At 65.9% G+C, this 44,693-nt stretch carries 45 protein-coding genes and 1 pseudogene (1 of these 46 only partly in view); 8 read left to right on the plus strand and 38 right to left on the minus strand.

Annotated elements, in window-relative coordinates:
* The 6 genes from ACF8ME_RS26515 to ACF8ME_RS26540 all read right to left on the minus strand — a co-directional run.
* On the minus strand, positions 1-909 hold the 5' portion of the coding sequence (locus ACF8ME_RS26515; RefSeq protein WP_392418956.1) for an MFS transporter. The gene continues 345 nt to the left of window position 1, outside the view; 909 of the gene's 1,254 nt are visible here — the first part of the coding sequence; the start codon lies at positions 907-909; its stop codon lies off the left edge, out of view.
* An 84-nt stretch (positions 910-993) separates the two neighbouring features.
* Positions 994-1,431 carry a type II 3-dehydroquinate dehydratase gene (gene aroQ, locus ACF8ME_RS26520; protein ID WP_016451445.1) on the minus strand — a complete coding sequence of 146 codons (438 nt, stop codon included), beginning with the start codon at positions 1,429-1,431 and terminating at the stop codon, positions 994-996.
* Between the two features lie 56 nt (positions 1,432-1,487).
* Positions 1,488-2,546 (minus strand): Gfo/Idh/MocA family protein, encoded by a 1,059-nt coding sequence (locus tag ACF8ME_RS26525; protein WP_392418958.1) that lies wholly within the window; start codon positions 2,544-2,546, stop codon positions 1,488-1,490.
* A gap of 10 nt (positions 2,547-2,556) precedes the next feature.
* Complete coding sequence (locus ACF8ME_RS26530; protein ID WP_063325663.1) at positions 2,557-3,708, minus strand: porin; 1,152 nt, start codon at positions 3,706-3,708, stop codon at positions 2,557-2,559.
* 91 nt (positions 3,709-3,799) lie between these two features.
* Positions 3,800-4,633, minus strand: a complete 834-nt coding sequence (locus tag ACF8ME_RS26535) for a shikimate dehydrogenase (RefSeq protein WP_099751514.1) — start codon at positions 4,631-4,633, stop codon at positions 3,800-3,802.
* A gap of 48 nt (positions 4,634-4,681) precedes the next feature.
* Positions 4,682-6,076, minus strand: coding sequence for an MFS transporter (locus ACF8ME_RS26540; RefSeq protein ID WP_099751513.1), 1,395 nt, complete (start codon positions 6,074-6,076; stop codon positions 4,682-4,684).
* A gap of 196 nt (positions 6,077-6,272) precedes the next feature.
* Between ACF8ME_RS26540 and ACF8ME_RS26545 the strand changes: the two genes are divergently transcribed.
* Complete coding sequence (locus ACF8ME_RS26545) at positions 6,273-7,043, plus strand: IclR family transcriptional regulator C-terminal domain-containing protein (RefSeq protein WP_012206241.1); 771 nt, start codon at positions 6,273-6,275, stop codon at positions 7,041-7,043.
* 17 nt (positions 7,044-7,060) lie between these two features.
* On the plus strand, positions 7,061-7,498 hold the full coding sequence (locus ACF8ME_RS26550) for a DUF4440 domain-containing protein (protein ID WP_392418959.1): 438 nt from the start codon (positions 7,061-7,063) through the stop codon (positions 7,496-7,498).
* A gap of 16 nt (positions 7,499-7,514) precedes the next feature.
* On the opposite strand, the gene ACF8ME_RS26555 is transcribed toward ACF8ME_RS26550, so the two are convergent.
* The 14 genes from ACF8ME_RS26555 to ACF8ME_RS26620 all read right to left on the minus strand — a co-directional run bounded on the left by ACF8ME_RS26555 (position 7,515) and on the right by ACF8ME_RS26620 (position 21,018).
* Complete coding sequence (locus ACF8ME_RS26555) at positions 7,515-8,540, minus strand: aldo/keto reductase (protein ID WP_392418961.1); 1,026 nt, start codon at positions 8,538-8,540, stop codon at positions 7,515-7,517.
* 72 nt (positions 8,541-8,612) lie between these two features.
* Entirely contained in the window at positions 8,613-9,509 is an 897-nt protein-coding gene (locus tag ACF8ME_RS26560) for a sugar phosphate isomerase/epimerase (RefSeq protein ID WP_065346192.1), read from the minus strand.
* Positions 9,510-9,574: 65 nt separating this feature from the next.
* A complete protein-coding gene (locus tag ACF8ME_RS26565) occupies positions 9,575-10,459 on the minus strand; it encodes a 4-hydroxyphenylpyruvate dioxygenase (RefSeq protein ID WP_012206245.1) in 885 nt (294 codons plus the stop codon).
* Positions 10,460-10,510: 51 nt separating this feature from the next.
* Positions 10,511-11,470 carry a Gfo/Idh/MocA family oxidoreductase gene (locus ACF8ME_RS26570; RefSeq protein ID WP_197943729.1) on the minus strand — a complete coding sequence of 320 codons (960 nt, stop codon included), beginning with the start codon at positions 11,468-11,470 and terminating at the stop codon, positions 10,511-10,513.
* Positions 11,471-11,552: 82 nt separating this feature from the next.
* Entirely contained in the window at positions 11,553-12,422 is an 870-nt protein-coding gene (locus tag ACF8ME_RS26575) for a class III extradiol dioxygenase subunit beta (RefSeq protein ID WP_392418963.1), read from the minus strand.
* A 1-nt stretch (position 12,423) separates the two neighbouring features.
* Positions 12,424-12,882 (minus strand): protocatechuate 4,5-dioxygenase subunit alpha, encoded by a 459-nt coding sequence (gene ligA, locus ACF8ME_RS26580; RefSeq protein WP_012206248.1) that lies wholly within the window; start codon positions 12,880-12,882, stop codon positions 12,424-12,426.
* Between the two features lie 48 nt (positions 12,883-12,930).
* Positions 12,931-13,848, minus strand: a complete 918-nt coding sequence (locus ACF8ME_RS26585) for an amidohydrolase family protein (RefSeq protein WP_123693905.1) — start codon at positions 13,846-13,848, stop codon at positions 12,931-12,933.
* A gap of 13 nt (positions 13,849-13,861) precedes the next feature.
* Positions 13,862-14,545, minus strand: coding sequence for a 4-carboxy-4-hydroxy-2-oxoadipate aldolase/oxaloacetate decarboxylase (gene ligK, locus ACF8ME_RS26590; protein WP_071956256.1), 684 nt, complete (start codon positions 14,543-14,545; stop codon positions 13,862-13,864).
* Positions 14,546-14,578: 33 nt separating this feature from the next.
* Positions 14,579-15,607: an amidohydrolase family protein gene (locus tag ACF8ME_RS26595; protein ID WP_034395662.1), complete on the minus strand. Its 1,029-nt coding sequence runs from the start codon at positions 15,605-15,607 to the stop codon at positions 14,579-14,581.
* Positions 15,608-15,656: 49 nt separating this feature from the next.
* A complete protein-coding gene (locus tag ACF8ME_RS26600) occupies positions 15,657-17,039 on the minus strand; it encodes an MFS transporter (RefSeq protein ID WP_392418965.1) in 1,383 nt (460 codons plus the stop codon).
* Positions 17,040-17,140: 101 nt separating this feature from the next.
* A complete protein-coding gene (locus tag ACF8ME_RS26605; protein WP_392418967.1) occupies positions 17,141-18,265 on the minus strand; it encodes a 4-oxalomesaconate tautomerase in 1,125 nt (374 codons plus the stop codon).
* Positions 18,266-18,445: 180 nt separating this feature from the next.
* Positions 18,446-18,964 carry a hypothetical protein gene (locus tag ACF8ME_RS26610; protein WP_392418968.1) on the minus strand — a complete coding sequence of 173 codons (519 nt, stop codon included), beginning with the start codon at positions 18,962-18,964 and terminating at the stop codon, positions 18,446-18,448.
* A gap of 183 nt (positions 18,965-19,147) precedes the next feature.
* Positions 19,148-20,149, minus strand: coding sequence for a tripartite tricarboxylate transporter substrate binding protein (locus ACF8ME_RS26615; protein WP_046240818.1), 1,002 nt, complete (start codon positions 20,147-20,149; stop codon positions 19,148-19,150).
* A complete protein-coding gene (locus tag ACF8ME_RS26620; protein WP_047219546.1) occupies positions 20,146-21,018 on the minus strand; it encodes an amidohydrolase in 873 nt (290 codons plus the stop codon). Before ACF8ME_RS26620 ends, ACF8ME_RS26615 begins: the two co-directional genes overlap by 4 nt.
* A gap of 123 nt (positions 21,019-21,141) precedes the next feature.
* Between ACF8ME_RS26620 and ACF8ME_RS26625 the strand changes: the two genes are divergently transcribed.
* The 3 genes from ACF8ME_RS26625 (at position 21,142) to ACF8ME_RS26635 (ending at position 24,069) form a co-directional block, all read left to right on the plus strand.
* Complete coding sequence (locus tag ACF8ME_RS26625; protein WP_016450439.1) at positions 21,142-22,029, plus strand: LysR family transcriptional regulator; 888 nt, start codon at positions 21,142-21,144, stop codon at positions 22,027-22,029.
* A gap of 105 nt (positions 22,030-22,134) precedes the next feature.
* Positions 22,135-22,911 carry an SDR family oxidoreductase gene (locus ACF8ME_RS26630; RefSeq protein ID WP_016454678.1) on the plus strand — a complete coding sequence of 259 codons (777 nt, stop codon included), beginning with the start codon at positions 22,135-22,137 and terminating at the stop codon, positions 22,909-22,911.
* A gap of 732 nt (positions 22,912-23,643) precedes the next feature.
* Complete coding sequence (locus tag ACF8ME_RS26635) at positions 23,644-24,069, plus strand: transcriptional repressor (RefSeq protein WP_047469392.1); 426 nt, start codon at positions 23,644-23,646, stop codon at positions 24,067-24,069.
* Between the two features lie 100 nt (positions 24,070-24,169).
* On the opposite strand, the gene ACF8ME_RS26640 is transcribed toward ACF8ME_RS26635, so the two are convergent.
* The 6 genes from ACF8ME_RS26640 to ACF8ME_RS26665 form a co-directional block, all read right to left on the minus strand.
* The gene (locus ACF8ME_RS26640) at positions 24,170-25,534 is read right to left on the minus strand and encodes a DUF3526 domain-containing protein (RefSeq protein ID WP_016450442.1); all 1,365 of its coding nucleotides are present in this window, start codon (positions 25,532-25,534) and stop codon (positions 24,170-24,172) included.
* The gene (locus ACF8ME_RS26645) at positions 25,531-26,958 is read right to left on the minus strand and encodes a DUF3526 domain-containing protein (protein ID WP_392418970.1); all 1,428 of its coding nucleotides are present in this window, start codon (positions 26,956-26,958) and stop codon (positions 25,531-25,533) included. The genes ACF8ME_RS26640 and ACF8ME_RS26645 overlap by 4 nt, the downstream gene beginning before the upstream one ends.
* Complete coding sequence (locus ACF8ME_RS26650) at positions 26,955-27,842, minus strand: ABC transporter ATP-binding protein (RefSeq protein ID WP_392418972.1); 888 nt, start codon at positions 27,840-27,842, stop codon at positions 26,955-26,957. The genes ACF8ME_RS26645 and ACF8ME_RS26650 overlap by 4 nt, the downstream gene beginning before the upstream one ends.
* 8 nt (positions 27,843-27,850) lie before the next feature.
* Positions 27,851-30,055 (minus strand): TonB-dependent siderophore receptor, encoded by a 2,205-nt coding sequence (locus ACF8ME_RS26655; RefSeq protein WP_209673058.1) that lies wholly within the window; start codon positions 30,053-30,055, stop codon positions 27,851-27,853.
* Between the two features lie 117 nt (positions 30,056-30,172).
* Positions 30,173-30,535 (minus strand): hypothetical protein, encoded by a 363-nt coding sequence (locus tag ACF8ME_RS26660; RefSeq protein WP_392418973.1) that lies wholly within the window; start codon positions 30,533-30,535, stop codon positions 30,173-30,175.
* A gap of 132 nt (positions 30,536-30,667) precedes the next feature.
* A complete protein-coding gene (locus tag ACF8ME_RS26665) occupies positions 30,668-31,282 on the minus strand; it encodes a TetR/AcrR family transcriptional regulator (RefSeq protein WP_016450638.1) in 615 nt (204 codons plus the stop codon).
* A gap of 766 nt (positions 31,283-32,048) precedes the next feature.
* Between ACF8ME_RS26665 and ACF8ME_RS26670 the strand changes: the two genes are divergently transcribed.
* Positions 32,049-32,327: an H-NS family nucleoid-associated regulatory protein gene (locus ACF8ME_RS26670; RefSeq protein ID WP_016450637.1), complete on the plus strand. Its 279-nt coding sequence runs from the start codon at positions 32,049-32,051 to the stop codon at positions 32,325-32,327.
* A gap of 66 nt (positions 32,328-32,393) precedes the next feature.
* Here ACF8ME_RS26670 and ACF8ME_RS26675 read toward each other — a convergent pair whose 3' ends face one another.
* The 7 genes from ACF8ME_RS26675 to ACF8ME_RS26705 are packed head-to-tail and all read right to left on the minus strand — an operon-like array spanning position 32,394 to position 40,167.
* Positions 32,394-32,798 (minus strand): RidA family protein, encoded by a 405-nt coding sequence (locus tag ACF8ME_RS26675; RefSeq protein WP_016450636.1) that lies wholly within the window; start codon positions 32,796-32,798, stop codon positions 32,394-32,396.
* 4 nt (positions 32,799-32,802) lie between these two features.
* On the minus strand, positions 32,803-33,255 hold the full coding sequence (locus ACF8ME_RS26680) for a thioesterase family protein (RefSeq protein ID WP_016450635.1): 453 nt from the start codon (positions 33,253-33,255) through the stop codon (positions 32,803-32,805).
* 9 nt (positions 33,256-33,264) lie between these two features.
* Complete coding sequence (locus ACF8ME_RS26685) at positions 33,265-34,905, minus strand: AMP-binding protein (protein WP_392418974.1); 1,641 nt, start codon at positions 34,903-34,905, stop codon at positions 33,265-33,267.
* 41 nt (positions 34,906-34,946) lie between these two features.
* Complete coding sequence (locus tag ACF8ME_RS26690) at positions 34,947-36,116, minus strand: acyl-CoA dehydrogenase family protein (RefSeq protein WP_392418975.1); 1,170 nt, start codon at positions 36,114-36,116, stop codon at positions 34,947-34,949.
* A gap of 2 nt (positions 36,117-36,118) precedes the next feature.
* Positions 36,119-36,976, minus strand: coding sequence for an enoyl-CoA hydratase family protein (locus tag ACF8ME_RS26695; protein ID WP_012206272.1), 858 nt, complete (start codon positions 36,974-36,976; stop codon positions 36,119-36,121).
* A 42-nt stretch (positions 36,977-37,018) separates the two neighbouring features.
* Positions 37,019-37,822, minus strand: a complete 804-nt coding sequence (locus ACF8ME_RS26700) for an SDR family NAD(P)-dependent oxidoreductase (protein WP_392418977.1) — start codon at positions 37,820-37,822, stop codon at positions 37,019-37,021.
* Positions 37,819-40,167: a bifunctional salicylyl-CoA 5-hydroxylase/oxidoreductase gene (locus ACF8ME_RS26705; RefSeq protein WP_392418979.1), complete on the minus strand. Its 2,349-nt coding sequence runs from the start codon at positions 40,165-40,167 to the stop codon at positions 37,819-37,821. The genes ACF8ME_RS26700 and ACF8ME_RS26705 overlap by 4 nt, the downstream gene beginning before the upstream one ends.
* Positions 40,168-40,354: 187 nt before the next feature.
* On the opposite strand from ACF8ME_RS26705, the gene ACF8ME_RS26710 reads away from it, so the two are divergent.
* Positions 40,355-40,609: a hypothetical protein gene (locus ACF8ME_RS26710; RefSeq protein WP_063325682.1), complete on the plus strand. Its 255-nt coding sequence runs from the start codon at positions 40,355-40,357 to the stop codon at positions 40,607-40,609.
* Complete coding sequence (locus ACF8ME_RS26715) at positions 40,606-41,352, plus strand: enolase (RefSeq protein ID WP_392418981.1); 747 nt, start codon at positions 40,606-40,608, stop codon at positions 41,350-41,352. The genes ACF8ME_RS26710 and ACF8ME_RS26715 overlap by 4 nt, the downstream gene beginning before the upstream one ends.
* 19 nt (positions 41,353-41,371) lie before the next feature.
* Here the strand turns inward: ACF8ME_RS26715 and ACF8ME_RS26720 are convergent, their stop codons facing one another.
* From ACF8ME_RS26720 to ACF8ME_RS26740, 5 genes and pseudogenes are all read right to left on the minus strand, one after another.
* Positions 41,372-41,773: a hypothetical protein gene (locus tag ACF8ME_RS26720; RefSeq protein ID WP_392418983.1), complete on the minus strand. Its 402-nt coding sequence runs from the start codon at positions 41,771-41,773 to the stop codon at positions 41,372-41,374.
* A 176-nt stretch (positions 41,774-41,949) separates the two neighbouring features.
* Entirely contained in the window at positions 41,950-42,225 is a 276-nt protein-coding gene (locus tag ACF8ME_RS26725; RefSeq protein WP_392418985.1) for a hypothetical protein, read from the minus strand.
* Between the two features lie 256 nt (positions 42,226-42,481).
* The gene (locus tag ACF8ME_RS26730) at positions 42,482-42,907 is read right to left on the minus strand and encodes a DUF6896 domain-containing protein (RefSeq protein WP_392418986.1); all 426 of its coding nucleotides are present in this window, start codon (positions 42,905-42,907) and stop codon (positions 42,482-42,484) included.
* A 5-nt stretch (positions 42,908-42,912) separates the two neighbouring features.
* A pseudogene (locus tag ACF8ME_RS26735) lies at positions 42,913-43,119 on the minus strand (RHS domain-containing protein); the annotation flags it as partial.
* A 504-nt stretch (positions 43,120-43,623) separates the two neighbouring features.
* Positions 43,624-44,693: RHS repeat-associated core domain-containing protein (locus ACF8ME_RS26740; RefSeq protein WP_392418987.1), on the minus strand; the 1,070-nt coding region annotated here is incomplete at its 5' end.

The following is a 44,693-nucleotide window of genomic DNA, read 5'->3' on the forward strand; positions in this document are numbered from 1 at the left end:
GCCGGCGATCTGGATGCACGGCCCCAGCAGACTGAGCGAAGCGCCCAGCTGCACCGTGCGCACCGGCCCGTGGCGCGACAGCAGGCGCCGGCACCATGTGATGCCGAGGATGTAGACCAGCGAGCCGCCCGCTGGAATCCAGCCGTAGAGCACGGGCGACAGGCCGAACAGGTCGACGTACACCATCGGCGACAGCAGCAAAAAGCAGAAGATGCCGCCGTAGGTGGCTGCGGCCAGCGCCGTCCAGGCGCAAAAGCCGGGGTCGGCGATCACCTGGCGCACACCGCCAGCGGATACGGATACGGGTACGGATGCGAGGACCGGGGCAGACTCCGCCGGCGCTTGCCGCGTCTCGCTGAAAGTGCGCCAGCACAGTGCCAGCAAAGCCAGCGAGTAGACGCCCATCGCCACCAGCACCCAGCGCCAGCCGGTGGCCTGGACTCCCCATGCACCGGCAATCGGCGCCACCAGGGCCACCAGCCCCAGGCCTGTGAGGCCGCGGGCCATGATGCGCGGCCCTTCATGGGCCGGATACAGGTCGCGCACCGCAGCCCGTGCGCACACCAGGATGGCCGCCATGGCCGCGCCCTGCATGGCGCGCCAGGCCACCAGTGCGTCCGCGCTGCCCGCCAGCGCACAGCCTGCCGCCGCTGCCGTGTAGCAGGCCAGACCCGTCAGCAGAACCGGCCGGCGCCCGAAGCGGTCGGCCAGCGGCCCGCACACCAGCTGGGCGACACCGAACGCCAGCATGAACACGGTCAGGCTGCTGCTGGCCGAGCCCAGGTCGCGCGCGATCTCGGGCAACGCCGGCAGATAGCCATCGGTGGCGACCGGCTGCGCGGCCAGCAGCAGCGGCAGCAGCAGGAGGAAGGAAACGGAGCGGCGCGGGCCGGGATCGGCGAAGTTCATCTCAATGAAGCCTGGTCACTGCATGCAGCGCGTCGAGCGAGGGAGTTCGAAGGACGATACATGGCCAGTTGCGCGCCATGCATCCTATGCGACGGCGGACAGCACGGCCCGCAGGCCCAGCAGATAGCTGTCCGCGCCGAAGCCGCAGATCTGGCCCCGGGCGATGTCGGCAAACACCGAGTGGTGGCGAAAGGGCTCGCGCGCATGGATGTTGCTCATGTGGATCTCCACCACGGGCACGGTGAGCATGGCCAGCGCGTCGCGGATGCCGTAGCTGTAGTGCGTCCAGGCGCCGGCGTTGATGAGCACGCCATCGACGCCGTCCCGAAAGCCCTGGTGGATGCGATCGCACATGGCGCCTTCGCAATTGGTCTGGAAGCTGTCCACCTCGCAGCCCAGCTGGCTGCCCAGGCTGCGCAGCGAGGCGTCGATCTCGGCCAGCGTGACCGTGCCGTATTGGGCAGGGTCGCGCTGGCCGAACATGTTGTGGTTGATGCCGTGCAGCATCAGGATCTTTTTCATGGAGGCTCCGTGGCTTGATGTCATGGATGGAGGATGGCGCGCCGGTGGTGCCCGGGTCACGCCGTGGTGTCGATGGCGGCGCCCATGCGGGCAGCCTCTGCAATGGCCTCGGTGATCTGCAGGTTGCGCAGGCCGTCGTGCACGCTGACCAGTGGCTGTGCCAGGCCGCGCGCCACCTGCGCGAAATGCGCCATCTGGCGCACCAGCGGGTCTTCGCGCTCCACGGCGGCCACATCCAGGTCGAAGGGCTCATTCCAGGAGCGCTGGCCGGCCGATGCATAGGTCTTCAGCCGCATGCTCGGTATGGCCAGCGAGCCGAAGGTGCCCGCCACCAGGTAGCAGTCTTCGTCCTCATAGCCGGCATAGGCCTTGTTCTCCTGCGAGGTCTGCTCCCAGCTGCGCGCGCTGGCGGCCGTGTCCGAAAGCACAAAGCTGCCCAGCGCACCGCTGGCAAAGCGCAGATTGATGGCCACCGTGTCTTCCACGGCAAAACCGCGCGTGGCATGCGAGGCAAAGGCCTGCACGGCCACGATGTCGCCGCACAGCATGCGCAGGTTGTGGACCTCGTGGATCATGTTGAGCAGGATGGGTCCGCCCCCGGCCTCGCGGCGCCAGGGGCCTTCCTCGAAATAGGCGTCCGGCTTGTAGAACAGGGCCGCGCCGGTCACGGCCACCAGGCGGCCCAGCCGCCCCTGGGCAATGAGGGCCGCGGCCCGCGCCATGATCGGGCTGTGGGCGCGGTGGTGGCCCACCAGCACGCGGGCGCCGCTGCGCTCGGCCAGCGCGGCCAGGCGCTGTGCCTCGGCCACGGTGGAGGTGACGGGCTTTTCCAGCAGGATGGGCAGGCGCGCATGCATGCACTGCGCCGCCTGCGGGGCATGCAGGCGGTTGGGCGTGGCCAGCACCACGGCGTCGGGCCGGTCATGGGCGATCAGCTCGCCCAGGTCGCGCCACAGCGGCACTCCGGCCCTTTGGGCAAGCTCCCGGGCTGCGGGCGCCGGGTCCACGATGGCGGACAGGCGGCAGTCCGCCTGGGCCCCGATGGCGGCGATATGCGCCTGGCCGATCGCGCCGGCGCCGGCCACGGCAATGCGAAGCGGGTGCAGCTGTGCCATGGCATGCCCCTCAGAAGCGGTGCAGCACGCCCAGCTGCACGCCCTTGATGGTGCGGCCGTTGACGTCGTCGGCCGATGTGAAGTTGGGCTTCATGCCGCCCGAGGCCGCCAGCCGGAAGCCCGCATTGCGGTCGTTCTTCAACTGCTCGGCCACCGCGTAGAGCATGGTGCGCTTGGACAGGTCGTAGTAGGCCGCGACCGCGCCGCCCGATGCGCCGCGCCCGCTGTCCGAGCCATCCTGTATGCGGCCCCACAGTGCGCCCACGCGCAGCTGCGGCGTCACGCGGTAGTCGGCCGACAGTTGCCAGACGCGGTAGAAGCGGCGCACATCGGCATTCGTGCCCGCCACCAGCCCGCCCACATTGCCCAGCACCGTGCCCGTGTTGTTGCCCGCCGAGCCTGCCGTGCTGTTGTTGGACCGCACAAAGGCCAGCTGGACCTTGCCCTTGCCGTAGTCGTAGTTGGCGTAGAGGTTGTCGTAGCGGACCGCGTCGGTATAGGCCGCGTTCTGCGGCGCACGCGCATACAGGCCTGCATAGCCGACGCGGTAGGGGCCGTTCAGGTAGTCCAGGCCCAGTTGGTAGATGGCCTGGCGCGCTGGAGCACCGGTCTCGGCCATGGCGTAGTGGGCCTCGAACAGGAAGCCGGCCATGCGCGGCGAGGTGTAGGAGATGTCGTTGTCGAAGCGCGAGGGCACGCCGAAGTTGTTGACCATCGATCCCAACGTGCGCGAGGTGAAGTCGATGTAGTCGCCGCGCCCGAAGATCACGGTGTTCTGCCGGCCCAGTCGCACCTCGCCCCAGCCGCCGCCCAGGCCCACCCAGCTTTGGCGGTCGAAGCCGCGCGTGCTGTCGGCCTGCGTGCCGTTGTCGGCGTTGATGCCCATCTCCAGCTGGAACTTCGCGTACAGGCCACCACCCAGGTCTTCCTGCCCGCGAAAGCCCAGGCGGCTGCGCAGCAGGGCACCGTCCTCCAGCGTGGTCATGGATGCGCCCGAGCTGCTGCGCATGTGGTTGATGTACTGGTCCACGCTGCCGTAGATGGTGACCGAGGACTGGGCCTGGGCGCCCGCTCCCCAGGCGCCCAGCACGGCGGTCAGGGCCAGGATGCGAAGGGCCCCGCGCTGCGGCACTCGCGGTGTCTGGTGCATTTGCTGTTGCATGGTCTTGTCTCCTTCTCTGTGAAAAATGCTTTTTCGGGCGTGGCTGCGCCCTGCCCTGGACGCATTCAGGGCCGGTTGTCTGTCGGCTGGATCAGTAGGAGATGTGGGCGGTGGCGCGCAGCTCGTCGGGCGTGGCGCTGCCGAAGCCGAAGAATTCGAGGTAGGCGGGAATCATCTCGAACAGCATGTCCGTGCCCACCTGGAAGTCGCAGCCCTTGTCGCGCACGGCGCGCAGCAGGGGCGTGAACTCGGACTTCATCACCACCTCGCCCACAAAGGTGGTGGGCGCGATGCGCTGCACATCGAAAGGCAGCGGGTCATCGGCCTTCATGCCCAGCGGCGTGGCGTTGACGACCACGTCAAAGCCCTGCGGGTCCCTGGAGCCCGTGCCCACCTTCATCCTCGGGTAGTAGGCAGCGAGCCGCCCTGCCAGGGCCTGCGCGCTCTCATCCCGCGTGTCGAACAGCATCAGCTCGCCCACGCCGGCTGCCGCCAGCGAGGCGGCAATCGCCGACCCTACGCCACCCGCGCCGGAAATCAGCACCCGCGCGCCCTGCAGCTGCCGGCCCTTGCGCAGCACGCCGCGCACAAAGCCCGCGCCGTCGAACTGGTCGCCCAGCAGCGAGCCGTCCTCGCGCCGCAGCACGGCATTGCAGGCGCCTGCAATGTGCACGGCGGGCGTGACCTCGTGCACCAGGTCCACCACGGACACCTTGTGCGGCATGGTGATCAGCGCGCCGCGCAGGTTGGTGAAACGCATGATGGCCGCGAAGTCCGGCGCGAAATGCGCCGCCTTCACGCCCATGGGCACGACGCAGGCGTCTATGCCACGGCCGTCGAACCACGGGTTGTAGATCATGGGCGACTTGAAGGTCTCGGTCGGGTCGCCGATGTGCGCGATGAGGGTGGTTTTTCCGGAAATCATTCCCTGGGCTTTCGGATGCTTGGGTTGGCGGAATGTGGCGTGTGCAATTCAGCGGCCGGACTGGGCCAGGGCCTGGGTGCGCAGGCGCTCGTACTCGGCGGCGTCCACAGGCTGCGCACCGGCCTCGCCCAGATCCTCCATGCGCACGCGGTACGTCTCGCGGGCGCTCCAGGCGGCCAGGGCTGCCACCACGGTGATGCCGAAAGCGATCAGCCCCACCGTCAGCCAGATGTTCTGGGATCCCGGAGGCGCCACGGCCGTGAACAGCGCGGGCAGCATGGCGGTGATGGCCGTGCCCACGTTCTGCGAGATGGCCATGGCCGAGACGCGTGTGCGGGTCGGGAACAGCTCGGGGTAGAAGCTGGGGAACACCGCGTTGTAGCCCTGGTAGACCACGCCCCACATCAGGATGGACATGGCGAAGGCCAGCGGCATGTTGCGCGTGCTGATGGCGTAGAGGTAGCCGATGGCCAGCAGCCCGGACAGCAGCGCGCCGAAGATGATGGGCGGGCGCCGGCCGATGCGGTCGGACAGGTTGCCCACCATGGGAATCACCAGCACCGCGACGATGTTGCCCACCACGGGAATCCACAGGTACATGTCCTTGGCGAAGCCGATGCCGTAGGCGGGCTGCACCGCATAGGCGGCACCGAAGATGGTGGCCACCACGGGGATCACGTTCATCAGCGCCATGCAGACCACGCGCAGCATGTCGGGCGAATGGTGGCGGAAGGCCTCGACCACGGGCGAACGCGGACGCGCCTCGCTGCGGCCTGCGGCGGTGAAGGCCGGGGTCTCGTTGACCTCGCGGCGGATGATCCAGCCCGCGATGATGACCACGAAGCTCAGGATGAAGGGAATGCGCCAGCCCCAGCTGTTGAACTGCTCGGTGGGCATGTAGTGCGCCAGCGGCAGGAACACGGCCGCTGCCAGGATCTGGCCGGCCTGCACGCCCTGCAGCGTGAAGCTGGCGAAAAAGCCGCGCCGCCCGAACGGGGCATGCTCCAGGATCATCGAGCTGGCGCCCGAGATCTCGCCGGCCACCGCAAAGCCCTGGATCAGCCGCATCAGCACCAGCAGCGCCGGTGCCCACAGGCCGACCTGGTCATAGGTGGGCAGCAGCCCCACGGCGATGGTGGAAAAGCCCATCAGGAACATGCACCACACCAGCACCTGCTTGCGCCCGTGCGTATCGCCCAGGTGGCCAAGCACGAAGGCGCCGATGGGCCGCGCCACATAGCCCACGCCATAGGTGGCCAGCGAGGCGATGATGGCAATCGCCGGATCACCCTGCGGAAAGAAGATCTGCGGAAAGATCAGCGCCGCAGCCGTGGCGTAGATGAAGAAATCGTAGTACTCCAGGGCCGAGCCTATCCAGCCGCTGGTTGCGGCCTTCCTGGGTTGGTGCTGCGTTGACTGCGTATGTACCGGTGTTGCGCTCATGTGTTATCTCCTCCAGGCAAAAGATCCCCGCTGCGGCAAGTGATGGATGCTTGCGGCCAGGCCAGCGGGATGTAAAAAATGTAGTTCCCGCCTATGAATCTGCCCAAGCCAATTTCCAGGGGCATGTGCGCTGATCGCACCGCGCTGTTCGATAATCGCACGCACCCAGGGTTAATACGGAAAAATCAAAACCGTCATGACAACACCTTCCACCCTCGCCCAGCGCGACTGGATTGCCGGACTGGAACGCGGCGTATCGATCATCGAAGCCTTTGACGACGCCCACCCGCGCATGACGGCGGCCGAGGCCGGCCAGCGCACGGGCATGACGCGCACCGCCGCGCGGCGCTATCTGCTGACGCTGCAGCACATGGGCTACGTGGCGGGGGACGGCAAGCTGTTCTGGCTCACGCCGCGCGTGCTGCGGCTGGGGCAGTCGTACCTGGAGTCGGCGCGGCTGCCGCGCATCGTCCAGCCGTTCCTGCAGCGCGTGGCGGCCGGCACCCATGAAACCGCCTACCTGGCGGTGCTGGACGACGACGAGGTGGTCTACATCGCACGCAACGGCCCCAACCGCAACATGAACACCGGCTACGTGCTGGGCGCGCGCGTGCCGGCCCAGGTCACGGCGGCCGGCATGCTGATGCTGTCCATGCGCAGCGACGCCGAGCTGGAGCACTGGCTGGACAACCGCGCGCTGACGGTCTTCACCTCGCACACCATCACCTGCCCCGCCGAAATGCGCCGCGAGCTGGCCCTGATCCGCACCCAGGACTGGGCGCTGTGCGAGCAGCAGCTGAACCTGGACTCGCGCGGCATTGCCGTGCCGCTGCGTGACCGCCACGGCGCGCTGGCCGGCGCCCTCAACATCACCATGCCCATGGGCCGCGAGACCGGCAAGGACGCCGTGGCGCGCGTGCTGCCCATGCTGCGCGAGACGGCGCAGGCCATGCGGGATCTGATCTGATGGTGAACAACATGGCCATGGCGCAACTTCCTGACCTGGACACGCATGGCGGCGACGACCATCTGCTGCAGCATCTGCAGGCACTGGAAGTGCGGCTGCACGATCCGCAGGTGCGCGCGGACGCAGGCCAGCTGCAGGCGCTGCTGCATGAAGACTTTCTGGAATTCGGCCGCTCGGGCGGCGTGCACGACCGGGCCGCCACCGTGGACGGCCTGGCGGCCGCCTTGCCAGCAGGGGTCCCTGCCCGGCTGGTGTCAGGCGGCTTTGCGCTGGCGCGCCTGGGACCGGACAGCGCGCTGCTGACCTACCGCTCGGCCAGCGTGGCCGAGGATGGAACGGCCGGCCGGCATACGCTGCGCTCCTCGGTCTGGCTGCGCACGGCCCGGGGCTGGCAGATGCGCTTCCACCAGGGCACGCCCACGGCGCCATTCGACCTGGCCGCATCCATGCCATGAGCGGCCTGCGGCGTGTTCAGACCATCTCGAACGCGTACTTTTCCGTGTCCACCTCGCGTTGCGAGGCCACGGCATAGCGGTCGCCCTGGATGCGCTCGGGCTTGAAGAGGTCGTCCAGTTCGGCCAGCAGGGCAGCGTCCAGGCGCACGGCGCCGCCGCGCAGGTCTTCGTGCAGATGGTCCACGCTGGTGGTGCCCGGCAGGGCAATCACATGCTCGCCCTGGTGCAGCACCCAGGCGATGGCCAGCTCGGCCAGCGTGCAGTCGGCGCGCTCGGCAATGGACTGCATGGGCGCGAGCAGCTGCAGGTTCTTCGCATAGGCCTCGGGCGCGAAGCGCGGCATGGCGGCGCGGATATCGCCCTTGACCAGGCCCTCGACCTCCTGGAGCTTGCCGGTGAGGAAGGCGCGGCCCAGCGGGCTGAAAGCCACGTAGGCAATGCCCAGTTCCTTGCAGGCCTGCAGCGTGCCCAGTTCGGCATTGCGCGACCACAGCGAATACTCGCTTTGCAGCGCGGCGATGGGGAAGGTGGCATGGGCGCGGCGCAGCGCGTCGGCGCCGATCTCGGACAGGCCCAGGGCGCGCACCTTGCCCTCTTCCACCAGGCGCGACATCTCGCCCACCGATTCCTCGATGGGCACGCGGCGGTCCCAGCGGTGCAGGTAGTAGAGATCGATGACATCGGTGCCCAGGCGCTGCAGGCTGTCTTCGCAATTGCGGCGCAGGGTCTTGGGGTGGCCGTCGATCACGCGGCGCACCACGCCGTCGTCGCCACGCACGCCGGCCATGCCACATTTGCTGGCCAGGGTGATGTGGTTGCGGTGGGACTTGAGCACGGGGCCGACCAGGGATTCGTTGGCGCCGAAGCCATACAGCGCCGCCGTGTCGAACAGCGTGACACCGGCGTCCAGCGCCGCATGCAGCACGGCCTTGCCCTGCTCGGGCGACGGCGGATGGCCATAGGCGTGGCTGAGGTTCATGCAGCCCAGGCCGACGGCGCTGACGGAGAAGGGACCCAGGTGGCGAGTGGACAGGTTGGTCATGGTTTTCTCACAGGGAAAAGAAGCAAGGGAGCGGCCAGCGCTCCCTTGCAATGTCGAAGGCTCATTTTGCCGTCAAACCGACGTGCCCCTCACGCCCGTGCGCGCCCAGGCCGGCAGCGGCACGGGCCGGTGCAGCACGTCGTCGTTGAGCCACAGGGCGCTGCGGCGCGCACGCTCGGCCACGGTGTCCAGGGGCAGTTGCTGGTAGTCGTCGTTGAAGACCTCGAAGCTGTAGTCGCCCCGGTAGCCCAGGCGGTCCAGGCGCAGCACCAGGTCGGCCAGGCGCTCGCTGTGCACGCCCTCGCCCGGGAACACGCGGAAGGTGCGCGCCGTGGCCATGCGCTCTTCGAAGGTGGGCGCGTCATGCCACATGAAGTCGGACAGCTGCACCAGGAAGATCTTGTCGCGGTCGATCAGCTCCAGCGCGTCCAGCGGCGTCTTGGCAGCCAGGATGTGGAAGGAGTCCAGCCCGATGCCCAGGTTGGACGTGTCGGCACGGCAGACCACGTCCCAGCTGGTGGTGAACTCATTGACGGAGCGGCCCCAGGACAGACCCTCGTAGGCGATCTTCACGCCCAGCGGAATGCCCAGCATGGCCAGCTTGCGCAGGTCGCGCGCAATCACGTCGAGATCGCCCGTGGCATGGCGCGAAGTGGACGAGCAGGCCAGCAGCACGGGGCTGCCGATCTCGGCGCACATCTCCAGCATGGATTTGGCGATGTCCACCTTGTAGTGGTGCAGGTGGTCGGACAGGCCCTCGAAGTCGCGCAGCACCTGAAAGCCCGTGGGCCGCAGGCCGCTGGCGCGCACGGCCGCCGCTGCCGCCTTGACGCCGCCCGGATGGCCGGCCAGGTCGCGCGCACTGAGCATGACCTGGGTGAAGCCCGCGCGCCGGATGGCGTCGAGCTTGGCCTCCAGCGAGCCATTCAGAGTGATGGTGTCCATGCCATAGCTGTCCAGCAAGCCCATGTTGCCCTCCAGGATCGTTGTGTGTATCGGCGGTTGAATCGGACGGCGGCGCGCCAGGCTTTGCGCTAGGCGTCGCGGTGCACCAGCTCGAACACCACGGTGCCCATGGCGTTGCGCGTGAGCGCACCGCGGTCATCGGGGTGCAGACGGCTCGATTCCACGAACTCCACGCCGCGCTGGCGCAGCGCCTGCACGGCGCCAGGCACGTCGGTGGTGCCCAGGCCGATGCGCTGCAGGCGCTCGGGCATGTCGTCCCACTCCAGGCCCGGATCGGGCTCGATGAGCTGCCACAGGAAGCGCTTGCAGGGGCTGCGCATGAGCTTGCCCTTGGGCAGGATGCCGAAGCGCTGCGCGTCGGGCAGCAAGTGGAAGTCGAACATGCGTTCGAAGTAGGTGATCCAGTCGGCGCTGCGGCCACGCCCTATGTACTGGACCACGCCGAAATAGCCCAGGCCGGCCAGCGCCGGTGGATGGGGATCGGCCCCGGCGATGGGCTTGAAATCGATGTCATAGATGGAGAACTCCTGCCATCGATCGACAAAGTAGAAGCGGCTGCCACCCGGGCCGTGGATGGCCGGGATGTGCAGCTCCATCGCCTGGGCCTGGCTGGGCGCCGCCCAGGCTCCCAGTTCGATGCAGCGCGTATGCGCCTGCAGGGCATCCTGCACGCGCAGCGCCACGGCCGAGATGACGGGCTGCCCGTCCGAGGCGGCATTGGCCAGCGCATCGGCAGCGCCCGCATTGACCACCAGGTTCATGTCCCCTTGCCGGTACAGCGTCACCTCGCGCGAGCGGTGCCGCGCCACGGGGCGAAAACCCAGCCCCTCCAGCACCTGGCCCAGGGCCTGGGGCTGGCTGGTCGTGTACTCGATGAACTCTATGCCGTCGATCCCGAGGCGATTGGACGCCTCGGGCACGTCTTCCCGGCTGCTGGAGGAGGAATCGGTCATTGCGGTACTCCGGATGGAAACATGGTGCGCTGCGATGGCTCGCCGGGCGGTTCAGGCCTGCAGTTGCAGCTCTAGATCATGGAGGACCTGATAGCAGGGCAGCACCTGGGCCACGCTGGAATTGGGCTCGCGGCCTTCGCGGATGGCGGCGAAGAACTCGCGGTCCTGCAGCTCGATGCCGTTCATGGAGACATCAACCTTGGAAACGTCGATCTTCTCCTCCTTGCCGTTGACCAGATCGTCATAGCGCGCGATGTAGGTGCCGGTGTCGCCGATGTAGCGGAAGAAGGTGCCCAGCGGGCCGTCGTTGTTGAACGACAGGCTCAGCGTGCAGATGGCGCCGTTGGCTGCCTTGAGCTGGATGCTCATGTCCATGGCAATGCCCAGTTCCGGATGGATGGGGCCTTGCACGGCGTTGGCCTTCACGATGGGGCTGCCGGCCTGGTAGGCGAACAGGTCCACGGTGTGGGCAGCGTGGTGCCACAGCAGGTGATCGGTCCAGCTGCGGGCTTGGCCCAGCGCGTTCATGTTGGTGCGGCGGAAGAAGTAGGTCTGCACATCCATCTGCTGGATGTTGAACTCGCCGGCCGCGATCTTCTTGTGCACCCACTGGTGGCTGGGGTTGAAGCGGCGCGTGTGGCCACACATGGCCACCAGGCCGGTCTGCTTTTGCAGATCGGCCACGGCCTGGGCGTCCTTGAGGCTGTCGGCCAGCGGGATCTCCACCTGCACATGCTTGCCGGCCTTCAGGCATTCGATGGCCTGGGCGGCATGCATCTGCGTGGGCGTGCACAGAATGACGGCGTCCACCTCGGGCAGGGCCAGGCTGTCGGCCAGCTCGGTGGTCACATGCTTGATGCCGTACTTGTCGGCCACTTCCTGGGTCTTGGCCAGCTCGCGGCCCACCAGGGAGACGACTTCAACGCCGTCGATGTTCTTGATGCCGTCCAGGTGCTTGATGCCGAAGGCACCGGCGCCCGCCAGGGCGACTTTGATGGTCTTGTTGCTCATATGAGTCTCCGTAGAGCCGCCTCAAGGAGGCGAAGGCCCCCTCGGGGGGCAGTGAATACACGCAGTGATGAACGTGGGGGCCTCAGCCGTTCTCCAGGATGAGATGTCCCACGGCCGTATTGGACGCGGGCACATGGTAGAAGCGGTGGTTGACCTTGGGCAGCGGCGCGGGGCCATCCACATCGGCCATGGCGCCGCGCGCGATCAGCCACATCACCAGCTCGATGCCTTCGGAGCCAGCCTCGCGCACGTAGTCGATATGCGGCATCTTCGCCAGGCCGGCCGGGTTCTCGATCAGCAGGTCCAGGAAGCGGATGTCCCACTCCTTGTTGATCAGGCCCGCACGCGCGCCCTGCAGCTGGTGGCTCATGCCGCCCGTGCCCCAGATCTGCACGTTCAGGTCTTCGTCGAAGCTTTCCACGGCGCGGCGGATGGCACGGCCCAGGTTGAAGCAGCGCTGGCCCGACGGCACGGGGTACTGCACCACGTTGACGGCAAACGGAATCACCGGGCAGGGCCAGGCGCCCGTGCGCGCGTCCTGCTCGCCGCACATCAGCGACAGCGGCACGGTCAGGCCGTGGTCCACGTCCATCTTGTTGACGATGGTCAGGTCGAAGTCCTGCTGGATCACCGACTGCGCGATGTGGCTGGCCAGCTCCGGATGGCCGACGACCTTGGGCACGGGGCGAGGGCCCCAGCCTTCGTCGGCGGGCTGGTATTCGGCGGCCGTGCCGATGGCAAACGTCGGGATGAAGTCCAGGCTGAACGCGGTCGCGTGGTCGTTGTAGACCAGGAAGATCACGTCGGGCTTGTTGTCCTTGAGCCATTGGCGCGAGTGCTCGAAGCCCTTGAACAGCGGCTGCCAATAGGGCTCGTCGGCCTTGCCCAGGTCCATGGCCGCGCCGATGGCGGGCACATGCGAGGTGTAGACGGATGCGGTGATGCGCGCCATGTCAGTTGCCTTCCTTGTTGTTCTTGTCCACGCTGCCGGCCTTGCCCTGCGGCTGGCGGTGGGCCTGGGCATCGCCCTCCTCGCCCACGCGGCGGTTGCCTTCGGCCGAACGGCCTCCGCCCACCATCATGTTGCGGTATTCCTCTTCGGACATGCCGGTCATGGAGCCTGCCATCTGCTGGAAGCTCTTGCCGTCCGTGGCGCCGATCTTGGCCAGGAAGTAGATGTTGCCGCCCGTGCGCATGCACCAGTTGAGGTCGCGGGCCAGCACGGCCTGCTTCTGTTCCTCGCTCATGGCCCATTCGTCCAGGTAGGCACGTTCGTCGGCCTTGAAGCGCTCGCGGTTCTCGGCCTTCATCAGCGACATGCAGAACTGGTTGAGCCAGTAGCCTTTGCGGGACTGCTCGGCATCAAAAATGATGGTGCCGGGCACGTCCAGATAGGGTTTGTCCAATGCCATGGATATCTCCTTGAATATGTCCGGCACCCAGGCCGGACATGGTCGCCTTCAGGCTTCTTCGGGCCAGTACAGACGCATGGGATTGTCGACCAGCAGCTTCTTCTGCAGTTCGGCCGTGGGGGCGATGTGCGGGATGAAGTCGACCAGCAGGCCGTCATCGGGCATGTGGTCCTTGAGGTTGGGGTGGGGCCAGTCGGTTCCCCACAGCACGCGGTCGGGGAACTCCTCGACCACGCGGCGGGCAAAGGGCACCACGTCACGGTAGGCATTTTGCTCGCCGTCCAGCGCCTTGGGGCCGGTGACGGACAGGCGCTCTGGGCAGCTGACCTTGCTCCAGACGTTCTGGTGCTCGCGCATGAACCTGAGGAACAGCTCGAACTCAGGGCCGTCCACGGGCTTGTTCACATCGGGGCGGCCCATGTGGTCCACGACCACGGTGGTGGGCAGGCTGGTGAAGAAGTCCCACAGCTCGGGCAGGTCCACGGCCTCGAAGTAGATGACCACGTGCCAGCCGAGCTTGGCGATGCGGCCCGCGATCTCCATCAGCTCGTCCTTGGGCGTGAAGTCCACCAGGCGCTTGACGAAGTTGAAGCGCACGCCGCGCACGCCGGCGGCGTGCAGCTCCTGCAGCTCCTCATCGGTCACGCTGCGGCGCACCGTGGCCACGCCGCGCGCCTTGCCGTTGGCGGCCTTGCAGGCATCGACCATGGCGCGGTTGTCGGCGCCATGGCAGGTGGCCTGCACGATGACGTTGCGCGCAAAGCCCAGGTGGTCGCGCAGCGCGAACAGCTGCTGCTTGCTGGCGTCGCAGGGCGTGTACTTGCGCTCGGGCGCGAAGGGGAATTCATCGCCGGGGCCGAAGACGTGGCAGTGGGCATCCACAGCGCCTGCGGGCACCTGGAACTTGGGCTTGGAGGGGCCGGCGTACCAGTCCAGCCAGCCGGGGGTCTTCTCGAAATTGCTCATGCGCTTCTCCTCCTCAATCGATATAGCGCAAGCCGGCCTTTTCGAGGGGCTCGCGCATCTTGTACATGTCCAGGCCCAGCACGCCGGAAGCCAGCTTGGCGCGCTTCTCGCCCTCGAAGCTTTCGCGCTTTTGCGCGGCTTGCAGCGTGGCGGCGGCCTTGGCGGCGGGCACGCAGACCACGCCATCATCATCGGCCACGATCACGTCGCCGGGCGTGACCCACATGCCTGCGCAGACCACGGGGATGTTGACCGAGCCCAGCGTGGCCTTGATCGTGCCCTTGGAGGAGATGGCGCGGCTCCACACGGGGAAGTTCATTTCCTGCAGCGTCTTCACGTCGCGCACGCCGGCGTCGATGATCAGCGCACGCGCGCCACGCGCCTGGAAGCTCGTGGCCAGCAGGTCGCCGAAGTAGCCGTCCGTGCATTCCGAGGTCACGGCCGCGACCACGATATCGCCGGGCTGGATCTGCTCTGCGGCCACATGCATCATCCAGTTGTCACCGGGCTGCAGCAGCACGGTGACGGCCGTGCCCGAGACCTGCTGGCCCGCATAGATGGGACGCATATAGGGCTTGAGCAGGCCCACGCGGCCCATGGCCTCGTGGACGGTGGCCGAGCCCAGGGCGGCCAGGCCATCGGCGGCCGCGCGGTCGGCGCGCTGGATGTTGCGGTAAACCACACCGAGTTCGTACATGGTGTTCTCCTTGGATCTGTGGTGGCGGCCTGCTTACAGGCCCTTTTGCTTGAGGGCGGCGTCCATGCGCGGGAACACGCGGCGCGCATTGCCTTCGTAGACCTGGTAGCGCTCCTCTTCGGTGAGGTTGGCCGTGGCCTCGATGTAGCGCTTGGTGTCGTCGTAGTAGTGGCCCGTGGTCGGGTCGATGCCGCGCACGGCGCCGATCATCTCGCTGGCGAACAGGATGTTCTTGACCGGGATCACCTTGGTCAACAGATCGATGCCGGGCTGGTGGTAGACGCAGGTGTCGAAGAAGATGTTGTTGAGCAGGTGCTCGTCCAGCAGCGGCTTCTTGAGCTCCTGCGCCAGGCCGCGGAAACGGCCCCAGTGGTAGGGCACGGCGCCGCCGCCATGGGGGATCAGGAACTTGAGCGTGGGGAAGTCCTTGAACAGGTCGCTGGTCAGGCACTGCATGAAGGCCGTGGTGTCGGCATTCAGGTAGTGGGCGCCCGTGGTGTGGAAGCACGCGTTGCAGCTGGTGGAGACGTGGACCATCGCGGGGATGTCGTACTCCACCATCTTTTCGTAGATGGGATACCAGGAGCGGTCCGACAGCGGGGGCGAGGTCCAGTGGCCGCCTGAAGGATCGGGGTTCAGGTTGATGCCCACGTTGCCGTACTGCTCCACGCACTTGACCAGTTCGGGAATGCAGGTGGCGGGGTCCACGCCCGGCGACTGCGGCAGCATGGCGGCCGGGATGAAATGCTCGGGGAACAGCTCGCTGACGCGGAAGCACAGCTCGTTGCAGATGGCGGCCCAGGTGCTCGATGTCTGGAAGTCGCCGATATGGTGGGCCATGAAGCTGGCGCGCGGGCTGAAGATGGTGAGATCGGAGCCGCGCTGCTTCATCAGCTTGAGCTGGTTGGTCTCGATGGTCTCGCGGATCTCGTCGTCGCTGATCTTCAGATCGCTGGCCCTGGGGGCCTTGGACGGGTCCTTGAGGCCTGCGATCTGCAGGTCGCGCCAGGCGCCCAGGGCCGCGGGCGCGGTGGTGTAGTGGCCGTGTACGTCGATGATCATCGGATGGTCTCCTGCGTCTTTATGGGGTGGGAATGTGTCAGTGGAGGGGTCAGTGGAGGGGTGCGGCAGGCGCCGCGCCGCCCTGCGGCTCGGGACTGCTGTACTGCTTGATGATGAGGGCGGCCATGGCGATCACGCCCGGAATGGCCACCACCGCAAAGATCTCGCTGAAACCCAGCTGGCGCGCCGACAGCTCGGCCACCAGGAACGAGCCCGCAATGCCGCCGAAGCGGCCAATGCCCAGCATCCAGGCCACGCCCGTGGCACGGCCCCGCGTGGGGTAGTAGGCGGCGGCCAGCGCCGGCATGGACGATTGCGCGGTGTTCATGATGGTGCCGGCCAGGAAGACGGCCACCACCAGCCAGCCCAGGTGGCCGGCCGTCTGGCCTATCCACCAGATGGAGGCCGCCGTCAGCGCATAGCCGATGGCGATGATGCGGTTGGCATTGAAGCGGTCCATAAGCCAGCCGAACAGCACGGCGCCCACGCCGCCCAGCGGGAACAGCGCGGCCACCAGGGTGCCGGTCTTGGGGTCCAGGCCCGCTTCCTTGAACAGCACGGGCATCCAGTTCATCAGCGCGTAGAAGATGACCAGTCCCATGAAGTAGGCAATCCACAGCATGATCGAACCCACCCGGTACTCGCGCGACAGCACCACGCCCATGCCGCTGGTGGCCTGGGATTCGGGCTGGGGCTTGGACTCGGTCATCACGAAGCGCTGCACGCCCTGCACGGCATCACCGGCAATGCGCGCCAGCACCTTGCGGATACGCTCGGCCGGGTAGTTGTTGGCCACCATGTGGCGCACCGACTCGGGCAGCAGCACGACCAGGGCCACCAGCAGCAGCAGCGGCGCGGCACCGCCCAGGATGAGCACGCTGCGCCAGCCGAAATGCGGAATCATCCAGGCCGCCAGAAAGCCGCCGAAGGCCGCGCCCAGCGGAAAGCCGCAGAACATGGCGTTGGTCAGCGTGGCGCGGCGCGAATCAGGGCAGTACTCGCTCATCAGCGTGACGGCATTGGGCATGGCGGCGCCCAGGCCCAGGCCGGTGACGAAGCGCAGCACGGCCAGCGTCCAGATGTCGGGCGAAAAGCCCGAAGCCAGGCAGGACACGGCAAACACCGCCACCGAACCCACCAGCACGGACTTGCGGCCCAGCCGGTCAGCCAGCGGACCAGAGAACAGGGCGCCTGCGGCCAGGCCGAACAGCGCCGCGCTGAGCACGGGCGCCAGCGCAGGCTTGCTCACGCCCCACTCGCCGATCAGCGAGGGCGCGATGTAGCCGATGGCCGCCGTGTCAAAGCCATCAAGCAGAACGATCAGGAAACACAGTGCAAAGATCACCCACTGGAATCCCGAGAACGGGTGCTCGTTGAGCAGGGTCTGCACATTGACGCCGGTTGCTGCGGCGTCCTTCTGGACGGATGTCATGACTTGTCTCTTCCACTGTCTCTCGGCCTGGCGGATACCGCATCTGCGCGCGCGACCCGCCCCTTGCACTGCAGGGGCCGGCAAGCCCCTGCGCTGTTTCTTCAGTCCTGCCTGCGGCCGTCCCAGACCGAGCGCGGAACCATCACTTCGCCGCGCATCAGCAGGCGCGCCGTGCGCAGCAGGGCCGCCTTGGTCACTACGTCGGGATGGGCCGGGTCGCTGTCCAGCGTGACGCTGAACTCGCCCGTGGGATGCTCCACCGAGACGGTGAGCGGACCCGTGCCCTGCTGCAGCTGTGCCACGCCCTCGCACACGGTGCCCGGCATCTTCACCGCCGTGCCCACGGTGACGGCCGCCAGCACGCCGATGGCGTCATGGCAGACATGGGGGATGAAGCTGCGCGTGGTCAGCGCGCCGCCATGCTGGGGCGGCGCGATCAGCGTCATCTTGGGGTAGTTCTTGGCCGAGACATCGCCCAGGCCCATGGTCTGCGAGATCTGCAGGCGCAGCGCCTCGATGCGGCGCTTGAGGTCGGTGTCGGCGTTGAGCTCGGCCACGGTCTCCTGCCCGGTGGCGCCCACATCGGACGCCTTGAAGATCACCAGCGGCATGCCGTTGTCTATGCAGGTGACGTCAAGCGTGAAGGGCTCGAACCCCTCGCCTGTCACCGTGACCGTGTCCCGGGGCTTGCCCGTGGGCAGCAGGCCAGAGCAGACCGAGCCGGCCGTGTCCAGGAAACTGATTTCGATGGGTGCCGAGCTGCCGGGCGCGCCGTCGATGCGGGCCGAGCCTTCGTACTCCACCTGGCCGCCGGGCGTCTGCACGGTGATGTCGGCCGCCATGCCGGTGTTCAGCGTCAGCACGCGGAAGGTGCTGGTCTCGCCGCGCGAGGAGACCATGCCGGTCTCCAGCGCAAAGGGAACCACGCCGGCCAGCATGTTGCCGCAGTTGGGCGTGGTGTCCACCGTGTCCTTGTCGGGCTGCAGCTGGGCGAAGAGGAATTCGAGGTCGATGCCCTCCTTGTCGGAGAGGCTGACGATGCCGACCTTGCTGGTCAGCGGATGCGCGCCACCCACGCCGTCGATCTGCCGCTTGTCGGGCGAGCCCATGGCCGCGAGCAGCACGCGGTCGCGCGTGGGCAGGTCGGAGGGAAGATCGGTGGCCCGGAAGAAGGGGCCCTTGGAAGTACCGCCCCGCATCAGCAGGCAGGGAATGGCCGTTTGCATGGCTGTCTCTATCAGTATGGGTATGACAGCTATTGTGAGCATGGCGCGGGCCAGGCACCACTGAGCAAGCCCGCTAGCAGCTATAGCAAACCGGCATAGCTCAGTGCCAGGCTTGCGCTGCGGGTTGCGGCGCCCGTGCGCCGCAACTGCTTGATACAACTTATTTTTGTGCGGTGCCGCTCAATCGCGGCCATGGCCCCGGCCGCGATCATGGCCATGCCCGGGGCCACGGTGGTCATCACCACGCCCGCCATGGCGATCGTGGCGGTCGTCACGGTCCCAGCGGCGGTCATCGCGGCGGTGTTCCCATTCGCGGTGGCGGCGCTCCTCGCGCCAGCGCGGATCGGGACGCGGCGGCCCGGCATGCCAGTGCGGCGGCGGGTTGCGCAGGAAGTACACCGGGCGGCCGCAGGCGCCGTAGCGGGCGCAATGCTTGCCCCAGTGCTTGGCGTGGCCCGGGGGCACCCACATGTAGACAGGCGGCGGAGCCATGGGGGCCGGCGCAATGATCACGGGGCGCTGGTACAGCAGCGCTGGCGGCGGCGCGTTGCCGATGTCCACGGTGCCGTAGACGCCCGGAGCCAGCTGGCCCGAGACCGAGCCGCTGATATAGGTCTGCGCCTGGGCCGCAAGGGCCGAGCAGGCCAGCGCAAAGGCGGCCGCGGCGCGCAAGGTGGATCGCAAGGTGAGCATGGCCATGTTCTTTTGAAGGGGTCAAACAGGAAAGGCCCCGTTTCTACCAAGCGCCTGGGGCCGCATGGGCCGTTGCGCCTGAAAAGGTGTAAGAACCCGTTCAAGCCAGCGCCCGTTCCTGCTCAACGCGCCAGGGCTGCCTGCGGTGTACAGCAGACCGCAATGGTCCGCTTTCTGGCCTGCACGCGCTCAGTCCAGCTTGAGCCGGGAATCCTTCACCACCTTCTGCCATTTGGCGATCTCGGCGCGGCGGAATGTCTCCAGCTCGGCCGGCGTGGAGCCTATGGGCTCGGCACCTATGCCAGCGAGCCGCTCCACGATGGCAGGCTCGCGCAGCACCTTGGCCAGCACCGTGGACAGCCGGTTCACGATGGCGGGCGGCGTGCCGGCCGGCGCAAAGATGGCGTTCCACTCGTAGGTCTCGTAGCCGGGCACGCCCGACTCGGCAATGGTCGGCAGCTCGGGGGCGGCCTTGGAGCGCTCCAGCCCGCCCACGGCCACCGCGCGCAGCTTGCCGGTCTTCACGTGCTGCCAGGCCGAGCCCATGCTGGCAAACATCAGCGGCACCTGGCCCGACATCACGTCCATCATGGCCGGGCCGCCGCCCTTGTAGGCCACATGGTGCAGCTGCGTCCTGGCCAGCAGGTTGAACAGCTCGCCCGCCAGGTGCTGGGCCGAGCCCGGGCCTGCCGACGCAAAGTACAGATGCCCGCCCGCCTCGGAGCGGCCGGCCTGGATCAGGTCCTGCACGCTCTTGATGGGGGACGATGGCGCCACCACCAGCACATTGGGCACGCGCAGCAGCAGCGAGACCGGCGCGAAGGCCTTGAGCGTATCGAACTGCATGCGCGCGTGAATGGCGGGATTCTGCGCGTGGTTGGAGGCATCGAGCATCAGCGTGTAGCCGTCGGGCTGGGCCTTGGCCACCTGGGCGCCGCCGATCATGCCGCCTGCCCCGCCCCGGTTCTCGATCACCACGGGCTGGCCCAGCTCGGCAGACAGCCTGGGGCCGATCAGGCGCGCCACCACATCGACGGTGCCGCCCGGCGGATAGGTCACGACCAGGGTGACGGGGCGATCGGGGTAGTTGGCCGCTGCAGCCGCAGCGGCTGGCGCGGCCATGCCGGCAACGGCCGAGATCAGGCCTGCGGCCGCCCACAGGCCGGCGGTGCGTCTGGACAGGGATTTCATGGTGTGTCTCCTTGGGTTTGAATCGGGCTCGGAAATCGGAACAGCTCGACGGCGCTGCGGCCCAGCACGGCCTGCAGCGAGGCGGCATCGTCCAGCGGGTCCAGCCAGTCGTGCATCCAGCGCACGGCCGCCGGATAGCTGGCCTGGCCCGCGTGCTGGGTGTGCGGCCAGTCGCTGCCCCAGAGCAATCGCTCGGCCGCAAAGGCCTGCAGCAACTGCGCGGTGGCCTGCCGGCCCGAGGCGGCGCAGTCGGCAGCCCGCCAGATGCGGTAGGGCGCAGACAGCTTGACCCACACACGGCCGCTGCCGGCCTGTTGCAGCAGATAGCCAAAGCCAGGGTCGCGCACGCCCAGGGCCGGGTCAGGACGCCCGAAGTGGTCGACCACCACGCGGCAGCCGGCCGCCAGCAGGGTGGGCAGCAGGTCAGGCAAGCGCCCGGCCTGCAGGTGCAGCTCCACATGCCAGCCCAGGGTGTTGGCCTGCTCCAGCACGCGGCGCCAACCTGGCGCATTCAGATCAGGCAAAGGCAGGCCGATCAGGTTCAGGCGCATGCCCACCACGCCGGCATCGGCCAGGGCCTGCAGGTGGTCCTCGCCCGTGTTGTCATCGACCACGGCCACGCCGCGCAGGCGCTGCGGCCGGGCGCGCAGGGCCTGGAGCATGTAGCGGTTGTCCGTGCCCAGGAAGCTGGGCTGCACGAGCACGCCATAGGCCAGGCCGTGCGTGTCCAGGTGCTGCAGATACGTGGCCAGGGACGCATCTGCGTCGGGCGCGTAGCGGCGCACATCGGGCATGGGCAGGCCGCGCTCGAAGACATGGGCATGGGTATCGACGCTGGACGCAATGGCGAACCTGGGCAGGGCAGACACGGGGAAAAACTCCTTGCGGGTGGCGCGGCACAGGATGCGGCGCAGGGGGTATGCGGCCGGATTCTAGGAAGAGGGGATATATATTTCCATTCTTCAAAATGGATTTATTCATACTGGATCGATATGGAAACCCGGCATCTGCGCTACTTTCTGGCGGTGGTGGACCAGGGCAGCGTCAGCCGCGCAGCCGACTGGCTGGGCATTGCCCAGCCCGCGCTGAGCCAGACCCTGGCCCGCATGGAGAAAGACCTGGGCGTGCAGCTGTTCCAGCGCTCGCGCCAGGGCGCCCTGCCCACGCCGGCCGCCCTGGCCATGCTGGATGACGTGCGCACCAGCGTGGCCCGCATAGATGCCGCCGCCAGCCGCGCGCGCGAGATCGCCAGGGGCAGTGCAGGCCAGCTCACCGTGGGCCTGGTGTCTTCGGCGCTGTTCGGCACCCTGCCCCGCGCCCTGCGCGCGCTGCGGCAGCAGGCGCCCGGCGTACGCGTCATCCTGCGCGAGATGAGCAATGCCGAGCAGGCCGAGGCCCTGCAGACCGGCGCCATCGACATCGGCCTCATGCACACACCCGTGGCCGTGGGCGGGCGCATGCGCGAGCGCCAGCTGCTGCGCGAGCGCCTGGTGGCCGCCGTGCCCGACGAATTCCAGATCGGCGAGGACGGCCAGGTCAGCCTGGCGCAGATCGCCGAGGCCGGGCTGGTCATGTACCCGCAGGCCCAGCTGCCCGTGCTGCATGCCGGCATCCTCGACGCGCTGCGCAAGGCAGGCCACGAAGCCCATGTGGCGCAGGAGGCCAACCGGACCCTCACCGTGCTGGCCTGCGTGGCCGGCGGCTGCGGCGTGGCACTGCTGCCCAGCTGGATACGCTCCATGGACTTTCGCGGCGTGCGATTTTGCGAAGTGCGCGATGGCCGGTCCCTGCCCAGCCTGGACCTCAGCGCCATCTGGCCCGCACGCTCCACGCCCACGCTGGCCGACCTGTTCGCACACCTGGACCTGGGCAAAGACTGAGTGCAGCCCGCATTGGCGCCGCACCGGTGCAAGAAACGGGATGCGCCCGCGCCTGCGCCGCACTACAAACCGCTTTCCCTCATTCACGGAAAGAAAAGGTGCCAGATGCAGCCATCGTCACAGCAACTCCACGGAAAAGTCGCCCTCATCACGGGCGCCAGCTCAGGCATAGGCCGCGAAGCCGCCAGGCTGTTCGCACGCCACGGCGCCAGGCTGGTGCTCACGGCCCGCCGCCAGCCGGAACTGCAGGCCCTGGTGGCGGAGATAGAGCAGGACGGCGGCCAGGCCATCGCGCTGGCCGGCGACGTGCGGGACGAGCCGCTGGCCCGGGCCCTGGTCGAAACCGCCACGGCGCGCTTTGGCGGCCTGGACATCGCCTTCAACAATGCCGGCATGACGGGCGATCCCTGCGCCCTGCCCGACCTGTCGCTGCAGGCCTGGCAGGAGGCCATCGCCACCAATCTCACCAGCGCCTTTCTGGGCGCCAAGCACCAGATACCGGCCCTGCTGGCACGCGGCGGCGGCTCGCTGATCTTCACCTCCACCTTCGTGGGCTACACGGCGGGCCTGCCCGGCATGGGCGCCTATGCCGCCAGCAAGGCCGGCCTCGTCGGCCTCACCCAGGTCATCGCGGCTGAATACGGCCCCCGCGGCCTGCGGGCCAACGCCCTGCTGCCCGGCGGCACCGACACGCCCATGGGCCGCGCCAGCACCCCCACGCCCGAGGCACGCGCCTTTGTCGAAAACCTGCACGCCCTCAAGCGCCTGGCTACACCGGCGGAGATTGCAGCGGCAGCGCTGTTCCTGGCGTCGGATGCATCCAGCTTCGTCACGGGAACGGCCATGGTGGTCGATGGCGGTGTGTCCATCCAACGGACTTGAAGCAAGGCCCCGCCAAAGCCGTCGCGGCAATGGCGGCCCGCTCGGATCTTCCGGTCGCCTGCGGCGGCTTTATCAGGGGAGTTTTGAAAGTGGCATTCCTGCCCCAATAATTCCCCTGGAAACGATGCTTGCGCTTTCGCTGTTCATTCCCGCATCGTGGCCAAGGAGCAGGCTGATGTTTTCTGACCACGCAATTCACGACGAAGCAACTGCTCGGCAAATGGTGCCCGGATGCTGAATCGACATGTGGTGACATGTACCATTACGGGATGGCCGCACCTTTCTTCCAGGGAATGGATGATGGACAAACGAGGTGCATTGAGGCAATCTGCTTGAATCGGTAATACACTGCCCATGCAATCCATTGCATCGCGTCTCCAGCAGTTACCGTCGGATTCAGGACCTGCGCGAAGTCCCGCACAACCCTTGTTTCAAGCACTCTTCAGACAATAGATCAATTACATCCCATTACAGCATTGTGGACGGCTATGGTATTTAACCTTCGCACAAGGTCCATCGAATGCTCACGACATATACTCGCGCAAAACCGCAAGAATGGAATACCTGTTGTCCGTCCGATGTGATTTTTCTCTTTGAAGAAAAGAACCGTTGCAGGGATTGCATCCCCATGCTTGCAGGAGCTACAGGCAGGCACAGTTCCATTTCGGCTGTGAGCGTTCGTGAACACTGATTAATCGCTTCGAGATTGTTATAGTAAATAACGGAACTACCATGACTAGACACACTCAGCCCATCGTGGAGCGCTTGTTCAGGCCAATGGAACGCTCGACCCGCCAGCGCAGTTCGATACGCACGGTCATGGAAGAGGCCGGGCGCCCCCTGCTCCCCGCTGAAATCCTGGGCGCAGCGCAGCGCGAAGTGCCGGCCATCGGTCTGGCCACGGTGTACCGCAACATCAAGCAATTGATGGAAGCCGGTGAGGTGCAGGCCGTGGACCTGCCCGGCGAAGCCACGCGCTACGAACTCAGCGGCCGCGCCCATCACCACCATTTCCGCTGCATGAGCTGCAACCGCGTGTTCAACGTGCCCGGTTGCCTTGGCGACATGCAGCGCATCGTGCCCGAAGGCTTTGTGGTGGAACGCCATGAGATGACGATGTACGGCGTCTGCAGCGACTGCCACCAGAACGTGCAGTAGCGGCGGGCCCCGGGCCTCAGGCCCAGGCATCGGCAAGCCGACAGCCATGGCGCAGGCCTTCCCTGCGCCATGGCTGTTTCTTTTTCCCCGGTCCGCTGCCTCAGCGCCTGCCCGGCCGCACGCGGCCTGCGGCAACGCCCCCGGCCAGCAAGGCCAGCGCAGCCACCGCCCAGAGCATCGCCACCTGACCCCAGGTCTGCGGCGCATGGCGCGGACTGGCCGTGAAGACCGGCTGCGCTGCAAAGTCCTTCGCGCCGAATGGACGGTCCTCGAACAGATAGGGGTAGAAGAAAGTCCGCAGCCGCGCATGGAAGGCGGCAATGTCGTCCTGGTAGGCCAGCTGCGCCAGCAGGTCGGTGCCGGCCTGGCGGTGCAATGCGGCCTGCACGCCCACGCCGGGCAGCAGCCAGCCCAGGCGCCCGGTCCAGGCCTGGCGCGCCTGCAGGCCTTCCCGATAGGCGGCGAACTGGGGGGCGACGCTTTCATCACCGAGCTGCTGGAAGGCGTAGTACCACTTCCAGTGAAAGCCCGCAGGCAGCGGCGCGGTGTTGCGCCATTCGGGGTGGTTGCGGAAGAAGCGCTCCATGGTCTGCTCGCGCGGCAGGTCCCAGGCACCATGCACGGTCTGGCGCTGGGCCAGCATCAGCTCCACGCCCTGGCTCACGGGCACGGCGCGCGACAGCGCGGCATTGGCCAGCGTGGGCAGCACCAGGGTCAGCACGGCCCAGCAGCCCATGAGGGCCATGGCGTTGGCCACCGAACTGCCGCCCAGCGTGGCGACCACCAGGCACAGCCCGCTCCAGAAGGCCACATAGGCCGTGGCGCTCAGCAGCACGGAGGCGATGGCGCCCGCCTGCGCCCCGCTGGCCAATGCCCCTGCCAGGGCCGGCAGCGCCAGGCATGCCAGCAACAGCACCGAACGCAGGCCCGCACGGCGCAGCCACAGCCGGCGCCCGCTGCCGGGCATGGCCTGAAGCGTGCCCAGGCGTCCCGATTCGCGCTCGCCCGAGACCAGGTCGTAGAGCAGTGCAATCAGGAACAGCGGCGCCAGGTAGACCAGCACAAATGCGAAGTCGAAGCGGCCCGCCAGCGCCAGTTCGGGGTTGAAGCTCTCGCCTTCATGCAGCTGCGCCTGCAGCGCCAGGGCACGCACGCGCAGCACATAGGGCGCGGCATCGCGCAGGCCCAGGGCGAGGAAGGCCGTGGACGACGGTGCATCCCAGGTGCTGTGAAAGCCGTAGTAGGCCACCGAGCCCGCATCGCCGGACTGTGCATGCCGACCTGCCTGGGCCGCCATTTCCTGCTGCTGCATTTGGGCCAGACGGTCCAGAGTCTGGCGCTGCGACGAGATCTCGCGCAGGCCCGACAGTACGGCCAGCGTGGACAACAACAGCAGCAGGGCCAGGGCGCACAGCGCCAGGCGCGAGCGCGTCAGAAGACGCCATTCATGTCGTAGCCAGCTCATCGCACCACCCTCCCCAGACGTTGCGTGGCCACCAGCAAGGCGGCCGCCAGCGCCGCCAGCCATCCCAGCAGCACGCAGGCTGCGGGTGCCGCGCGGCGCAAGGCCGCCAGCGGCGGATCGGGCTCGTGATGGAAGTCGGAGACGCCGCGCCAGTGCTCGTGGCTGATGCGGTTGTCTCGGCTGGAACGGTCACCCGCGTAGCTGAGCTTGTCCACCTGCAGCTGGTTGAGCGCCTGCACCATGCGGTAGCGATGCTGCTCGGCCTGCTCCAGAAAGCGCCGATAGCCTTGCAGGTCGGTGCCGGCCACGGCCATGGACAGGCGGCGCAGCGCAATCAAGGGGCTGACCAGGGCAAAGCCGTCGGCGCTGCGCAGTTGCCGGGCCTGCAGATCGAAGCTGGCCTCGGCATGGCGCCTGAAGAGCTCGCTGGTCAGCCGCTCGCCCTCCATGCCGACCAGGCCCTTGTAGTTGACGGGCAGATCCTCCACACGCGACACGCCGTACTGCGCAAGCACTTTGGCGCGAAAGGCGGCGAAGTAGGGATCGTCGGGATTGTGGCTGTCGCCCAGCGCCGCCAGCTCGCGCGCCGTGGCGATATCGGTCTCGAAGCGCGTGGGCAATGCCAGGGCCGCGCCCACCAGCTCCGGCGCCAGCCGGGGCACCAGCACCACGCCAATGGCCCAGGCGGCCAGCAGGGCCAGCAAGGCATCGCGCCCGCGCCGCATGAGGGCCGAGACCGCGGTGATGCCCACGGCCCACAGCAGCAGCCACAGCACATGGCCAGCCGCCAGCGCGGCCACCAGGCTGATGGACACGGGCGTGGCCACCGCCATCCAGGCCAGGGCCAGCAAGGCGGGCAGCAGCACCAGGGCCGCCACGCCCGTGAGCGCCAGCAGCTTGCCGGCCACGAACTGCCGCATGCCCACGCCCTGGGCCAGCAGCACGCGCAAGGTGCCGGCCTCGCGCTCTCGCGCGATGCAGGCATGGCCCACGAAGATCAGCAGCAGCGGTGCCAGCACCTGCAGCACAAAGGCCGGCGTGAGCTGGCCGAAGCGCAGCAGCAGCGACGACTGGCGCACATCGCCGAAGTTGGCGCTGTTCTGGCGGTGGCCTTCGAGAAACAGCGTGTGGCCGGTGTAGGCGTCTATGCCCGCATCGAAGGCCGCCAGCGGATTGAGCGGGCGGAACACGAAATGGCCGTAGTGCACCATGCGGTGCGGATGGCGGTCGGGCTGGGCCTCGAACTCATGGTCCACCTGCGACTGGTGGCGTTCGCGCTGGGCCTGGGCCGCGCTGCGCTGGTCCCAGGCGGTGAAGGCGGCAGTAGCACCGAGCAGCAGCCACAGCACCATGCCCAGCACGGCCACGCGGTCGCGCAGCAGCAGGCGCCATTCCTCGCGTGCAATGGTCCAGGCCGTGCTCATGCCGCGGCCCCCTGCACGCCTGCGTCTGCGTCTGCGTCTGCGTCTGCGTCTGCGTCTGCGTCTGCGTCTGCGTCTGCGTGTGCGTCTGCGTGTGCGTGTGCGTTTGCGTTTGCACTCGCACTCGCACCCGTACCTGTACCCGCGTAGTGGCGGTGCAGTGCCCGCACGTCAAAGCGCTCTTCCCCACGGGCCGCCACCTCCTCCACCAGCCTGCCGCCCGCGATGAAGCCCATGCGGTCGGCCACATCGGCCGCCCCCAGCAGGTCGTGCGTGACCATGAGAATGGCCACGCCCTGGCCGCGCAGCTGCGTGATCAGCCGGCTGAATTCGGCCGTGGCCTGCGGGTCCAGGCCCGAAGTGGGTTCGTCCAGCAGCAGTGCCGGCACCTTGCGTGCCAGCGCCAGCGCAATGGCCACCTTCTGCCGCATTCCCTTGGAAAAGCCCGAGACGCGCCGGTCATGCGCGGCCGCATCCAGCCCTGCAGCGGACAAGGCCTGGCCGATGGCATCCCTGCTGGCGGGCTGGCCCGCCAGGTCCAGCAGATAGGCCACGTTCTCGCGCGCGCTCAGGTGCTCGTACAGCGCCACGTTCTCGGGGATATAGGCGATCAGGCCGCGCGCCTGCGCGGCAGCCGTCACCGGGTCCACGCCCTGCACGCGCACCTGGCCGCTGCGCGGCCGCACAAAGCCCAGGAACAGGCTCAGCGTGGTGGTCTTGCCCGCGCCGTTGGCGCCCAGCAGCGCATAGATCTCGCCGGCATGCACGGCCAGGTCCAGGCCCTGGAGGATGGTGCGCTCGCCATAGTCCACCACGGCGCCCAGTGCTTGGAGCACGGGCGAGGAGGCAGAAGTGGGGTTGGAAGAAACAGGAAGGGATGGATGCATGGCGGGGCTCAGAACTTGGCTTGAAGGCCTACGGTGACGGTGCGGGCGGTGCCCGGCGTCACCCACAGCCGGCTGTACGAGCTGGTGTAGTAGGTCTTGTCAAAGAGGTTGTCCACGTCCAGCGTCAGGCGCAGCGTGGGGCTGATGCGCCAGTAGGCCACCAGCTTGGCGGTGGTGTAGCCGGGCAGATCGAAGGCCGCCTTGCCCGCGTCGGCCTCGGCCTGCGTGCGGGCCTGGCCCAGGCGCTTGCCCACGCGGGTGACGCCGCCGCCAATGCCGTAGCGCTGGCCGTTGGAGAAGGCGTTCTCGTAGACCGCCAGCACGCTGCCGTTGACCTTGGGCACGTTGAGCAGGCGCCCGCCCACTTCCAGCGTGTTGTCGCGCGAGATCTCCACGTCGTTGAGCACCAGGCTCGCATTCAGGCGCCAACGCTGCGTGACCTGGCCGGCAAAGTCGAACTCCAGCCCCCGGCTGCGGATCTCGCCGGCCGAGACCGAGTAGCCGGCGTTGCCCGGGTCGGCCGTCAGCACATTGCGCTTGCGGATGTCGAACAGCGCGGCCGTGGCACCCATGCGCCGGTCGGCGCTTTCCCACTTGGCGCCCAGCTCCATGGAGCGGCCGGATTCGGGACTGAAGCCCGCGCCGGCCACATCGACGCCCACGTTGGGCCGGAACGAGCGGCCCACGTTGGCATAGAAGGTCCATTGCGGCAGCGGCAGCCAGCTCAGGCCCAGGCGCGGAGAGGTCGAGGTCGGGTCCTGCTGCGTGGTCGCGCCCGTGCGGCGGTTGTGCAGCGACTGGTCATAGCGGTCCATGCGCAGGCCGGCCACCACGCGCCACTGGGGCGAGAGCTTGATGGCGTCCTGCAGGTAGAAGGCCGTGTTGCGCTGGCGCTCGAAGGTATCGGTATTGGCCGTGGGCACGGGTTGCGTGCCGCCGTAGACGGGGTTGTAGATATTGATGGCATAGGGATTGGCCGCCGTGGGGTTGGCGCGCAGCATCACCGTATCCATGTCGAAGCGAAAGCTCTCCAGGCCCAGCAGCAGCTCGTGTTCGACGGTGCCCGTTTTCACTGTGCCCTGCAGCTCGGCCTGCACGGCGATGTCGTCGGACTGGTAGTCGCGGAAACGCCGCTGGCGCGTCAGGTCGCCATTGGCCAGCAGCGCATGGGGTTCGGTGGAAAAGCCGTTGATCGAGGTCTCGCGGTAGGACAGGCCCAGGCGGCTGCGCCACTGCGCGCTCCACTCATGCGAGAGGATGAACTGGTGCGTGCGGTTTTCCACCGTCACATCGCCATCGCGCGGGTCGCCCAGGAAGCGGCTGCGCGAGATGGCGCCCAGGCGGTCGCCCACGGCCACCACGCCACGGTCCAGCGGCGTCTTGTGGCGCAGCAGCTCGCCCGAGTACTCCAGCACCGTATCGCGTCCCAGCTTCCAGGTGAAGGCCGGCGCAATCACCTGGCGGCTGGCGCCCACGAAGTCGCGGAAGCTGTCGCGGTCCTCCACGGCGATGTTGAGCCGGTAGGCAAAGTTCTCGCCAATCGGCCCCGTGCTGTCGAGCGCGCCGCGCCGCAGCCCGTAGCTGCCCGCATAGGCTTCCACGGAATGCGAAGGCGTCCACAGCGGACGCTTGGAGACGACGTTCAGCGTGCCGCCCGGCTCGCTGCTGCCGTAGAGCGCAGCGGCCGTGCCCTTGAGGAACTCGATGCGCTCCACGCCAGCCAGATCACGCGGCGCGTTGAAGCCGCGCCCCGAGGAAAAGCCGTTGAACAAGGTGGCCATGCCCACGTTCTGATCGCCGGGCAGGCCGCGAATGACGATGTTGTCCCACAGGCCGCCAAAGTTGTTCTGGCGCGAGACGCCGCCCACATAGTCCAGCACATCGTCGAGCTTGGTGGCTCCCAGGTCGTCCATGGCCTGGCGCGTGATCACGCGCACCGACTGCGGCAGCTCGCGCAGCGGCAGGTCGGTCTTGGCGCCTGCCGCCTCATCGGTGTGATAGGCGCCCGAGGCCGTGCGGCCCACGACTTCCACGGCAGGCAGCAGGGTCTGCTCCTGGGACGACGGCGCCGACGGCGCTGACGGCACGGATGCCGCAGTTTGTTCCTGGCCCTGGGCCAGCACGGGCGTGGAGAAGAAAGCGGCAGCGCTCAGGGCAAGCGGCAGCGGGCGAAGGCCGGGGAGCGGCTTCGCGAGGATGGAAAAGGCAGTCATGATGAAAACGGGCACGGGCGCATGCCGCCGGCATCAGAAGCCGGCGCGCGCAAACACGGACATGCCGCCAGCACCAACGGGTGCTGGCGGCAGAGAAGGAGAAAAGTGCTTGCGGATTCAGCGCGGCGGGTCGCGCGATGCAAAGGCCCAGCGGTTCTGCGAGGGGATGGCGCCGCCCACGGTGCGCGGCGGCACCCTCTCAGGCGGTGCGGCCACGGCCAGCGGCAGGCCGAAGTGCGGCAGCCAGGCCGCCGCATGCGGTGCATGGCCCATGCACCAGACGCAGACGGCTTCCGCGGCTTCCGCGGCTTCCGCCTTTTCACCGGCCGGCGCCTTGTCCTCGCAGCCGTTCAGGCCGGCAAACGCCTGGCCGGGCGCTGCCGCCGCCTGCCGGATATGCGTTGCGCCATGCAGGGGCATGCCAATGGCCGTGTTGAAGAACACGGCCAGCAATAGCAGGCGCAAAACAAGCAGACGCATAAGACGGCGATCTTACTATTGACAATTCAATATCGTTAACTGTCCGCCGGCATTTTCAGCATGGGCCCCGGAGACAGCGCGGCAATATGGCACAGGCATGTGACAGCCGACTGGCGATTTCCCGCATTGTGCCTATTGATCTGCGGGCCCCACGCCCCGGAAGAACATGTCGCAGATCTGGTCCGCCACCTTCTCCAGCGAGCCCTTGCGGGGGTTGAACCAGGACTGTATGGAGTTGATGCTGCCCAGGATCATGATGCGCGCCAGGTGGATGTCGGCATCGGCCCGCAGGCGGCCTTCGGCGCGCAGGTCTTCGAGCAGGCCGCTCCAGAATTTCTGGTGGCGCTCGCGGCGCTTGATCTGGCGTTCGCGCACCTTGTCGGGCAACTGGCCCAGCAGGCGGCCGTGGGCCAGGGCGAAGTCCCCATGCTTGATCAGGCCCGCCATCTGGCCCAGCACGGCTGCGCGGAAACGCTGCTCGGCCGTGGCGTCGGCGCCCAGCGCGGCAAGGCGCTCCTGCTGCTGGCTGATGATGCGGTTGCCGCCCTGCTCCATGACCTCGTCCACCAGCTCCTCCTTGGAGGCGAAGTGGTAGTAGATGCTGGCGGCCTCGATCCCGGACTGCTCGGCAATGTTGCGCATGGTGGTGGCAGAGTAGCCCTGCTCACCGAAGGTGCGGGCGGCCAGCTTGAGAAGGGTCTCGCGGGTCTCGTTGCCGTCGTGGGCGCTGGTCTGCCTTCTTGCCATGTCTGCCAGGGTGTGGAACGTTGTAGTGCGGCGATGCTAACAGGCTGTTGGTGGCACGCCAATCAAGCGTTCGGTAAGCGCCCGCTGCCTGGCGGGCATGGCCGGGCCGCGAAACTGCGCCTGAAGAATCAGCCCCAAAGGCATTCCCGGGACTGCAATGGCCTGGCAATCAACGGCTCATGAATTTACGCGATATCGACGGAAGATATTTCAAACCACGGCCAGGAATTCAATTCTCGCAATACAAAAAATCTATCCAGCCAATCGACAAGACAAATGAAACAACGCGTGTTAATCGCAAGATTAAATAGCAGAATCGAATCACATGTAATTTATTCTATAAATCGATAAATAAAATCGATTGATGAAACAAAATCAACAACCGCAACCGGTTCTGAAATGGGAACTTGTACGATCACCTCGTCGCGGCTGCCCTGCAAAAGCATGCCAGCACGCCCTCTCCAGAGGAGGAAGCGCCAACCACAATGCTCTGCAAATGTAACAAAGACGCAACAGCTTTTGTAAAGTGGCGGTTATCAAGATGCTGCTGGATATAATGCGGATCGCCTCGGAATATGCCCAGGCATGAGAAGAAGCTGTCTACACCCCATAGAACGCTCACATCATCAGTATTTATACTTACGGTGATATCTTCATCCCCCACTGCACATGCACCAACCTTGACCATTGCGTAAAGAGTTCCGGGTCGTTGTTCTTGCTGCGCAGTTTTCGACAAATAGCCGCACTTAGAAATTCTTCTATCAAGATGACTACATACCAAGAGCTGATTGCCCAGAAAAAACTGCTCGACCAGCAAATCGACGAGGCCCGCAAGCTGGAGTCCAAAGCGGCTCTGGCATCGGTGCAGGAACTGGTCCGGGAGTTTGGCTTCACGGCACAGCAGGTCTTCCCCTGGAAGCCCGATGGCAAGAAGAGCGCCCCCGCCAAGTACCAGGACCCCGAGTCCGGCAAGACCTGGACCGGCCGCGGCAAGCCGCCGAACTGGATCCTGGGCAAGGACCGCACCCTGTTCGAAATCAAGTGAGTCCCTGCCGCGCGTGGGCCCGCCTGCACGGCGGCGCACATGCGCGGGCACATGCTCAGAGGTGCGTCATGCAGGCACCACCGCCGTGACCTCGATCTCCACCTTGGCCCGGTCTTCCACCAGATCCGCCACCTCCACCGCCGTCATGGCGGGGAAATGCCGCCCGATCAGTTCGCGGTAGTGCTTTCCAATGGCCGGATAGGCCGCCACGTATTCCTGCTTGTCGGTCACATACCAGGTCATGCGCACGATGTGCTCGGGCCTGGCGCCGCCTTCGGCGAGGATGGCGACGATATTGGCCAGCGCCTGCCGCACCTGTCCGGCAAAGTCGTCCGTCTCGAATTGCTGCTGGCCGTTCCAGCCAATCTGGCCGCCGACGAACACCAGCCGGGAGCCGACCGTCATCTCGGTCAGGATGCCATTGGCATAGCCTCGGGGCGCCAGCCAGTCCGGGGGTTGCAGAGTCTTCATTGCTTCATCCTGTTCTCGTTGAATCCGTAAAACCGTCCTGCGGCACCAGATAGGCCTGCAGGCGCTCGCGCAGATCGGCCGGCAGTGGCGTGGCCTTCATGCTGCGCAAATCCATGGTGACGATGGTCATGCGCGCAGACAGCCGTCGCTGGCCGTCCGGCCCCTCGAAACGCACATCGAACTGGAACGATGCCCCGCCGATGCGGCGCACCTCCAATACCTGGCGCAGCGTGTCGTGCCAGCGGCTGGGCGCCGTGAAATCGCATTGCACCGACACCGTGGGCGTGCCCACCTGGCGCTGTACATGCAGGGTGTGGAATGGCAGGCCCATTCCCCTGTCGAACCATTCCTCCACCAGGTCGTTGACCATTTCGAAATAGCGCGGGTAAAAGACGATGCCGGCCGGATCGCAATGGCGAAACAGCACCTGCACCTGGCTGACGAAGGCGGAGGCCATGGCGCGCGCTCACGGCATCTTGCGCAGCACGAATCGCTGCAGCTTGCCGGTCTCGGTGCGCGGCAGGGCCGGCACGAAGACAATGGCGCGCGGGTACTTGTAGGGCGCAATGCTGGCCTTGACGAAGGCCTGCAGCGTGGCCGCCATGTCGTCGCCGGCCGCAAAGCCGGGCTTGAGCACCACAAAGGCCTTGACCACCTGGCCGCGCTCGTCGTCGGGTGCGCCGATCACGCCGCATTCGGCCACGGCCTCGTGGCGCAGCAGTGCGTCCTCCACCTCGGGGCCGGCGATGTTGTAGCCGGCCGAGATGATCATGTCGTCATTGCGCGCCTGGTAGAACAGATAGCCGTCGGCATCACGCACAAAGGTATCGCCGGGCAGGTTCCAGCCGTTTTGCACAAAGCGCTTCTGGCGCTCGTCGGCAAGATACCGGCAACCGGTCGGTCCCTTGATGGCCAGGCGGCCGGGCGTGCCGTCGGGCACGGGCTGCATGTCGTCATCCACCACCTGGGCCACATAGCCGGGCACGACCTTGCCGATGGCGCCCGCGCGCACCTCCTCGGGCGGGCTGGAGACAAAGACGTGGATCAGTTCGGTGCCGCCGATGCCGTCGATCATCTCGATGCCCGTGGCCTGCTTCCACAGCTGGCGCGTGGCGTCCGGCAGGGCCTCGCCGGCCGAGACGCTTTTCCTGAGTGACGACAGGTCGAAGCGCGCTGCCTGCGCCGCCATCTGCCGGTAGAAGGTGGGTGCGGTGAAGACGATGGTGGCGCGGAAATCCTGCACCAGCTGCAGCAGCCCTTCGGGCGTGAGCTTTTCGGCCAGCACGGTGCTGGCGCCCACGCGCAGCGGAAAGCACAGCAGCCCGCCCAGGCCAAAGGTGAAGGCCAGCGGCGGCGTGCCGCAGAAGATGTCGTCCGGGCCGGGCCGTATCACGTGACGCGGGAACAGGTCGCACATGGCCAGCACGTCGCGGTGGAAATGCATGCAGCCCTTGGGCGCGCCCGTGGTGCCGCTGGTGAAGGCGATGAGGCAGACATCGTCGGCCGCCGTGTCGCAGCAGGCAAAGGTGTCGGGCTTGGCTGCGGCCAGGGCGTCCAGCGCGTCGGCTGCGCCATCGTTGAAATACAGCACGCGCGAAAGGTCCGGGCAATGGTGTTCATGGCCGGGCTGCAGGCACAGCTGCACCTCGTCCTTGAGGCGCACATCGCACAGCACGGCCTGCACCCGGGCCTTGGCGATGATCTGCTGCAGCTCCTTGGCACGCAGCAGCGGCATGGTGGGCACCGTCACCAGCCCGGCCTTGATGGCGGCCAGCCAGGAAGCGGCCATCATGGCGTTGTTGGGGCCGCGCAGCAGCAGCCGGTTGCCGGGCACCAGCTGCAGGTCTTCCACCAGCACATGGGCGATGCGGTTGGTCAGCGCCTGCAGTTCGGCATAGGTCATGGCGGCCTGGTCCGCGCCCTGCCTCCAGCGCAGGGCCACGCGGTCGCCCTGGCCGCGCGCCACCATGGCATCGACCAGTTCGGCCGCGCAGTTCAGGCGTTCGGGATAGGCCACGTCCGGCCCGTCGAGCAGGAACTCGGGCCATTGGTCGGGCGGCGGCAGGTTGTCCCGGGCGAAAGTATCGATGTGGGCGGAGGCTTGCATGCGATGTTCCCTGGCTTTGCGTTGAATGGGCAGCCTGCCGCTCAGGCCTTGAGCAGCTCGCGCGCGATGATGAGTTTTTGCACCTCGGTCGCGCCCTCGTAGATGCGCAGCGCGCGGATTTCGCGGTACAGCGTCTCCACCGGCATGCCCGAGACCACGCCCGCCCCGCCGAACATCTGCAGCGCACGGTCGATCACGGCCTGGGCCGATTCAGTGGCCGTCATCTTGGCCATGGCCGCCTCGCGCGTGGTGCGCGTCTTCTTCACATCGCGCATCCAGGCGGCCCGGTAGGTCAGCAGGGCCGATGCGTCGATGGCCGTGTCCATGTCGCCCAGCGCGGCCTGGGTCAGTTGCAGGTCGCCCAGGGTCTGGCCGAACATGCGGCGTGACTTGGCGCGTGCCAGGCCTTCGTCCAGCGCGCGGCGCGCAAAGCCCAGTGCGGCGGCGGCCACCGAGGCGCGGAAGATGTCCAGCGTCATCATGGCCAGCTTGAAGCCCTGCCCCGGCTCGCCCAGGCGCTGCGACACGGGTATGCGGCAGTTGTCGAAGCGGATGGTGGCCAGCGGGTGCGGCGCAATCAGTTCGATGCGCTCGCCGATCGAAAAGCCCGGCGTGTCCGCATCGACCACGAAGGCGCTGATGCCGCGCGCCCCGGGTGCCTCGCCCGTGCGGGCGAACACGCAGTAGAAGTCGGCAATGCCGCCGTTGGAGATCCAGGTCTTGGCACCGTTGAGCACATAGTGGTCGCCTTCGAGCCGCGCCTCGCAGGCCATGGCGGCCACGTCGGAGCCGGCATCGGGCTCGGACAGCGCAAAGGCCGCAATGGCCTCGCCACGCGCCACGCGTGGCAGGTAGCGCTGGCGCAGCGCGTCCGACCCCATGAGCGATATCGCACCGCTGCCCAGCCCCTGCATGGCAAAGGCGAAGTCGGCCAGGCCTTCATGGCGGGCCAGGGTCTCGCGCAGGATGCAGACCGCGCGCGAGTCCACCTCGGGCAAGGCCCCGCCCCAGGCGCCGCCGGGGCCGGACGGCACGGCATAGCGCAGCCAGCCGGCCTGGCCCAGGGCCTTCACCAGTTGGCGGCAGGCTGCATCGGCATCGTGGTGGTCCACATCGCCCAGGAATTGGGCGCACCAGGCATCGGCCTCATGCGCCAGCGTGCGGTGGGCGTCGTCGAAGAAAGGCCAGTCCAGCCAGGAGGAATCACGCATTTTCAGTTTCCTTCGAAGACGGGCTTTTGCTTGGCCACGAAGGCCTCGTAGGCGCGGTGGAAATCGCGCGTCTGCATGCAGATGGCCTGGGCCTCGGCTTCGGCCTCGATGGCCTCGTCCACGCCCATGTTCCATTCCTGGTGCAGCAGCTTCTTGGTCACGCCATGGGCAAAGGTGGGGCCGGCGGCCAGCTGGGCGGCCAGCGCATGGGCGGCTTCGCCGATCTGTTCGGCGCCATGCAGGGCATTGAAGAAGCCCCAGGCAGCGCCCTCCTCGGCCGTCATGGCGCGGCCCGTGTACAGCAGCTCGGAGGCGCGGCCCTGGCCGATCATGCGCGGCAGCAGCGTGCAGGCGCCCATGTCGGCACCGGCCAGGCCTACGCGGGTGAAGAGAAACGCCGTGCGCGCCGCGGGCGTGCCCAGGCGCATGTCGGCCGCCAGCGCGACCATGGCGCCCGCGCCCGCGCAGATGCCGTCCACGGCCGCCACGATGGGCTGCGGGCAGGCGCGCATGGCCTTGATCAGGTCGCCCGTCATGCGCGTGAAGTCCAGCAGCTCGGGCATGCTCATCTTGGTGAGCGGGCCGATGATCTCGTGCACATCGCCGCCCGAGCAGAAATTGCCGCCCGCGCCCGTGACCACCACGGCCTTGATGTCGGTGGCATAGACCAGGGCGCGGAACAGGTCTCGCAGCTCGGCATAGGAGCCGAAGGTCAGCGGGTTCTTGCGCTCGGGCCGGTTCAGGGTGATGGTGCCGATCTTGCCGTCGGCCGATACCTGCCACACAAAGGTCCTGGCCTCGTAGCCGGCCAGGGGGCGCTTGTGGTGCTTCATGCTGTGTTCTTCGGGCTGGGTGCTCATGGTGTCTCCATCAAGAATTCAGAAAACGGGGGTGGACCGGGTTCAGCCGGTCATCACCTCGCCGCCATCGACGGCAATGGACTGGCCGTTGACCGAGGCGGACGCCGGCAGGGCCAGCCAGGCCACGGTCTCGGCCACTTCCTCGGGCTGGACCAGGCGGCCCTGCGGGTTGCGTTCGGCCAGCCTGGCACGGGCCTCATCCGCCGTCATGCCGGTCTTGTCCACGATGTTGGCCACGGCGCCGCGCACGATGTCGGTCTCGGTATAGCCGGGGCAGACGGCGTTCACCGTCACGCCCTTGCCCGCCGTCTCCAGCGCCAGCGAGCGCGTGAGGCCGATCACGCCATGCTTGGCCGCGCAATAGGCGCTGACATAGGCATAGCCGATCAGCCCTGCCGTGCTGGCCACATTGATGATGCGGCCCCAGCGCGCAGCCAGCATGCCCGGCAGCGCGGCCTGCATGCAGTGGAAGGTGCCTGTGAGATTGACGGCCAGCATCGCCTGCCACAGTGCGGCATCGGTGCGCTCGAACTTCTGGCTGCTGGCCTGGCCCGCGTTGTTGACCAGCACCTGCACGGGGCCGAAGGCCGCCTCGGCCTGCGCGAAGGCCTGGCGCACCGAGACCTCGTCGGCAATATCCGCCTGCACGGACTGCACCATCTGTGCTGCCGGTGCCGTGCCGCCCAGCTCGCGCACGGCAGCCTCCAGCGCTGCACCATCGCGTCCCAGCAGCGTGACCCGCGCGCCGCGCGCCAGCAGCGCCCGCGCGCAGGCCATGCCTATGCCGCGCGCCCCGCCCGTCACCAGGGCATGCCGTCCTTCCAGGGGTCGTGAATTTGGGGTCATTTGAGATCCAACTGCGCCATGGCGGCGGCGCGTTCGAAGTTGGTTTCCAACTGGCGCTTGCCGGGCTGGTACTGCGGCGGCCAGTCCACATCATGGGCGCCCAGGCGTGCGGCCTCGCGCAGCGTCCAGGCGGCATCGGCCAGGTGCGGACGCGCCAGCGCGCACAGGTCGGCCCGGCCCGAGGCGATGATGGCGTTGGCATGGTCGGCCTCGAAGATGGCGCCCACGGCAATGGTCGGTATGCCGGCCTCGTTGCGCACGCGGTCGGCAAACGGCGTCTGGTACATGCGGCCGTACACCGGCTTCTGGTCGGGGCTGACCTGGCCCGAGGAGCAGTCGATCATGTCGGCGCCCGCCGCCTTGAAGCGGCGTGCGATCTCCACCGCATCGTCGGGCGTGATGCCGCCCTCCACCCAGTCATGGGCCGAGATGCGCACCGACATGGGCTTGTCCTGCGGCCAGGCTGCACGCACCGCCTCGAACACCTCCAGCGGAAAGCGCAGGCGGTTGTCCAGGCTGCCGCCATATTCGTCGTCGCGCCGGTTGGTCAGCGGCGAGATGAAGCTGGACAGCAGATAGCCGTGCGCGCAGTGCAGCTCCAGCCAGTCAAATCCCGCTGCCGCAGCGCGCCGCGTGGCGGCCACGAAGTCCTCGCGCACGCGGTCCATGTCGGCGCGGGTCATGGCGCGGGGCACTTGCGAGAGCCCCTCCAAGTACGGCAGTGCCGACGCCGACAGCAGCGGCCAGTTGCCCTGCTCCAGCGGATGGTCGATCTGCTGCCAGCCCAGTTGGGTAGAACCCTTGCGGCCCGCATGCCCCAGCTGCATACCAATGTGCGCCCCGCCCTGCGCGTGCACAAAATCAACGATGCGCGCAAAGGCCTGCGCCTGCTCGTCGTTCCACAGCCCGGGGCAGCCGGGCGTGATGCGTGCATCAGGCGAGGTGCAGGTCATCTCCACCATCACCAGGCCCGCGCCGCCCATGGCGCGCGCGCCCAGGTGCACCAGGTGGAAGTCGCCAGGCACGCCGTCGGTGCAGGAATACATGGCCATGGGCGAGACCACGATGCGGTTCTTCAGCCGCAGGCCGCGCGCCTGGTAGGGCGTGAGCATGGGCATGGGCGGGCGGCGGCCTGCGGGCACGGTCTCGCCCGCATGCTCGGCAATCCAGCGCTCGAAGCCCTGCAGCCAGGCGGCATCGCGCAGGCGCAGGTTCTCGTGCGAGATGCGCTGCGAGCGCGTCAGCAGCGAATAGGCGAACTGCTCCGGCTCCAGGCCCGCATAGCGCTCCACGTTCTCGAACCATTCCGTGGAATTGCGCGCCGCGTTCTGGATCTTGAGCACCTCCACGCTGCGCACCTCCTCGTAGTGGCGCAGGCCGGCCTCGATGCCCCCCGCAGACCGCAGGCTGCGCGCCAGCTCGATCGCATCCTCCAGCGCCAGCTTGGTGCCCGAGCCAATCGAGAAATGCGCCGTGTGCGCGGCATCGCCCATCAGCACCACGGGCACGCTGCGCGGGCCGCGCAGCGTGTCCAGCGCATTCCAGTGCACCCAGGTATTGCAGATCACGCGCGGAAAGCGGATCCAGATGGCCGAGCCGCGCAGGTGCGTGGCATTGCTGACCAGGGCATGGCCGTCCAGCCAGGGGGCGAACAGCTTCTCGCAATAGGCAATGCCCTCTTCCTGGCTCATCTGCTCTATGCCGGCGGCCTGCCAGGTCTCCTCGGGCGTCTCCACGATGAAGGTGGACATGCCGTCTTCATAGCGGTAGGCATGGGCCTGGAACCAGCCGTGCTCGGTCTGCACGAAGGCGAAGGTGAAGGCATCGAACACCTTGGTCGTGCCCAGCCACACGAAGCGGCAGCGGCGCTGGTCGATATCGGGCCGAAAGGTATCGGCATAGCGCGTGCGCACCTGGCTGTTGATGCCGTCCGAGGCGATGACCAGGTCGGCGTCGTACTCGCGCGCCATCGCCTGGTCGTCCTGCACGAAGTTCTCGAACACCAGCTTCACGCCCACGTCCTCGCAGCGCGCCTGCAGGATGTTGAGCAGCTTCTTGCGGCCTATGCCGATGAAGCCATGGCCGCTGCTGCGCAGGCTCCGTCCCTTGAAGTGGATGTCGATATCGTCCCAGTGGTTGAAGGCGTCACCAATCGTGCGGGCCGACACCGGATCGGCCTCGCGCAGGTTGTCCATGGTGGCGTCCGAGAACACCACGCCCCAGCCAAAGGTGTCGTAGGGCCGGTTGCGCTCCACCACCGTGACCTCGTTGGCGGGGTCCTGCAGCTTCATCAGCAGGCCGAAGTACAGGCCGGCGGGACCTCCACCGATACAGACGATCTTCATACCGCAAACCCTTTTCTCGCAGGGCGACGGCACAGGACGCCCCAGGTTCAGAATCCAGGCCCAAGAACTTTAAGCCTGAATAGTTTAGGTTTGAAATATATAGACGAAACGCCGGCACGAACCTAGGGAGAACACGCATGAGCCCCTCGACAGCCGCTACGATGCCGGATCGCCAGGAGGATCTCCCTTGGAAAAATACCGGTTCAATGTCTTCGGCCGCATCATCGCCATCGAACGCGCGCAGGCCCAGTGGCGCTGCTTCAACGTCGGCGCCGACGGCAAGCGCGCCCCCGCCCTGCTGGCCATTCCCTGCGATGTCACCCACGCCGAACTGGCGCAGTACCTCTACGACATCTATCACGAGAGCGCAGCCGCATCGGACCAGGACATCTTCGAGATCACCCCCGGCACCACCATCCCCTCACCCAGGAGTCCCTCTTGACCCAGCAAACCGAAGTCCGCGAACTGAAGCCGGGCCTCACCCCCTTTCCCGCCGCCGCCGACATCTTCGTGACCGACCAGCCCTGGCTGGCCGAGCACCTGCTGCCGCTGATCTCCATCGACCTGGGCCTGGTGCGGCCCGAACTGGCCGGCACCGTGGTCCACATGCTGTGCCCCGTCGAGCCCTTCGAAGGCTGCATAGGCGATGAGACCGAAGCCCACCACAACGCCTTCACCGCCCCCAACTGGTTTGCGCTGGAGCTGACGCCCGACAACCGCTACCGCTTCCTGGGCAACGAAGGCTTCTTCCAGCGCGCGCCGCAGCATGGCGGCCAGTTCACCAAGGATGCCTTCGCCTGCGAGCACACCGACGAAATGCTGGCCAGCCACGCCAAGGCCAGTGCCTACTACGCCGAGCACGGCCGCCTGGCCAGCTACTCGCGCTACGGCAAGGGCGAGCCCATGGAGCAGGACTACCTGGACAGCCTGGGCGGCGGCATCTGGTACGGCAACTGGACCAGCTACCCGCCCATTCCCCCGGCCTTCCAGCTGGACGAAGCGGAAAATGCCGGCATGGGCGATGAACTGGAAGACGACGGCATCCGCATCACCCGCGACGGCAAGCCCTTCTTCCACGTGGCCAACGTGGCCGGCTACAACTGGTGCGCCACGGGCGCGGACAGCATCCTGCTGTTCTACGAGCCGGAAAGCCGTACGGTGCTGTTCACCTTCGACTGGACCTGAGCCGGCCGAGCAGCGCCGCTCAGACGCGGCCCTGCTCGGGCGTGACGATCAGATGCGCCAGCAGCGGGCGGATGCGATCGTCCTGGTAGTAGCCGCCGTATTCCGTGTAGCGCAGAAAGGCGGCATGGCAATGGTGGCAGCGCCAAAGCGTGCAGCGGTTGTACGGGTGCCAGCCCAGGGCGATGGGAGCATCCGGCGACCACTGGTTCGTGCCCTGTGGGTAATATTCATCGAGCAATTCCCGTGTCTCCGGCGTGCCCAGCGCACCAACCTGCTGCAGATGCGAAGTCTTGTCCGCCCCCGACAAGGACTCCCAGCCCGGCCTCCACAGCACAGCACAGTCCGTGCATCGCTGCTGCTCGGCCGCCGCTGCGGCGAAGGCTCTCAATTCGGGTTCGGGAAGGGGGGTTGAAGTTGTCATGGAACGGTGCCTTGGTTTCCATGGATTGTCCGGCAGGTTTGGGGGCGGGCTACCGGCGTGGAAAACATCTTGCTACTCCACGAACCTGGAAACGCTACGGTACTCTTCACCACCGACTGGACATCACGATCAGCCATGGCCTTGCCCCGGGTAGTCGGCTGGCAGGCATGCCCGTGTCAATCCAGCGGCTCGGGGCAGCCAGCGGCGTTGCTCCCCTCCAGACAATCGAACGCCCTTTCGGCACAGGCCTCCACTCTCGTCCATTCGCCAACTTGCATGTAGAAGCTGTCCGGCATCTCCCTGCCGTACGCCTCAAAGACGGCATTGATGGCATCCACCAACTGCCCCATCAGTGCTGCCTCCTGCTCATCGAGAAGAATTTCACCGATCGCCATACGAGCATCGCTACCAAGATCCGTATCGTCAAAAAATGAAATGTGTGGCCAAATCAAGATGGTCGTATTGAACGTCTGCAGGAAAGTCCTGATTCACCCAGGCTTTCATTTGATACTTCAAATCCTTGAGTTTCCTCAAATATCCGAGCAATTCCATCCTCATTTCAGGATATTTCAAGCGAGGCATCTCAATATCTTCCTATCATGTTACCCGCCGATTGTGAGTAGCCCTGGAGCTTGTTATGCATTTTATAAAATCAATAAGATTTTATCCCCTTTATTAACTAGATTAACAATTAAATTAATGACAGCATTAAGATGAAAGTAACTTATAATACCCCGTCGGCAGCACCTTCACGATCTCTCCTGTAGATTCCAAATAAATCAAGGCTGATTTAATTGCATCATCAGCATATTGGTTTTTGAAATTAAATCCAATCGATTTAAAATAGAAGAATAATCTATTTGCGCTAAAAAAATCTCCATTCGACAGGAAATAATCATTTATATCAATAACCGCACCTTCATGAGAGAACTCATAACCACATCCATGCTTTTTAAATTCCCATTTATTCATTTCTTCATCAAAAACAAATCCGCTGCGAGGAAGAAATTCTATATTTGATAGCTTCACAAGATCACTATGGGCTCTGATGAAAGAAAGATGTAGAATCTCCTGTTTTTCTACATATTTTTTTATGCCAAAAGCAATATTTTTAATAAGGGAATAATCTACCATAATCAATACCTTGTTCTATTTGAACGAGCAGCGGCGGCGTCTTGAGCCTGCTCCGGCAGCCGCATCGCCTGGTGGATGCCTTGCGGGTTGTATTCCTGCAGCACATTGCCCCAAGGGTCCAGCTTTACGGCCCAGGTCACCTGGCCGGTCTGGTCGGTCAGGGCCATGGGTGTGCCCAGGCGGTCGCAGCGGTAGTGATAGATGGCGATGCGCTATTGCTGTTCTCTTTTTTCTCTGCAGTTGCATCTACATATATTGCATGAATGTGCGTGGCACATTGGAACTGCTAGCCCTAGCAGGGCCAAGGTGTCTGCAGCTACGATTCTGGGTGTAGTGCAGGCATATTTTGCCACTACTTGAATAAAAATATCATTGCACGCTTATTGATATTTTGAATTCTTCGCGGGTTTTTAAGCATTATTAAATAATGCAAAATATAAAAAAAATACACCAGAGAAGAAATACGGAATTAAATAGAATAAAAAGAAAATGAAATAACCTCTAGTATTTTTTCTTCTTAGTTCCTTTGAGCCTGCGCCAAATATATACAATCCACAAAAAATGTAAAACAAGAAACTAAATAATAAACTTACACTATTCTCGAATAAATTAATAACTAGCATTAAATTCATCAGAATAGATACAATTCCAGCATATATATCTGAATATTTTTCAAAATGCACTAAAGATGATTTATGATCTATTTTCATTGATTTCTATTTCTTGCAAATGGACGACCCGGAGTTCATCATGCTTTGCGCAGCAGTCGCTCCTTGCAATACATCCAGAGCAGTGTTTTGCCGGGGAGTGAACATACTGCTGACAGGCTGTTTCCATGGTGGGTCCACATCCATGCCCCATTTTATTGGTAGTTTTATTTTATTATTAACTGGAATCTTTCCAACAGCCAAATCCAAGCTTAAATCCATCACATCTGCAACCCCTCTGCCTGCATCATTGCATCCAGCAGCACAAACGAGTGCACGAGGCAATGAAGATTGATCGCTCGGTATATCGTAGCTTGGGTAATCGCTCAAGGCTCTTGTAAATCCATACCAGCTTGCACCAAAACCATATACAGATTTTGAAAGCACGGCAGATCCAGCCACTTTTGTTACCAGGGTCGGCTCTGGTGCCGCCAGCAAGGCGCCGCCAACGATTGCACCGCCCGCGTTCCCTAAAATTCCTAACCCATTATTCACTGCATCAGCCCACCTCACTAATCCCAGTGGATCAATCCATTGCAATGGATCTGGCGCATACACTGATATGTTCGTTCCTCCATTCAACCCAATCAGATCCTGATTGATATAACTCCCCACCACCGGATCGTAATACCGATGCCGGTTGTAATACAGCCCCGTTTCCCTGTCATGGTGCTGCCCCGGCAGCCGGATTGCCTGGTGGATGCCTTGCGGGTTGTACTCCTGCAGCACATTGCCCCAGGGGTCCAGCTTGGCCGCCCAGGTGACTAGCCCCCGTTGGTCGGTCAGGGCCATGGGCGTGCCCAGGTGGTCGCAGTGGTAGTGGTGGATGGCGATGCGGGCGTGCTGTTCTTTTTCCTGTTCCTGCAACTTGGCCTGCATGCCGCTGAGCATGCGGGCCGTGCCCTCGGCCTGTTCGCCCAGCATGGCCTGGGCGCCGGGCGGCAGGCCGTGGTCCAGGGTGTGGCGCAGGTGGCGGGCCGCGTCTTGCTGCATGTCGCGCGGCATGGCGTCGAGCATGGTTTGCATCAGGGCCAGGGCCGGCGCGTGGTTGGGGTCGTCCGGGTCAGGCAGGCCTGCGG

Source organism: Delftia sp. WSY_7, from assembly GCF_043104845.1.
In the GTDB taxonomy this organism is placed as follows: Bacteria; Pseudomonadota; Gammaproteobacteria; order Burkholderiales; family Burkholderiaceae_C; genus Comamonas; species Comamonas tsuruhatensis.

What these genes read in the sequence shown, in the direction of transcription:
- ACF8ME_RS26585 (WP_123693905.1), bottom strand. Translation starts at nt 13,848, where the DNA reads ATGAGCAATTTCGAGAAGACCCCCGGCTGGCTGGACTGGTACGCCGGC.
- ligA (WP_012206248.1), bottom strand. Translation starts at nt 12,882, where the DNA reads ATGGCATTGGACAAACCCTATCTGGACGTGCCCGGCACCATCATTTTT.
- ACF8ME_RS26690 (WP_392418975.1), bottom strand. Translation starts at nt 36,116, where the DNA reads ATGCGTGATTCCTCCTGGCTGGACTGGCCTTTCTTCGACGACGCCCAC.
- ACF8ME_RS26545 (WP_012206241.1), top strand. Translation starts at nt 6,273, where the DNA reads ATGACAACACCTTCCACCCTCGCCCAGCGCGACTGGATTGCCGGACTG.
- ACF8ME_RS26705 (WP_392418979.1), bottom strand. Translation starts at nt 40,167, where the DNA reads ATGAAGATCGTCTGTATCGGTGGAGGTCCCGCCGGCCTGTACTTCGGC.
- ACF8ME_RS26695 (WP_012206272.1), bottom strand. Translation starts at nt 36,976, where the DNA reads ATGAGCACCCAGCCCGAAGAACACAGCATGAAGCACCACAAGCGCCCC.
- ACF8ME_RS26555 (WP_392418961.1), bottom strand. Translation starts at nt 8,540, where the DNA reads ATGACCAACCTGTCCACTCGCCACCTGGGTCCCTTCTCCGTCAGCGCC.
- ACF8ME_RS26630 (WP_016454678.1), top strand. Translation starts at nt 22,135, where the DNA reads ATGCAGCCATCGTCACAGCAACTCCACGGAAAAGTCGCCCTCATCACG.
- aroQ (WP_016451445.1), bottom strand. Translation starts at nt 1,431, where the DNA reads ATGAAAAAGATCCTGATGCTGCACGGCATCAACCACAACATGTTCGGC.
- ACF8ME_RS26700 (WP_392418977.1), bottom strand. Translation starts at nt 37,822, where the DNA reads ATGACCCCAAATTCACGACCCCTGGAAGGACGGCATGCCCTGGTGACG.
- ACF8ME_RS26635 (WP_047469392.1), top strand. Translation starts at nt 23,644, where the DNA reads ATGACTAGACACACTCAGCCCATCGTGGAGCGCTTGTTCAGGCCAATG.
- ACF8ME_RS26610 (WP_392418968.1), bottom strand. Translation starts at nt 18,964, where the DNA reads ATGGCCATGCTCACCTTGCGATCCACCTTGCGCGCCGCGGCCGCCTTT.
- ACF8ME_RS26560 (WP_065346192.1), bottom strand. Translation starts at nt 9,509, where the DNA reads ATGGGCTTGCTGGACAGCTATGGCATGGACACCATCACTCTGAATGGC.
- ACF8ME_RS26605 (WP_392418967.1), bottom strand. Translation starts at nt 18,265, where the DNA reads ATGCAAACGGCCATTCCCTGCCTGCTGATGCGGGGCGGTACTTCCAAG.
- ACF8ME_RS26680 (WP_016450635.1), bottom strand. Translation starts at nt 33,255, where the DNA reads ATGGCCTCCGCCTTCGTCAGCCAGGTGCAGGTGCTGTTTCGCCATTGC.
- ACF8ME_RS26675 (WP_016450636.1), bottom strand. Translation starts at nt 32,798, where the DNA reads ATGAAGACTCTGCAACCCCCGGACTGGCTGGCGCCCCGAGGCTATGCC.
- ACF8ME_RS26650 (WP_392418972.1), bottom strand. Translation starts at nt 27,842, where the DNA reads ATGCATCCATCCCTTCCTGTTTCTTCCAACCCCACTTCTGCCTCCTCG.
- ACF8ME_RS26685 (WP_392418974.1), bottom strand. Translation starts at nt 34,905, where the DNA reads ATGCAAGCCTCCGCCCACATCGATACTTTCGCCCGGGACAACCTGCCG.
- ACF8ME_RS26655 (WP_209673058.1), bottom strand. Translation starts at nt 30,055, where the DNA reads ATGACTGCCTTTTCCATCCTCGCGAAGCCGCTCCCCGGCCTTCGCCCG.
- ACF8ME_RS26530 (WP_063325663.1), bottom strand. Translation starts at nt 3,708, where the DNA reads ATGCAACAGCAAATGCACCAGACACCGCGAGTGCCGCAGCGCGGGGCC.
- ACF8ME_RS26565 (WP_012206245.1), bottom strand. Translation starts at nt 10,459, where the DNA reads ATGACCGATTCCTCCTCCAGCAGCCGGGAAGACGTGCCCGAGGCGTCC.
- ACF8ME_RS26595 (WP_034395662.1), bottom strand. Translation starts at nt 15,607, where the DNA reads ATGATCATCGACGTACACGGCCACTACACCACCGCGCCCGCGGCCCTG.
- ACF8ME_RS26615 (WP_046240818.1), bottom strand. Translation starts at nt 20,149, where the DNA reads ATGAAATCCCTGTCCAGACGCACCGCCGGCCTGTGGGCGGCCGCAGGC.
- ACF8ME_RS26640 (WP_016450442.1), bottom strand. Translation starts at nt 25,534, where the DNA reads ATGAGCTGGCTACGACATGAATGGCGTCTTCTGACGCGCTCGCGCCTG.
- ACF8ME_RS26575 (WP_392418963.1), bottom strand. Translation starts at nt 12,422, where the DNA reads ATGGCGCGCATCACCGCATCCGTCTACACCTCGCATGTGCCCGCCATC.
- ACF8ME_RS26720 (WP_392418983.1), bottom strand. Translation starts at nt 41,773, where the DNA reads ATGACAACTTCAACCCCCCTTCCCGAACCCGAATTGAGAGCCTTCGCC.
- ACF8ME_RS26730 (WP_392418986.1), bottom strand. Translation starts at nt 42,907, where the DNA reads ATGGTAGATTATTCCCTTATTAAAAATATTGCTTTTGGCATAAAAAAA.
- ACF8ME_RS26540 (WP_099751513.1), bottom strand. Translation starts at nt 6,076, where the DNA reads ATGAGCGCAACACCGGTACATACGCAGTCAACGCAGCACCAACCCAGG.
- ACF8ME_RS26600 (WP_392418965.1), bottom strand. Translation starts at nt 17,039, where the DNA reads ATGACATCCGTCCAGAAGGACGCCGCAGCAACCGGCGTCAATGTGCAG.
- ligK (WP_071956256.1), bottom strand. Translation starts at nt 14,545, where the DNA reads ATGTACGAACTCGGTGTGGTTTACCGCAACATCCAGCGCGCCGACCGC.
- ACF8ME_RS26625 (WP_016450439.1), top strand. Translation starts at nt 21,142, where the DNA reads ATGGAAACCCGGCATCTGCGCTACTTTCTGGCGGTGGTGGACCAGGGC.
- ACF8ME_RS26645 (WP_392418970.1), bottom strand. Translation starts at nt 26,958, where the DNA reads ATGAGCACGGCCTGGACCATTGCACGCGAGGAATGGCGCCTGCTGCTG.
- ACF8ME_RS26670 (WP_016450637.1), top strand. Translation starts at nt 32,049, where the DNA reads ATGACTACATACCAAGAGCTGATTGCCCAGAAAAAACTGCTCGACCAG.
- ACF8ME_RS26525 (WP_392418958.1), bottom strand. Translation starts at nt 2,546, where the DNA reads ATGGCACAGCTGCACCCGCTTCGCATTGCCGTGGCCGGCGCCGGCGCG.
- ACF8ME_RS26535 (WP_099751514.1), bottom strand. Translation starts at nt 4,633, where the DNA reads ATGATTTCCGGAAAAACCACCCTCATCGCGCACATCGGCGACCCGACC.
- ACF8ME_RS26550 (WP_392418959.1), top strand. Translation starts at nt 7,061, where the DNA reads ATGGCGCAACTTCCTGACCTGGACACGCATGGCGGCGACGACCATCTG.
- ACF8ME_RS26570 (WP_197943729.1), bottom strand. Translation starts at nt 11,470, where the DNA reads ATGAGCAACAAGACCATCAAAGTCGCCCTGGCGGGCGCCGGTGCCTTC.
- ACF8ME_RS26665 (WP_016450638.1), bottom strand. Translation starts at nt 31,282, where the DNA reads ATGGCAAGAAGGCAGACCAGCGCCCACGACGGCAACGAGACCCGCGAG.
- ACF8ME_RS26660 (WP_392418973.1), bottom strand. Translation starts at nt 30,535, where the DNA reads ATGCGTCTGCTTGTTTTGCGCCTGCTATTGCTGGCCGTGTTCTTCAAC.